This window comes from Actinoallomurus acanthiterrae, assembly GCF_054775715.1.
In genome coordinates, this window is sequence record NZ_BAAHCO010000001.1 from 5492147 (window position 1) to 5549817 (window position 57671).

A 57671-nucleotide genomic window follows, 5' to 3' on the forward strand; every position below is an offset into this window, starting at 1 on the left:
TCCGGCCGCGCTTCACCCGGGTGATCAGCCAGGCGGTGAGCATGGCCCAGGCGGTGCGCAGCGGCACCATGATCACGACCATCCACACGGTGTTGCGCACCGCGATCCAGAAGTTGTCGGACTGGGTGAACAGGGTCCGGTAGTTGTCGAGCCCGACGAACCGCACGGGCCGGTACGAGCCGGCCTGGAAGTTGGTCAGCGAGTAGTACAGCGTCGCGACCACGGGATACAGCACGAAGGTCGCGAGCCCGATCACGAACGGCGACAGGAAGGCCAGCACGACCCACCAGCGGGTCTTGCTCGGATGGCGGCGGCGCTCACCCCGGGCGGGGCGCCGCGGCGCCCCGCTCACGGTGCCGGCGCCACGAGCGACGGTGGTGGTCATCCCTAGTTCCCCGCCTGCGCGTTCGAGTTGTCGATCTTCTTGGCGATCCCGGCGAGACCAGAGGGCAGGTTCGCCACCTTGCCCTGCTCGTACTGGAGCAGGAACTCCCGCCACGTGTCCATGTCCTCTTCACCGGCCGGGGTGAGCGTCTTGTAGTACGAGCCGGGGTTCTTGAACATGTCGACCAGCGGCTTCCAGTGCGGGTCGTTCGCCTTGTCCCAGCTCTGCAGCGACGCGAACGTGCTCGGGATGTTCGACACGGTGTCGGCCAGGGTGTTCAGGAACGTCGTGTCGGTGGTGAGCTGCTGTAGGGCGAAGAAGCCCTCCTGCTTGTGCTTGGAACCGGAGGGAAGGTACGCGACGGTGCCCAGAGTGTCGCCCGCGCCGTACGCGCCCGACGCCGCGTCCAGCATCGGCATCGGCGCGATCCCGTAGTCGAGGCCCTTCTTCGCCGCGTCGATCTCGCCGATGTGCCACTCGCCGTCGAACTCCATCGCCGCCGCGCCGGTCAGGAAGGGGTTGCTCGTGTCGTCGGCGTGCGGCTGGTACCGGCCGACGAACTTCTGCACGTTCCCCGGCCCGTACGAGTCGCCGAGGTTCTTGTCCCACTGCAGCAGTTGCTGCCACTTCGGGTCTGCGGCGAACGTCGCCTTCCCGTCGGCGCCGTAGAACTTCGTGCCGCTCTGCACGCCGGTGTAGATGTACCGGTTGGCGTTGTAGTCGGACCGGGAGACGAACCCGTACGTCTTGACGGAGCCGTCCGGGTTCTTCACCGTGAGCTTCTTCGCGTCGGTGGCCAGCTCCGACAGCGTCTTCGGCGGCGTGGTGATGCCGGCCGCCGCGAACATCTTCTTGTTGTAGTACAGCCCGAACGCGTCGGTGAGCAGCGGCAGCGCGCACTGCTTGTCCTGGTACTTCGTGTACACCAGCGTCGCGGCCGGGAACGTCGCGGTGGTGTTCACCTTCGCCGACGACAGGTACGGGCCGAGGTCGGCGACCGTGCCGTTGGCGCAGAACTTGCCGACGTTGTCCGGCGCCGACGCGACGAAGACGTCCGGCGGATCACCGGCGGCGACCGCCTTGGCGAACGCCGCGTCGTCCTTGTTGGGCACGAACTTCACGGTCAGCCACGGGTACTTCGCGTGCAGGCGGTTCAGCGCCGCGGTGAACGCCGCCACCTCGTTGGGCAGGTGGTTGAACGTCCACACGCTGATCGTGGTCGGGGCGTGCGAGGCGCCCGCCGAGATCGCGGTGGTCGGCTCCGACGACGCGGGCCCGCTGGATGTGCAGCCGGCCAGCAACAGTGCGGCAGCCGTGCCCGCCACGGCCCCGGTGGTAAATTTGAACACTGATCGTCCTTCCTCGGTAATGGCATTCGCTGGGTGACGGGTCGGTCATCGCTCCGGGCGCTGCAACGCCCAGGCGTCTCTGGTGGCGGCGCCGTCCGGCAAGACGGCGCCGCCGCGGCACGTCAGGACAAGGTCAGGGGCGCCTCCATCGGGCCACTCGGAGCGGTGGCGGCCGCGTAGGTCGACTCGCGGGCCAGATCCGACGCCATCGTCGTGGCGCCGATGAGCTCCGCGCCCGGTCCGAGGTCGGACGCGACGATCCGCGGCTGGAAGATACTGAAGTCCTCGAGGTGCCGGGCGACCGGCGCGAGCAGCAGATCGCCGTTGCCGCCGATGGCGCCGCCCAGCACGACCAGGGCCGGATCGATCAGCGGCACCACGCAGGCGATGACGTACGCGATGCTGCGGGCGGTGTCGTCCACGATCCCCGCCGCGGTCGGGTCGCCGCCGCGGGCCAGCTCGAAGACCGTGCGCGGGGTGCCGTCACCGGGCAGTCCCAGGCGGCGTGCCTCGGCGCTGATGTACCGCGCGCCGATGTAGTCCTGCACGAGGTCCCGGCGCTGCCCGGGCGGCGCGATCATCCGATGGCCGGGCAGGTAGCCCGCCTCGCCCGCCACACCGGCCGCCCCTCGCCGGACGCGGCCGTCGACCACCATGCCCAGCCCGAGGCCGACGCCCAGGCTGACCAGGACGAAGTCGTCGACCTCGGCCCCGTGTCCCTGCCTGCGCTCGGCGAGCGCCGCGAGGTTCACGTCGTTCTCCAGGATCAGCGGCGCCGGGATGACGCGGCCGAACGCCGGGCCGAGCCCGCGTCCCGAGTCGGGCAGGCCCTCGGCGTACGACAGGGCGCGGCCGTCGGGCCCGACGACGGCCGGCACGCCCATCACGACCTGGCCGACGGCCTCCAGCGCGATGCCCATCCGGCCGGCGAGGTCCTCGCACATCGCCAGGACCCGCTCGATGAGCGCGTCCCGGTCCGAAGGGCTCTCCTGCTCGGCCCGCGCCCGTACGCTCCCGGTGACGTCGGCGATCGCGGCACGGATCTTCTTGTGCCCGATGTCCACGCCGATCGCGAAAGCGCAGTCGGCGTTGACCTCGTACAACGCGGGCGCCGGCCCCTTACGGCCCGTCTCCGGGCCCACTTCACTGATCACGCCGCGCTCGAGCAGCAGGCTCACCGCGGCGGCCACCGTCGGCCGGGACAGGTCGATCCGGCCCGCCAGGTCGGTGGTGGTGATCGGGTGACCGGCCCGGTGGATCGCCTCCAGGACCGCACGCCCGTTGAGCAGACGCAGCAGGCGTTGCGGTCCTGCTGGATACCGTTGGGCCACCTGGACACCCCTCCCTCAACTGGGCGAACTTGTTAGAAAGAAAGTTGTTTACTTATACGCGCACACACCACCGTGAATCAACCCCTTGCCGCTCCCTGCTCGGCAGGTCCCTTGCCGCAGTGCCGGGGCGGCCTCCGATCGCAGCCAGGGCCGTACCGCCGCTGGACCGCTGAAGTCGCCGATACGCCGGATGGCTGGGACCCGGTACCTCACGCCCGGTTCACCGCGCCGAGTCGATCCGGCAACGCATGATTAACCCGTGCGATCTTTACTGGCGCCGAGACGATCAGGGGAAGCTGCAGAATGCCGCGAGACGGAGCAGGTCGCCGCCTGTCACCCACTGTGGTCGCCTTACTGACGCCGGTGGCGCTGGCGGTCGCATGCGGACCACGGTCGGGTAACTACAACTGTCAGCCGCCCGTGCTGTCCTTCCATGTGAACGGCCGTACGTACGCGGCCGGGGGGTGCGCTGGGCAGTACGCACAACTCGGGACGGTGACCGTCGAGGTCGGATCCACCTTCACGGCGCATGTTCCGGAGAAGGGCTACCCGTTGCCCATCTCCGCCGACACCGCCGTAGTGACGGTGGTGGCGCGCGGCGGGCGCGAGGAGAGGTTCCGCGCGGTCGCCGCGGGCTCTACGACGCTCGATGTGCTGTCCGGTTCCTGCTACCGGGCGCCGATCGTGAGACCCTCGCGCGGTATTGCGCCGACACCTCTGCGCTACCCGCCCGCAGCCCGCTGCTCGATCCTCTCAGTGCACGTCTCCGCAGCCCGCTGATCTCAGGAACGTTTCACGATCATTTCACCGCTGGTGCCATCGTAGTGTTCATCCGCACTGCCCGCTATGGTGCCGTTCTGATCGCTTGCCGTGGCGGCCCGGCCGCTGGTGCGGACCGGGCCGTCGGCGGGAGGCCCTGGCGTCAGCCCTTCACGGCGCCGGCGGTCAGGCCCTGGATGAGGAAGCGCTGCACGTACGCGAAGAGCACGATGACCGGAACGACGGCGATCAGGCCTCCGGCGGCGAGAGCGCCGAAGTCGGTCCCGAAGTCGCCCAGGAGGTAGCTCAGGCCCACGGGCACGGTGAACTTGTCCTGCGAGCTGATGAACATGATGGCGAACAGGAAGTTGTTCCATGCGCTGATGAACGCGAACGACCCGACGGCGACGATCCCCGGCTTGAGCAGGGGCAGCACGACCGCGCAGAACGCCCGGATCCGGCCGCACCCGTCGACCTGCGCCGCCGCTTCCAGTTCGACCGGCACGTTGCGGATGAAGCCGGACATGAGGATGAGCGACAGCGGCAGGTGGAAGACCGTGTCGGCGATGACCAGGCTCCACAGGCTGTTCGTGAGCCGCAGCGTGTTGAAGATCTGGAAGAGCGGGATGAGCATCATCGCGCCCGGGATGAACTGGGTGCACAGCATCGTGACCAGGAAGACCTTCTTGCCCCGGAAGTCGAGGCGGGCGAGCGCGTACCCGCCGAGCAGGCCGACCCCGGTGGACACGACGAGGCTGGTGACCGCGACCATGATGCTGTTGCGGAAGTAGATGCCGAACCCCGAGCCCTCCCAGACGGTCCGGAAGTGCTCCAGCGTGACCGGCCACGGCAGGAGGGACGTCGAGCCCGCCGGCCGGAAGGCGAACAGCACCATCCAGTACAGCGGCATGATCGTGAACAGCAGGAACAGGGCCAGTGGTACCCACAGCGCGAGGCGGTCTCCCACGGAACGCTTCCGCCGCCGGGCCGTGGCGGCGGTCGTCCGCCCGCGCGGGGGAGATGTCACCGGGCCCTGCCGGACGTCGCCGCGGGTGGCGAGGCTCACTTGCCCTCCTCGAAGTTCGTCTTGCTGATGCGCAGGTAGACCAGGGACGCGAAGGTCAGGAGCAGGAACGCCGCGACGGTGAGCGCGGACCCGTACCCGAAGTTCTGGTTGTGGATCGCGGTCTGGGCCACGTAGAGCGGCAGCGTGGTGGTCGAGTTGGCGGGGCCGCCGGCGGTCATGGTGTACAGCAGGTCGACGTTGTTGAACTCCCAGACCGCCCGCAGCAGCGTCGCGATGACGACGGCCTTGCGGATGTGCGACCAGGTCACCGCCCTGAACTTCTGGAACACTCCGGCCCCGTCGACGTCCGCGGCCTCGTACAGCTCGGTCGGCACCGACTGGAGGTCGGCGAGGATGAGGATGGCGTAGAAGGGGATGCCCTTCCACAGTTCGGCGATGATCAGGGCCCAGAAGCTGGTGCCCGGGTCCGAGAGCAGCGACGTCCCGTACTCACCGATGCCCATGGACGCCAGGTAGTGGCCGACTCCGGTGGTGGGGTTGTAGAGCAGCAGCCAGATCGTCGTGGTCAGGATGCCGGACACCGCCCACGGGCTGAAGGCGAGGGCCCGGGCCATGCCGCGGGCGACGAAGGTGCGGTTCAGCACCAGCGCCAGCGCCAGGCCGAGGGCGAACTGCAGCCCCACCTCGACGAGCACCCACTGACCGGTGAAGCGCAGGCTCCGCCAGAACAGGCCGTCGGACAGCATCTTCCGGTAGTTGTCGAGGCCGGCGAAGCCGTCGTCGAGCGGGCGGGTGAGGTTGTGGTTCTGCAGGCTTCCCCAGAAGACGCTGAGGACCGGATAGAGGAGGAAGACGGCGACCAGCACGACCGCCGGCGCGATCAGCAGGTAGGGATGGGCGGCGGGCGGCCCGAACAACCGGGCGCCCGCGGGCCTCTTACGGCGGATCGGTCCGGCCGTCGCGCTCATCCGTGCTCCTTGCCGTACTTGCTCTTGGCCTTCGTGAGGGAGGCCGCGGCGGCGGTGAGGAAGTCACGGGAGGACAGGCCGCCCTGCAGGACCTTCTGCCACTGCGGGAGCAGGTCGGTGGTGGTGATGGTGGTGAACTCCGGCAGGTAGTACGGCTGCTCGAGCGTCGCGGCGCCCGGCGCGGCGGCGGCGTCCATGGCGGCCTTGAGGGCCTTGTTCTCGGTCACCCACTTCTCCTGGGCGACCGCCTTGTTGCCGGGGAGGTAGCCGGACTTCTGGGCCCAGAAGCTGTTGCCCTCCTGCTCCATGGTGTAGGCGAGGAACTTCCAGGCCGCGTCCTGGTGCTTGCTCGCCTTGAACATCGCGAATCCGGTGGTCATCCAGCCGGTCAGCACCCGGTGGTCCGTGGCGGGGAAGGGCGCGACGACGCCGACCTTGTCGGCCCCCAGGGCGGCGACGTGGTTGGGGTAGGAGCCGATGCTGTGGCTGAGCATCCCGGCGCCGCCCTTGCCGAACTGGGCCACCATGGCCTTGAAGTCGGCGGTGAGGTCGCTGCGCGCCGTCTGTTTGCCGAACAGCGCGACGTAGGCCTCGCAGGCGCTGATGACCGCGGGGTCGTCAAGCGTGCAGGTGCCGTCGGCGCGGTAGAAGGTCGACACGCCCGCGCGCGGATAGATCATCTCCACCATCTGGGCGAAGAAGCCGTTGCCGCCGCGCAGCGTGTAGCCGAAGCGGCCCGAGGACGCGTTCGTGAGGCGCCGGGCGGCCGCGTCGAAGTCCGCCCACGTCGCCGGCGGCTTCAGGTTCGCCTGCTTGAACCAGTCGGCGCGGTAGTAGATCACGTCCGCGAGGCTGGTGGCCGGCGTCAGGTAGAGCTTGCCGTCGGGGGCGGCGGCCCGGGAGGACTTGAGCATCTGAGGGGAGATCTGTGGCTCGAGGCCGGCCGATCGCAGGCGATCGTCCAGCGGTGCGAGGGCCTTCTGCGCCACGAGGGCGGCGATGTCGGACGCCTTCGGCGTGAGCAGGTCCGGGGTGGAGTGGGTGGCGATCGCGGTATTGATCTTCTGCATGTACTGGTCGGTCGGCAGACCCAGGTAGCTGATGCGGATGCCCGGATTCTTGGCCTCGAACATCGAGATCAGCTTCTTGAGGTTGGCGGTGCGCTCCGGGCGTGTGTCGGTGTCCCACAGCTGCAGCGTGACGGTGCCGCCGGAGCCCCCCGAGCCGCCGCAGGCGCTCAGCGTCGATCCCAGGCCCGCGGCGACGCCGACACCTGCCGCCGCTCGGAGGAAGCCGCGCCTGGGCAGGCCGTCGGCGCTGTGGGCCGCGACCGGGTTGTGCTGACGCTTCATCGCTGCTCTCCCTCTCGTTGACCGCGGACTGCGTGTCCCGCGATGACGTTCCGCAACCGTATGGCATACGATATGACGGCACAACATATACGAAATATGAGATGCCTGGTAGGGTCGATCTCGGCGCATCAAGATCAGCGCGTCAGGGGTGTGGCAGTCCCTCGCCTGGCTCGTTGACCGGCACCACGTGCCCGGCCGGTGCGATGATCTTTTGGCCGCCATCAAGACGCCGTCAGGGGCGTCGCCCGAGCGAAGGAGTGTGGGTGAGCGAGACAGCATTGGGTGCGATCAAGCCGTCTTCGAGGACCGGCCTGGTTCTCGAAGCGCTGCGTCGCGGCATCCTGAGCGGCGAGCTGCCGGCCGGCCGTCCGCTGATCGAGGCGGAGCTCGCGGGCCGCTTCGGCGTCTCCAAGACCCCCGTGCGTGAGGCCCTCAAGATCCTCAGCGGTGCCGGCCTGGTCACCATGAGCGACTACAGCGGAGCGGCGGTGCGGACCGTCGACGAGCGCCTCACCCGCAACGTGTTCGACGCCCGGTGCCTGATCGAGCCGGTCGCCGTGCAGCGGAGTGTCGAGGCGGGGCTGCGGGACGGCGGCCAGCGGGCCCGGGAGGCCCTGGAGGCCGCGGACAACGCCCACGACGAGGTGGCGCGCAGCCTCGCGAACCGCGACTTCCACCGCGCCATGTACGCGGACTGCGACAACGACGTCCTGGTCGGGATGCTGGATCAGCTGCGCGAACAGACCGCCCTGATCTCGGTGAACGCCTGGTCGCAGCGCCCCTCCTGGGAGGATGAGGCGCGCGAGCACCGGGAGATCCTCGACGCGGCCCTGAGCGGCCAGGCGGAGGAAGCGGCCCGGCTCGTGCTGCAGCACGTCAGCGCGTTCCGGGAGCGGGCGATCCGCCAGATCACGGAGGTCGGCCATGACGTTCGATGAGCTCTCGCAGGCGCTGCGCGACGTGGTCGCCATCCCGGTGACGCCGTTCGCCGACGGAGCGCCCGACGTCGAGCTGTTCAAGGTGTTGCTGGGACGTCTGGTCGACGCCGGCGTCGGTGTGCTCACCCCGAACGGCAACACCGGCGAGTTCTACGCGCTGAACGCCGACGAACGTTACCGGCTCCTCACCGCCTCCGCGGAGGCCGTCGACGGGCGGGCGCACCTGCTCGCCGGGATCGGCCACGACGTCGCCACCGCCGTCGACGAGGCGCGTCACGCGGCCGCCTGCGGCATCCGGATGGTCATGGTGCATCAGCCCGTCCACCCGTACGTCTCGGCCGACGGCTGGCTCGACTACCACCGGGCGATCGCCGACGCGCTGCCCGACATGGCCCTGGTGCTCTACGTGCGGAACGCCTGGGTGGACGCCGGCCTGCTGACGCGACTGGGCGACCTGTGCCCCAACGTGATCGCGCTGAAGTACGCGGTCGCGGACGTGAACCGCTTCGCGCAGCTGCGCATGGAAGTGGGCGCCGACCGGTTCGTCTGGATCGCCGGGCTCGCCGAGCCGTACGCCCTGTCCTACGCCGTTCACGGCGCCGAGGGCTTCACCTCCGGGCTCGTGAACGTCAACCCCGCCTTCTCACTCCGGCTCAGGGACGCGCTCCGCGAGGGGAACTACGCCCAGGCGGAGCGGATGCTTCAGGAGATCGCGCAGTTCGAGCACCTGCGTGCGGTCGACCGGGGCGCCAACAACGTCAGTGTCGTGAAGGAGGCCATGCACCAGCTCGGCCTGTGCGACCGCTCGGTACGGCCGCCCAGCACGGTCCTTCCCGAGCGGGAACGACAGATGGTGGCCCGGATCATCGCGGACTGGACCAGGACCGACGACCTGCTGCCCCTGCCGTCGGCGGGCCGCGCGGTGGCCTCATGAGGATCAGCGGTCTGCGCTCGTTCGTCCAGCGCGTGGGGGAGCGGCCCCGGGTCCTGGTGCGCGTCGACACCGACGAGGGCGTCAGCGGGTGGGGCGAGGCCTACAACCACGGTCCCGACCTGGCGCTCGTCCCGCTGCTGGACTACCTCGGCGGGCAGATCCGGGGCGAGGACCCCCGGCGCGTCGAGTACCTGTCACAGCTCCTGATCCGCACCGCGCGCTTCCCCCAGGGGGCGCTCGGGCTGGCGGCGATCGCCGCCATCGACCACGCGCTGTGGGACATCGCCGCGAAGGCGCTCGGCGTCCCGGTCTACCAGGTGCTCGGCGGCGCCGTACGGGACCGGGTGCGGGTCTACTGCGGCCTGTACTCCGCGCCCGACCCCGACGACTGCCGGCGGCGGACCGCCGAGCTGCACGAGCGGTACGGCTTCACCGCCTTCAAGCTGAGCCCGTTCCGGAGTGACCTCCACGCCACGCGGTGGGGTCTCGTCGTCGCCGAGGCGGCGGAGTGGGCGCAGGCGGTCAGGCGGAGCTGCTCCCCGGAGTTCGACTTCGCCTTCGACGCCCACGCCAAGATCTTCGAGCCCTATCAGGCGGTCCAGCTGGGCAACGCGCTCGCGCCGATGGACCCCCTGTTCCTCGAAGAGCCGATCCGCCCCGAGCACTTCGCCTCGTGGGGGCGCCTGCGCGGCGAGCTCCAGGTTCCCCTCGCGACGGGCGAGAGCCTGTACTCCCCGCACGAGTTCCTCCAGCTGCTCACGCACGGGGGCGCCGACATCGTCCAACCCGACATCTGCGTGGTCGGCGGCATCTCCCAGCTGCGGCGCATCGCGACCATCGCCGAGACCTTCAACACCATGCTGGCGCCCCACAACCCGATGGGCCCGCTGGCCACCGCCCACAACGTCCACTTCGCCGCGGCGTGCAGCAACTTCTCGATCCTCGAGTACAAACCCGAGACGACGAGCTGGTGCCCCGACCCGTACGTCCCGGTCGACGGGCACCTCGAACTGCGGCCCGACCGCCCCGGGTGGGGGGTCACCATCGACGAGGCGGCCCTGGCGGAGGACGACTACGTGCACTGGGAACGCCGCGTGCCGACCCGCCCGGACGGCTCACTGGCGTACTGCTGACGCGGCCGGCGATCAGGCGATCTGCTCGGCGGCGGCGCGGCCGGCCCGGCGTCCGGACAGCAGGCAGCCGCCGAGGAAGGTCCCTTCCAGGGCGTTGTAGCCGTGCATCCCGCCGCCGCCGAACCCGGCGACCTCGCCCGCGGCGTACAGCCCCTCGATCGGTCGCCCGTCGGCGCCCAGGACCCGGGAGTCCAGGTCGGTCTGGATGCCGCCGAGTGTCTTGCGGGTCAGGATGTGCAGCTTGACGCCGATCAGCGGTCCGGCCGCGGGGTCGAGGATCCGGTGCGGCGTGGCGGTGCGGCCGAGCCGGTCGCCGAGATAACGCCGTGAGTTGCGGATGCCCTGGACCTGGGCGTCCTTGCTGTAGGAGTTGACGATCTGGGAGTCCCGCGCCTGGATCTGGCGGCGCAGGACGGCCGGGTCCAGGAGCGGCTCCTCGGTGAGCCCGTTCATCTTGGCGACGAGGTCGTCCAGGGTGTCGGCGACGACGAAGTCCGCGCCGTGCCGCTTGAAAGCGTCCACCGGCCCGGGCGCGCCCTTGCTCAGCAGCCGCTCCCGCATGAACGCCTTACGGTCGCCGCTGGTGATGTCGGGATTCTGCTCGGACCCCGACAGGGCGAACTCCTTCTCCAGGATCTTCTGGGTCAGGATGAACCAGGAATGGTCGTGGCCGGCGATGTCCTCGGTGGTGCGCAGGTGCCGCAGGGTGCTGAGCGTGTCGTAGCCGGGCAGGCAGGGGGCCGGGCAGCGCCGGCCGAGGGCGTCGAACCACAGCGACGACGGGCCGGGCAGGATGCGGATGCCGTGACCGGGCCAGATCGGATCCCAGTTCTGGATGCCCTCGGTGTAGTGCCACATGCGGTCGCGGTTGACCAGGCGGGCGCCGGCGGCCTCGGTGATGTCGAGCATTCGCCCGTCGACGTGGGCCGGCACCCCCGTGACCATCTGCTCGGGTGGGCTGCCCAGCCGTTCCGGCCAGTAGCGGCGCACCAGGTCGTGGTTGGCGCCGATCCCGCCCGCGGTGACGATGACGGCCTGGGCGGTGAGCTCGAACTCCCCGACCACGTCCCGGTTGGAGGCCACGCCGCGCGGTGCGGAGTCGTCGGCCAGCAGGACGCCGCGCACCCCGGTCACGGCGCCCGCCTCGACGATGAGTTCGTCGACCCGGTGCCGGTGGTGGAAGGTCAGCGTCCCGGCGTCGGCCGCTCGGTGGGCGCTCCGCGCGAACGGCGCCACCACGCCCGTGCCGGTGCCCCAGGCGATGTGGAAGCGCGGCACCGAGTTGCCGTGCCCGTCCGCCCGCAGATCACCGCGCTCGGCCCAGCCGACCGTCGGCAGCAGCCGGATGCCGTGGCTCTCCAGCCACGAACGCTTCTCCCCGGCGGCGAACTCGACGTAGGAACGCGCCCAGCGAACCGCCCACGAGTCCTCGTCCTCGACACGGTCGAACTGGGCGCTGCCCTGCCAGTCGTTCCAGGCGAGCTCCAGGGAGTCCTTCACCCTCATGCGCCGCTGCTCCGGCGAGTCGACCAGGAACAGCCCGCCGAACGACCAGAACGCCTGCCCGCCGAGGTTCGCGGCGTTCTCCTGGTCGAGCAGCGCGACCTTCCTCCCACGGGAGGTGAGCTCGTGGGCCGCCACGAGACCGGCCAGGCCGGCTCCGACGACGATGACGTCGAAATCCATGGGACTCCTCGTTGGCCGCCGTCCTGCGGCGGCGGGGACTCGGTGCGGCGGTATCAGTGCATCATCCACCACCGCGCGCACCGGTCGACGATCAGCCCCGGATCATCGCGGCCCCCGAACGGTGACGGGCGCGTGCAGGGACAGGTCGCGCGAAGAGTCGCCCGCGTAGAGGGTGTACCGGCCCGGGACCGTGGTCCAGCGACCCGCCGCGGTGTCCCAGACGGAGAAGGCGTGGTCGTCGAGCCTCACCGTCACGTGCCGGGTCTGGCCGGGCCGCAGCGTGACCTTCGCGAAGCCGGCGAGCCGGCGTGGTGGCTCACCGGCGGACGCGGGCGACGCGAGGTACAGCTGAACGACGTCGGCGCCGGTACGCGTGCCGGTGTTCGTCACGTCGACGGACGCGACCCGGCCCTGTCCTGACACGCTCAGGTGACGGGTCGCGAAGGTCGTGTACGACAGGCCGTAGCCGAACGGGAACTGCGGCGTCACGCCGTGCGCGTCGTACCAGCGGTAGCCGACGTCGAGTCCCTCGGAGTAGGTCGCGGTGCCGTTCACACCGGGGTACTGCTGCGGCGTGTTCGCCGCCGTCTCGTTCTCGGCCTTCGGGAAGGTCATGGGCAGCCTGCCCGACGGGACGGCGTCGCCGAAGAGGAGGTCGGCGACGACGTTGCCGTCCTCCTCGCCCGGGTACCACGCCTCGAGGACGGCGGGGACCTGGGCGAGCCACGGCATCAGCACCGGACCGCCGGTCTTGAGGACCACGACCGTCCGCGGGTTCGCCGCGGCGACGGCCGACACGAGCCCGTCCTGGCCGTTGGGCAACGACAGGTTCGGCCGGTCGCCGCCCTCCTTGTCCTTGTTGCCGACCATGACGACGGCGACGTCGGCGGACTTGGCGAGGGCCGCGGCGGCCGCCGGGTCGGCGCCGTCGGCGTACGTCACGGCCACGCCCTTGCTCTTGATCCCGTCAACCGGGGAGACCGTGTACAGCGGCGTCACCGCGGAGCTTCCGCCCCCACCGGTGTGCGCCGCGCCCGCGTACGGGCCGATCACCGCGACGGAGCGCACTCCGTGCAGCGGCAACTGCCCGCCGCTGTTCTTGAGGAGGACCGCGCTCTGCTCGGCGATCGACCGGGCGATCGCGCCGTCCCGCTGCGCCGGGATCGGCGTGGGCGTGCGCGGATGGTCGAAGAGCCCGAAGCGGAACATCTGCGCGAACCGGCGCACGAGCATCCGGTCGACGACCGACTCGTCGAGCTGCCCGCCGAGGACGGCGGCCTTGGTCACGTCGCCGTAGTAGACGTGCTTCATGTCCAGGTCCAGACCGGCCAGCGCCGACGCGACCGTGCTGTGGTTCGCGGTGTAGTCGGACTGGACGAAGCCGTCGAAGCCCCAGTCGCCGCGGAGCACGGCCTTCAGCTGGTGGGTGTTCTCGCAGCCGAACTGCCCGTTGACGCTCGGGTAGGCGCACATGACCGCGCCGGCCCGGCCCTGCTTCACCGCGGCCTCGAACGCGGGCAGGTAGATCTCCCGCATCGTGCGCTCGTCGACGACCTCGTTGATCGTCTTGCGGTCCGTCTCCTGGTTGTTGGCCGCGTAGTGCTTGACCTCGGCGATGACGCCCTGGGCCTGGATGCCCTGGACCTCCGGGACCACCATGCGCGCGGCGAGGTAGGGGTCCTCGCCGAGGTACTCGAAGTTGCGGCCGTTGCGCGGCACGCGGGTGATGTTCAGCCCCGGCGCCTCGATGAGGCCCTCCCCGCGGTCCGCGACCTCCTGACCGGCCACCCGGCCGAAGGCCGCAGCCATCCGCGGATCCCACGACGCGGACATGCCGAGCGCCGCGGGCAGGGCCGTCGCCGGCTGGGCGGCGGAGCTGTCGCCCGGCCCGGCGCCCGCCGGGCCGTTGGTGATCTTCAGAGCCGGGATGCCGAGCCGCTCGATGCCCGCCACTTCGCGTGGATGGTCCGGCACGTCCAGCATGTGGATCTCGAGGACCTTCTCGTCGAGCGTCATCCGCGCCACGAGCAGTTCGGCCCGCTTCTGCGGCGACAGGGAGCGGTCCATCCACGGCCGGGCGGGCACCGCCGCGGACGGCACGGCCATGGCGCCGAGCAGGAGGGCGGACGTCGCCAGGGCCAAAAGGGTCTTGCGCACGAGGCCTCCTACGGCCGGTCTCGGTCAAGAGAGGTGTACCTCGCGTGCGGATCAAGGTCAATAGATACATCCGATGTATATGACGTCGGAGCGTGCGTCACGACCAGAAGGGTCGGATATCGGCGTTAAAGGAGGGATGTGTGGCCGAATCGCCTCTACTAACTGCGAACCTGGCGGTACGGTCCTCTCGATGATCATCAGTTGAGCGGTGTTGCGAGCCGCCCGTCCGGGGTGGATCATCGAGCGGCCGTTCGGGGGCGAGGGAGGACACGGGTGGGCCGTTGGTGGCGGTTAGTTCTCCGTCGGACGCTCACCCAGCGTTCCCTGGCCGTGGCCGCGTCGGTGCTGGCGCTGCTCGCCGCCACCGTCCTGGCCGCGCTCGGCGAGTACGCCGCCTCCGTGACCGGCGAGGGGCTTCACGCCACCCTCGCGTCGGCCGGCTTCGGCACGGCCGGCACGACGGTCACCACGACGGTTCCGACCGGGCGGATGCCGGCGGCGGACCGGAACGTACGGGCGGCGGTGCGGACCGTCTACGGACGCGTTCCGGCCGACGTCTCGCTGAGCGCCTCCGGTGATTCCTACGTCGTACCAGGTCAGGAGCGCAAGCCGCATCCACGGCTGACCGTGTTCGCGACGTACTCCGGCATCGAGGCCCACGCCCGGTTGCACACGGGCCGCTGGCCGGCCGCGACTCCGGGTGGAGTGGTCGAGGCCGCGCTTCCCGAGCCGGCCGCGCGGGCCATGGGCCTGGCCGCCGGCCGCGTCGTGACGCTCCATGGCCGCGTGGGCGGGCCGCCGGTCACCGTACGCGTCAGCGGGCTGTTCTCGGTGAACCGGTCCGACGACTACGTGTGGGGCGGCGACCCTCTGATCACCACGGGAGTCGAACGCCTCGACTACACCACCGTCGGCCCCTTCGTCGTCCCCGCCGCGATCTTCAGCGCCCGGTTCGCCGCCACGGCCACCGTCCGCTGGCTCGTCCTCCCGGACATGGGCGCGATCGGCGCCGGTCAGGTGCACGGCATCGAGGAACGGGCCCGGGCCCTGCCCGCGTCGCTGGGGAGGCGCGCCGCCGACGGCACGGGGTACTCGGTCAACTCCTCGCTGCCGGATCTGCTGACACAGGTCGGGCGGGCGGTGCTCGTGACGCGCTCGACCCTGCTCATCCCCGCGTTGCTGGTGCTGATGCTGATCACCACGGCGCTTCTGCTCCTCGCCCGGCTGCTGGCGGGGCATCGGCAGGTCGAGACCGCGCTCATGCGCTCGCGGGGCGCCGGCGCCCGGCAACTCGCGCTTTTCGCCGTCGGCGAGGCCGCGGTGGTGAGTGTGCCGGCGGCGGTGGCCGCACCGTTCCTGGCGCCGCTTCTCGTCCGGGCCGCGGCCGCGACGCCACTCCTTCGCACGAGCGGGACGCACGTCGCGCTCCCGCCCTCGGCGCTGACGTGGAGTGTCGCGGCAGCCACCGCGCTGATCTGCGTCGTCGTGCTCGCGCTGCCGTCTCTCGGCGGGATCCGGCGGACCTACGTCGCCACGATCACGTCACGCGGACGGGAAGGGCGCCAAGCCGTCATCCAGCGGGCCGGAGCCGACCTCGCGCTCGTCCTGGTGGCCGGCCTCGCGATGTGGCGGCTCGTGCACTATCGGGGCCCGGTCCTGGAGACGTCGTCGGGGAACGCCGGTATCGATCCGTTCATCGTCGCCGGACCGTCGCTCGGGCTGCTCGCCGGGGGAGCGGTGCTGCTGCGGGTGGCCCCGATCGCCTCCCGCGCCGGCGAGTGGGCCACCTCCTTCTCGCGCGGCTTCGCGCTGGCGGTGGGCGCTCACCAGGTCAGCCGCCGGCCGCTGCGCGTCGCCGGCCCCGTTCTGCTGCTGGTGATGACGGTCGCGGTCGGCGTCCTGTGCGTGGCCACCGGGTCGACCTGGCGGCGGTCCCAGCTCGACCAGGCGGATTTCCAGGCGGGCGCCGACCTCCGGATCGCGGCCCCGGCGAGCCCCTCGTCCCCGGCCGCCGCCGGGCAGGGCGGGCGGTACGCGGCTCTGCCCGGAGTGACCGCCGCCGGCCCGGTGCTGCGGGACACCGTCCCGACCGGCGGCGCCGACGCGGCGCTGCTCGCGGTCGATTCCGGCAGGCTCGGCGGAACGCTCCGGGCTCGTACGGCCCTGGGGAGCGACGCGCCGACAGGCCGGCGCGGCCGGCGGCGGCGCCGGCGTGCCGGTCAGCGGCCGGCCGGAACGCCTCTCGGTCGGGCTCCGGATCGGCCGGACTCCGCAGGCCCTCCCCGTCTCCCTGTCCGTGCTGGTCAGCGACGCCTTCGACGTCGTGTACGAGATCGACCTCGGAAAGGCGCCGGCCGATGGGGACACCCACCTCCAGGTCGCCGATGTCGCGGGCCTCGCGGGCCGGGACGGCGCCATCTCCTATCCGATCGCCGTTCGCGGGTTCCGTTTCACCTACCCGCAGACGTCGGGCGGACCGGCCGACCTGACGGTGACCGAGGTCCGCGGAGGTACCGGGAACCGGCTCGGCCCGCCCGCGCGGCGACCGGCCGGCGCGCACTGGACCGGTCAGGTCGAGATGAGCGACGGCGGGTCCGAGACGGCCGGGATCAAGGCCGGCGGCCTGGTCACGGCCAGGCTCCCGGCCGGACGCGACGACTACTACTTCCCGAATGCGACGACGACCGGCGTCGTGGTGCTCCGCGCCGGGGACCGGACCGCCGGCGCGGCGACGGACCGCGCCGGACCGATCCCGGCCATCGTGACCCGGGAACTGGCGGCCCGCGCGCACGCCGGCGTCGGCGGCCGGATCACGATCACCGAGAACGGCGTCCAGCAGCCGTTGACGATCGTCGGGGTGGCGCCCGCGCTGCCGTCGGCGGAGCCGGGTTCCCCTGGTGTTCTCGTGGACTGGGCCGCGCTGGCCGACGCGTCGCTGGCGGTGGGCGTCACCCCGACGCAGCCGGCGGAATGGTGGCTCGCCACCCGCGATGGCGACACGGCGGCCACCGCGCGGGCGCTGCACGACCATCCGGCCTGGGGCGACCGGATCGTCGACCGGGTCGCCCTGCGTCACCGACTGCGCGACACGCCGCTGGGCGGATCGCTCCAGGGGGCTCTCGTCCTGGGCTTCGCCGCCGCGATCGTGTTCGCCGTCATCGGTCTGGCCGTGGACACGGTCGTGTCGGCGCGGGAGCGTGCCGTCGAGTTCGCGGTCCTGCGGGTCCTGGGTGTCAGCGGACGGCAGGTCGTCGGGCTGATCGCGGTCGAGCAGGGGTTCCTCGTCGGCCTGGGGCTGCTGGGCGGCGTCCTCCTCGGCGTCGTCGTCGCCCACCTCGTGCTGCCGTACGTCGTTCTCACGGTCCGGGCGACCGCGCCGTACCCGCCCGTCCACGTGGTCCTCCAGTGGCCGGTGGTCGTGGCGATGGTGGCGGGCATGACCGCCGCGTTCGCCCTGACGTTCCTGGTCCTCGTGCGTCACCTCACCCGGAACGGGCTGGGCTGCATGCGCGTGGGGGAGGACCGATGAGGCTGCTTCCCCTGGCCGTCCGGGCCGCCCGCGCGCAGTGGACCGCCCTCGTCGGCCTCGGCCTGCTCATGGCGGTCACCGCTTTCCTGGTCGGCGCCGGTCCGCGCTGGGCGGCCGCCTCGTACGACAAAGCCGTAAGAGACGCCGTCACGGGCGCCCCCGCCGGGTCCGCCGATCTCGTGGTCTCGGTCCTCTCACGCGCCGTCGGCCCGGCCCAGTCGCAATTTCGTGGGAAGGGGCCGGTCGGGAGCGCCGACGGCCTCGCCACCCTGAGCGGCCACTGGCGGCAGGACTTTCCGCGGCCGCTCAGAGACACGATCGGCGCGTCCGACCACTACGCGGGGACCGACTTCATCGCGGTCCCCGGCCGCGCCGCGAACAGTCCCTCGGTCCGGATGTCGATCGGGATCTCGGCGACCGCGAGCGGCCACCTCCGGTACGTCTCCGGCCGTGCCGCCGGGCCGCCCGAGCAGAGGGGCGCGGGCCTTCGCATCGAGGCCGCGCTGCCGGTTCGCGCCGCGCGGCAGATGGGGTTCACGACCGGTGACGTCATCCCCATCAAGAGCCAGCCCGGTCTCACCGTACGGATCAGCGGTCTGTTCACCCCCGCCGACCCCGGATCGGGCTACTGGGCGGCGCACCACCGGTTCGAGGACGCCGAGCTGGAGCAGACGCCGGGCGGCGACACGATCGTCCTGGGGACGGCGTTGCTGAGTCCCGCCGGATACCACGCACTCTGCGCGTCGACCCAGCTGAACGTGGGTGTCACCTGGACGTACACGCCGTCCGCCGTACGCATCACCGCCGGCCGCGCGCACACCCTGGTGGAGGGCGTCCACCAGGCGGCCGAGTCGATCGCCAACGGCACGGTCGACGGTCAGAACGTCACGCTGTCCACCCGGCTCGACCACGTGCTGGACGACTTCGCGCGACGGCTGAGCGCGACGCGGACGCTGCTGTCCCTCGCCCTGGCCGGGCTGTTCGCCGCCGCTCTCGGCGATCTGGCGCTCACCGCCCGGCTGGTGCCGGCCCGGATGCGGATGGCGCTGTCCACGCAGGCCGCCCGCGGAGCCTCCCGGACCCAACTCGCCGTCATCACCGCGATGGTGGTGGGGGCGGTCACGGTGCCGGCCGTGATCGTCGGCCTGGTCACGGCCGCGCTGCTGGTGGACGGACCGGCCCAGGCTGTCTCGGCCGTCTCCGCGGCGGCCGTGGCCGCGATCGTCATCGCGCTGTCCGCGGTGACCGCCGCCCGCGGACGGAACGCGCCGGCCCCGGGCGGCTCCTCCGCCCGCCGGGCGGTCGCCGAAGGAACCGTCGTCCTGGTCGCGGTGGGCGCGACGTACCTGCTCCGGCTGCGCGGCGCCCCGACCGGAGGGCTCGATCCGCTCATCTCCGCGGTGCCCGCCCTGCTGGCCATCGCGGCCGGCCTGCTCGCGCTGCGGACCTGCTCCGCCCTGCTACGGCTCATCTGCCGAGCCCTGGCGCGTGGCCGGTCCGCGGTGGGGTTCATCGGGTTCGCCCAGGCGTCCCGGCAGCGCGCCACCGCGATGCTTCCCGTCGTGCTCCTGGTCCTGACCTTCGCGGTCATCGGATTCACCGCGACGGTCGAGGCGAGCCTCGGCCGGGCGCAGCGGCTCGCGACCTGGCAGTCGGTCGGCGGCGACGCGCGCGTCGACACCCAGGTCCTGGACGCCGCGACGATCGACCGGGTACGCCGGTCACCCGGGGTTCGCACGGCCGTGCCGGCCGAGGTCATCGACGCCGCGCATCTGTCCTCGCGGGAGTACGCCTTGGGCGACGTCACCCTCGTGGCGGTGGATCTCGGCGCCTACCGGCATGCGACGGCGGGGACGTCGCTGCGGATTCCCGTGCCGCGTGCCGCGGCCGGAGCCTTTCCGGCGCTGTTCTCCCCGGCGGCGGCCAAAGACGCCAAGGGCGGCGGGCTGAGCCTGACCACCGACTCGGGACTCCGGCTCCCGCTCGGCGACGCGGGCGTGATCGCACGGTTCCCGGGGCAGGCGGCCGACGCCCGGTTCGTGGTCGTGCCCTACGCGCCGGTCTTCAAGGCCACCGCCGGGCAGGTGCCCGGCTCGGTGTTCATCCGAGGCGACCGTCTCGACGTCGCCGCGCTGCGCCGTGCCGCTCAGGCCCAGGGCCTGGGACAGTTCGGCGCCGGCGGGGTGACCACCTACCGGAACGAACACGACGCCATCACCGGGGGACGCCTCGGCCACATGATGGCGGCCGGTTTCCAGGCCTGCGGGCTCTTCGCGGCCGGCTACGGCCTGCTCGCGCTCCTGCTCCTGCTCCTCTCCGAGATGCGGCGACGCGGCAGCGTCGTGTCCTATCTGCGCGCGCTCGGCCTGAGCCGTCGCGAGGCGCGCCGGCTGGCCCTCGTCGAGGTCGTCCCGGCCCTGGTCGCGGCGGCCGTCGCCGGGTGGGCGCTCGGCGCGGTGCTGCCCTCGGTCGTCGGACCGGCCCTCGACCTGCGGGCCTACACCGGCGGGCTGCCGATAGCGCGCTACCTTCCGGACCTGCCGTCGGTGGCCGTCCTCGGCGGCGGCCTGGTCATCATGCCGGTGATGACCGTACTGAGCGATATCGCGGCCGGCGCCGCGGGCGGCCGGCCGAGACCCTGCGGAGCGGAGGCCCGTGAGCGATCGAAGCAGTCCCACGCCGGATCTCGCGGAGCTCGAGCGCCGCGCCACCCGGCAGGGTCCGGCATACGGCGAGAACGCCCACGTCATCTGCGACAACCTCGTGCGGATCTACCGGTCCCAGGGCGTCGAGGTCATCGCCCTCCAAGGCCTCGACCTGCTCATCGAGCGCGGCGAGATGGTGGCGATCGTCGGCGCCTCCGGCTCGGGCAAGTCGACCCTGCTGAACATCCTGGCCGGTCTGGACACACCGACCGCCGGCGTCGCCAGGGTCGCCGGGGTCGACCTCCTGGGCATGTCGCGCCGGGACAGGCTGCGGTTCCGGCGCGACGTCGTGGGTTTCGTCTGGCAGCAGACCGCGCGGAACCTGCTGCCCTACCTCACGGCGGCGGAGAACATCGAGATGCCGATGCGGTTCGCCGGCCACGGGCGCCGGGACCGCCGCGCCCGGGTGACGGAGTTGCTGGACCTCATGGGGATCGGGCACCGAGCCGACGCCCGGCCCGCGGAGATGTCCGGCGGCGAGCAGCAGCGGGTCGCCGTCGCCGTGGCGACCGCCAACCGGCCGAAGGTCATCTTCGCGGATGAGCCCACCGGAGAGCTCGACACGGCGACCGGAGGCGAGATCTTCGGCGCCCTGCGGAGCGTCAACGCCGAACTCGGAGTGACCACCGTCATCGTCACCCACGACGCGGAGGTGGCCGGGAACGTCGACCGTACGGTGGGCATCCGGGACGGCCGTACCAGCAGTGAGATCCTCCGCCGCGCCACACTCGACGAGGACGGCCGCCGGCAGGTGACGGCCGAGGAGTACGCCGTGCTCGACCGCGCGGGGCGGCTGCAGCTCCCGCGCGAGTTCACCACGGCCCTGGGGATGAAGGACCGGGTGCGGCTCAACCTGGAGACCGACCACATCGGGGTCTGGCCGGACGGGAAAGATCATGATCAGCGTTGAGGGACTGACCAAGACGTACCGGACCGGGCGCGTGCCGGTGAAGGCGCTCACGGACCTGAGCTTCACGGCGCCGGAAGGGCAGCTGCTGGCCGTGAAAGGCCGTTCCGGAGCGGGCAAGACGACGTTGCTGAACATCCTGGGCGGCCTGGACACGCCGGACTCCGGGCGGGCTGTGGTCGCCGGCCAGGAGGTGACCGCGCTCGGCGAAACCGCCCTGCAGCGCATGCGGCGCGAGGTCGTCGGCTTCGTCTTCCAGACGTTCGCCCTCATCCCGGTCCTGTCGGCCGCGGAGAACATCGGCGTCCCGCTCCGTCTCAGCCGTGCCCCGGCGCGGCAGCGGGAGGAACGGGTCCGGCTGCTGCTCTCCCTGGTGGGACTGGCCGACCACGCCGACCAGCGCCCGTACGAGCTGTCCGGCGGCCAGCAGCAGCGGGTCGCGATCGCCCGAGCACTGGCCCATTCCCCGCGGATCCTCTTCGCCGACGAGCCGACCGGGCAGCTGGACTCCGAGACGGCTCGGTCGATCATGCAGCTGATCGCCGCGATCGTGCGCGACGAGGGCGTCACCGCGGTGGTCGCCACCCACGACCCGCTGATCATGGGCTACGCCGACCGGGTGATCGAGCTCGGCGACGGGGTACTCGTCTCCGACACCGTCCCCGAGGGAGACACGGCCGCTGACGGCCGCGCCACCCGGCGGGTTCGGGGTACGTAGGGAGGAGACCGTTGAAAGGGGGACCCATGCGTTGTCCGCTACGGCTGCGGCACGTCCCGGGTCGGCTGGCCACGGGCGTGTTCTTCCTCGACTCGGGCCTGGGCAAGCGGGGAGCGGACCAGCAGACCGCCGAGACGCTGCACGGCATGGCCGCGAACGCCTATCCGTTCCTGGGCGCCGTCGGTCCCAAGACCTTCGTCCGGCTGCTGTCCGCCGGTGAGTTGGCGGTGGGCGCCGCGTTGCTGCTCCCGGTCGTGCCGACGGCCGTGGCCGGGGGAGCCCTGGCCGCCTTCTCGGCGGGCCTGGTGGGCCTTTACGCCAGGACGCCGGGGATGCGTCGGGAAGGCAGTGTCTTCCCGACCGAGCAGGGGCTCATCCTGGCCAAGGACGTCTGGCTGCTCGGCCTCGGCCTCGGCTTGCTGATCGACGGCCTCACCGAGCGCGAGTGATGCCCGTGGCCGCTTATGATTCGTCGATGACGGGCGTCGTGACGCCCGAGATGCGGTGAAATCGTGCGCGGTGGTCATGGTCAAGGGGTTCATGTGGTGGTCAGAGGACGTGTCGTAAGGTTCGATGAGGTACGGGGATACGGGTTCGTCGCCCCCGAGGACGGTGGCGAGGACGTCTTCGTCCACGCGAACGACCTTCTGGACGACAAGTACGCCTTCTCCCCGGGGACGAGCGTCGAGTTCGAGGTCACGGAGGGCGATCGGGGCCCGAAGGGATACGACGTCCGCGTCGTTCCGGCCGCCTCCGACGGTGCCCGCAAGGGTCCGGCGAAGGCCGCGCGTGCGCCTCGTCCGCGTGACGACGACGGAACGTGCGAGATCCTGACGACGGAGGATTTCCGGACCGAGCTCACGGAGACGTTCCTCGCGGCGGTGCCGGAGCTGACCGCGGCGCAGATCCTGCTTCTCCGCGAGCGGGTCATCCGGCTCGCCGCCTCGCACGACTGGATCGAGGACTGACGCTCCGCACCGGGGGAGTGCGCGGAAACGCGCGCGGAGATCGAGCGGATGCCCGTCCCCGCCGAGCTGATCGATGACATCGTGGAATTCGCCCATTGATCGATGGACCGGGTCGATGAGAGATGCCCACCGCGATTGAAGCTCTTCTTCGGGAACAGGCGCCGATCGTGCTCGCCGCGCTGTCGCGCGCCCGGGGTGGGTTCGACATGTGCGAGGACGCCGTCCAGGAGGCCCTGATGGCGGCGGCCGTGCAATGGCCCGTTGAAGGCGTGCCCGGCAACCCGACGGGATGGCTGGCACGTGTCGCCTCGCGGCGGTGGACCGAGATGTGGCGGGGCGAGACGGCCAGGCGGCGACGCGAGGGTGTCGCGGCGGCGCTGACCCCGGTCGATCCCGAGCCTGTGTCCATGGTGGACGACTCCCTGACCTTGATGTTCCTGTGCTGTCACCCGGCGCTGACCAGGCCGTCACAGGTCGCCTTGACGCTGCGCGCCTGCGGCGGGCTGACCACCGCGGAGATCGCTCGCGGGCTGCTGGTCCCGGAGACGACCGTGGGGCAGCGTGTCAGCCGCGCCAAGCAGCGGATCAAGGTCACCGGTGCGGAGTTCCGCATGCCATCGCCGCAGGAGCGGCCGCAGCGGGTGGCCGCGGTCAGGGACGTGCTCTATCTGATCTTCAACGAGGGGCACACCGCCAGTTCGGGCACGTCGCTGAACCGCGTGGAGCTGACGACGGAGGCGATCCGGCTGACCCGGCAGCTGCGGGAGCGGCTGCCCGAGGACGGGGAGGTCGCCGGGCTGCTCGCGCTGATGCTGCTCACCGACGCTCGCCGCCCCGCCCGGACGGGGCCCGGCGGGGAACTGATCTCGTTGGCCGAACAGGACCGCGGCCGGTGGGACTCCCGCGCCATCGCCGAGGGCATCGGCCTGATCAGCGAGACGCTCGCCGACGGGCCGCTCGGCCCGTTCCAGCTTCAGGCGGCGATCGCGGCCGTGCACGATGAGGCGGCGAGCGCCGAGGAGACCGACTGGCCGCAGATCCTGGGCCTTTACGACCTGCTCCAGATGGTCGCCTCCGGTCCGATGGTGACCCTGAACCGCATCGTGGCCTTCGCCATGGTGTACGGGCCGCGGGCCGGGCTGGCGGCGCTGGAGGCCGCCATGACCGACGCCACCCTCGCCTCGCACCACCGGTCGCTGGCCGTACGGGCGCATCTGCTCGACGAGGCGGGGGAGACCCAGGCCGCCCGCGAGCAGTACGAGCAGGCCGCGTGCCGGACCCTCAACGTCGCCGAGCAGCGCTACCTCATCTCCAGGGCCGCCAGGCTGCTGGAGACCAGCGGATGACCCCCGGATCCTTTCAGGTACTGAAGACCTATATCCCGTCGAGCGACTGGACGGGCCGTACCTCGACGAGACCCAGCGACGCCTCGGGGATCCGCGCGGCCAGCTCCACCGCCCGCTCCCGGTCCTTGACGTCGACGAGGTAGATGCCGGCCAGGTGCTCCTTGGCCTCGGCGAAGGGGCCGTCGGCGGTCGTCGTCGTGCCGTCCCGCACGGTGACCCGGACGCCCTGGGAGGGGTCGGCCAGCGCCTCGTTCGCGACCAGCTCGCCCGACTTCAGCAGGTCCTCGTGGAAGGCGGTGTACGCCTGCATGCCTTCGGCACGCTCGGCCTCCGACATCGCTCCCCAGGTCTCCAGCGCCTTCTGGTTGTGGTGGATCATGATCAGGTACTTCATCGCCGCCTCCGCCGGTAGGAACGTCGCCGTCGTCAGAATGTCGAAACAGCCGGCGTGGTTTCGACATCTCCTTGGGAGTGTTCGATGACGGACGTCATGACGGCGGGAGGGTGGATGGGATCGCGCGAACGGCTCATGGACGTCAACGGGGCCGCCCAGTGTCTGCAGAGCTTCGGGGATCAAGGCGCTCCGGCGATGCTGCTCATCGCCGGAGCGGCCCAATCGATGGACTGGTGGGACACGCGCATCTGCGAGGCCCTGGCCGAAGGCGGCCGGTTCGTGGTCCGCTACGACTACCGGGACACCGGGCGCTCGACGAGCTACCCGCCGGGCGCGCCGAAGTACGGCTTCGACGATCTCGTGGACGACGCGCTGGGCCTTTTGGACGGGCTCGGCCTGTCCGCGGCCCACGTCGTCGGTGCGTCGCTGGGAGGCGGGATCGCGCAGCGGCTCGCCCTGGCGCACGCCGACCGGCTGCTGTCGCTGACCCTGCTGTCCACCAGCCCGGGGATCCGCCCGAATGCCCCGTTCCGCGGCAACCTCCCGCCGCCGTCCGGCGACATGATGGCGCGACTCTTCACGGCACGGCAGGAGCCGGCCTGGGCGGACCGGGCCGCGGTGACCGACTGGATCGTGGACGAGCAGATGGCGCTGGCCGGTGCCCACCGCCTGGAGGAGGCGTATCTTCGGCGGCTCCTGGCCAGAGTCCTCGACCGTACCGGCGACATCGCCGCCTGCCTGACCAACCACCGTCACATCGAGCCCGGTGTCGCCTACGGGTTGCGGGTCGGTGACATCGCCCTGCCCACGCTGGTCGTCCACGGGACCGACGATCCGCTGCTGCCGTTCGAACACGCCGTCGCGCTGGCGGGCGAGATCCCCGGCGCGCAGTTGCTTCCGCTGCGGGACGTCGGGCACCAGATGCCGCCGCCCGACACATGGGACACCCTGGTCCCCGCCGTGTTGTCGCACACCGGCGGCTCATGATTCATGAATCGAGCCCGGACGGTCAACGGGTGCCCGCGGCGAGGAGCGCGGCGACCGGTAGCGCGACCTGCCCGTCGCCGGTTGCGTCGACGGCGGTCACCCGGGCGCCGCGGGCGGCCGCGGCCTCGGCCATCACACCCGAGCCGGTGCCGACGTCCAGCAGCCTCGTGCCCTGGGCGACTTCGGCGGTGTCGAGCAACGCCCCGGTCGAGTGCGCAGTCATCCGCGCGAACGCGCGATCGTAGTCCGCCGCGCGTCCGGCCCACAGCCTGCGTTCGTACGCGTCGAAGTCCATTGAGTGATCAGACCACGATCCGGTGCCGGTGTCGCCGGTATTGACAGCGAATCGTCAAGGAGTGAAAATCCCTGTAAATAGTAAACTTTACTATTTGATTACCCGGTCGTGTCATGGAGACCGTCATGGCGGCTCGCGCCCCGCCCCGCGCGCTCAGAGCAACGAACGTCCCCCGCAACGGCCGCTCGAGCGGCCGTCCCCCCACGAGATTCGGAGCTCACATGAAATCCAGACTCGTCGCCGCTGCCGGCGGCGTCGCCCTCACCCCCGCCATCATCGTGGCCCTGGCCGGCGCGGCCAGCGCGCACGGCTACATCAACTCCCCGCCCAGTCGCCAGGCCCAGTGCGCGCAGGGCATCGTGCAGTGCGGCGACATCAAGTACGAGCCGCAGAGCGTCGAGGGCCCCAAGGGCCTGCGCAGCTGCAGCGGCGGCGTCGCCCGGTTCGCCGAGCTTGACAACGACAACCATGGCTGGCGCGCCACGCAGGTGGGCCGGACGGTCACCTTCAACTGGACCTTCACCGCGCGCCACCGCACCACCGACTGGCAGTACTACATCGGCAACACGCGCGTCGGCACGTTCAGCGGCAACAACAGCGTGCCGACGGGCACGGTGTCGCACACCGTCAACCTCGGCAACGTGTCCGGCCGCGTGAAGCTGCTGGCGATCTGGAACATCGCCGACACGGCGAACGCCTTCTACTCCTGCGTCGACCTGCAGGTCTCCTAGGACGCGGAGCCCGGCTCGGGAGCGGAGCCGGCCACGATTCCGTGGGCACGCCCGCTCCCGGGCCGTGGCATGCCGGCGTCGCGGCCTACGACGCCTGGAAGCGGAGGATCACGTACTCGTACTCGCCCGGGCCGGCCAGCTTGAGCTTCTGGTCCTTGTTCTTGTCGATGAAGACCGTGAGGAAGATGTCGTCCCGTCGCTGCTGGAGGGGCGTCGCCTGCTTCTCGATCCACGTCTGGGCGAAGTAGACCTTGTCCTCGGTGGCGGACAGCGCCTGGACCCTGGTCCCGCCGAGATAGTTGTGGCCCTCCTTGTTCAGGTAGAGCGTCCCGCTGCCGTACTCGTAGTCGGCGATTCCCGTGCCCAGCCGGTAGAAGGGCACGTCCTGCACCGATTCGCCGTCGCGCAGCGAGAAGATCGAATCGTCGGTCCAGGCGCACATCTGGACCGCCACGTCGTCCGGCGGCTTGGGGAACCGGAACTCGAAGGGCGCGGGTCGCAGGGTGACCGTCACGACGTCCTTGCCGCCACGCTGCCCGAAGACGGTGGGGCTCGGCCGTCCGTCCTGCCAGAACTCCAGGCCCAGGCGCGGGCTTCGGGTCACCTGGACGCCGGCCGGTGCGCCGCTCGCGCTCGGGGTGGGCGTGGTCGGCCGGCCGCCGCCTCCCCGCCGGTCCGTCCCCGGCCACAGGATGACGGCGGCCGCGATCGCCGCGACGGCGACGACGGCTCCGGCGCCCGCCGCGGCCGCACGCCGGTTCGTGCGCCGGTGGGCGGGCACGGTCGGCCAGCTCCCGGCGGGCCGGTGCGGCGGGGGAACGACGGCGAGGACCGCCTGGCGTCCCTGGTCGAGGGTCTGCTCGATCGGTGCCGTGTCGGGGTTGCCGAGCAGGCGGAGCAGGACCTCCCGCATGGACGGGCGCGCCGCGGGGTTCTTGGACAGGCAGGCGGAGACGAGATCCCGCAGCGGATCCGCGAGGTGCCCGAGGTCCGGCTGTTCGTGGAGCACCCGGTAGCTGATGGCGGCGACGTTGTCCCCGCCGAAGGGAGGGGCGCCGGTCGCCGCGAAGACCATCACACAGCCCCAGGCGAACACGTCGGCGGGCGGCCCGATGTCATGGGCGGCGAACTGCTCGGGCGCCATGTACGTCGGCGTCCCCACCACGCCGCCGGTCGCCTGCGTGCCCGCGTCCAGCGTCCGGGCGATGCCGAAGTCGATGACCCGCGGCCCGTCCGAGCCCAGCAGCACGTTGGCCGGCTTGAAATCGCGGTGGACCACGCCGGCCTCGTGGATGGCGGCCAGCGCCGTGGCCGTCGCCACCGCCAGCCGGTGCAGCGCCGGTCCGGACCGCGGCCCGCCGACCGTCACCGCCTCGCGCAGGGTGGGCCCGTCGACGAACTCGGTCACGATGTACGGCTGCGCGCTCTCGAGGTCGGCGTCCAGGACCTGGGCGACGCAGAAGGGCGCGACGCGCCGGGCCGCCGCGACCTCCTTGGCGAACCGCTCCCTCAGCCGCCGGTCCGCCGCCCACCTCCCGCGCAGGACCTTCACGGCCACCGAGGTGCCGTCGCGCCCCTGCCCGAGGAAGACGATGCCCTGGCCGCCCTCACCGAGCCGGCCCGTCAGCCGGTACGCGCCGAGCGTCTGAGGATCGCCTGGGCGCAAAGACGTGACCTCGGGCATCAGCCCCCCTGATCGACGCGCGACGAGCGGCACTCTATCCGGACGGGTCCGGCGAAACCAGGATGGACGGGCGCAGAGTCCTGCTGTGTGCCAGAAGCCTCCTACTGCGGGCGCAGTACACCCCGGCTACTCCCTGGGGCCAACGGAGGCGCGTCCGGCTGCGGCTACCGTGGGGCGGGTGAGTCCGCTGACCAAGGTCAGGCGTATCGCCGGCTGCCATCCGTTCCTGTCGGACGGGCTGCTGGCGGCGACGGTGTACGCGCTGGCCCTGTGGGTGCCGTCGGGGCCGCATGACATCGGACCCGACCCGTCGACCTGGCAGATCGCGGTGTTCGGCGCGCTGGCCGCCGGCCCGCTGACGGTGCGGTGGCGGTGGCCGACCGCCGCGCTGGCGTTCACGGTGGCCGCGACGGCGTGTTACCTGGCCGTGGACGGCAAGGAGGGCCCGCTCCTGCTCGCGCCGATGATCGCCGTCTACACCGTCGCGCTGCGCGGCGAACGCCGGACGACGGTCATGGCCGCCGCGACGTCGGGGCTCGTCCTGATCATCGCCAAGCTGGTGGGGGTGGCCCGCGATCCCGCGGTGCACGGGATGGTGGTCTTCGACCCCCGGCTCGTGAGCGTCGTCGCCCAGATCGCCCTCGCCACCGCGGTGGGCGACGCGGTGCGCAATCGGCGCGCCTACGTCGCGGCCGTCGAGGAACGCGCGCGCCGCGCGGAGCGGACTCGTGAGGAGGAGGCCGAGCGGCGGGTCATCGAGGAGCGGCTGCGGATCGCCCGCGAGCTCCATGACGTGCTCGCCCACCACGTCGCGCTGATCAACGTGCAGGCCGAGGTCGCGGCGTACGTCATGGAGACCGATCCGGACCAGGCGCGCGAGGCGCTGTCCCACGTCCGCCGCGCGGGTCAGGAGGTGCTGGAGGACCTCGGTGCCACCGTGAGCCTGCTGCGCCGGCCGAACGCGCAGCTCGAGTCGGCCCCGGAGCCCGCTCCCGGGCTCGACCGGCTACCCGGCCTGCTCGAGGCGTTCGCGGCGGGCGGGCTGACGGTCGACCTGCGCGTGGAGGGGGAGCGGCGCGAGCTGCCCGCCACCGTCGACCTGGCCGCCTACCGCATCATCCAGGAGGCGCTGACCAACGTGCACAAGCACGCCGGCGACGCCCCGGCGACGCTGCGCATCGCCTACACGCTCCGGGAGCTCCAAGTCGAGATCATCGACTCCGGGCCCGGCGGGTCGACGCCGGGGGAGGGGACAGGGCACGGCCTGCTCGGCATGCGGGAACGCGCGTACTCCGTCGGCGGCGCCTTCGAGGCGGGTCCCCGGCCGGAGGGCGGCTTCCGCGTCCACGCGGTGCTGCCCTCGGCCGACCATTCGCCCGGGCCTGTGCCGCCCGCCGCCCGGTCGGCCGCGCCGAGGTGCGTATGACGATCCGCGTGGTGCTGGCCGACGACCAGTCCCTGGTCCGGGCGGGTTTCAAGGTGCTCGTGCAGGCCGCGCCCGACCTCGAGGTGGTGGGCGAGGCCGCGAACGGCGACGAGGCGGTCGTGCTCGCCCGCGAGACGCGCCCGGACGTCGTGCTCATGGACATCCGGATGCCCGAGTTCGACGGCCTGGTCGCGACCCGGAAGATCACCGCCGACGAGGCTCTGACCGCCGTACGCGTGCTGGTGCTGACGACCTTCGAGATCGACGAGTACGTCTTCGCGGCGCTGCGCGCCGGCGCAAGCGGATTCGTCGGCAAGGGGGTGCAGGCCGGGGACCTGCACGAGGCCATCCGCACCGTCGCCCGGGGGGACGCGCTGCTGTCCCCGGCGGCGACGCAGGCGCTCATCGCCCGCTTCCTCAGCGGCCCCGGGGACATCGCCGACGGTGCGGCGGAACGCCTGTCGGACCTGACCGAACGCGAACGTGAGGTCGTCGTCATGGTGGCGCGCGGGCTGTCGAACGACCAGATCGCCGAGCGGCTGTGCATCCGGCCGCTGACGGTCAAGACCCACGCGAACCGGGCGATGATGAAGCTCGGGGCGCACGACCGCGCGCAACTGGTCATGATCGCCTACGAGACGGGGCTCGTCCGTCCGGCCGCTCCGCCCCGCTAGCCGCCCGGTCATCCGAGGGATCCCCGCCCGGCCGCGTAACCGTCCGGCCCGCTCCGTCGTGGTAGCCGTCCGGCCGCTTCGGTCACCCGAGTGGTCCCCGGCCGGGCCGGCCGTGTAACCGTACGGCCATCTCGCCGCAGTAGCCGTACCCACCGGCTACTGCGGGCGCGGTATGCCGAAGACCCTTCCCCAGGCGGACGGGAACGCCCACCCCCCGGCACCAGGATGGCACTGGCATTCGATGACAACTGGGGGTTTCTCTCATGTCCGCTCTCGCGCGATGGTGCCACCGCCATCGCCTCGTCGTGGTCCTGTTGTGGCTGGCCGCGCTCGTCGGCCTTGGCGTGCTGTCGCAGACGGCGGGCTCCGCCTACAAGGACGCCTTCTCCCTACCGGGCACCGAGTCCACGAAGGCCCTGCAGCTGCTGCAGAAGTCCCTGCCGGCGCAGTCGGGCGACTCTGCGACCGTCGTGTGGCGCGCGCCCGCGGGCGGCACCGTCCGTGACGACGCCGTACGGCGGAAGATGACCGCCACCCTCACGGCGATCTCCAAGCTGCCCTCCGTGACCTCGGTGACCGGCCCGTACGACGGCCCGCGGGGCGCCCGCCAGATCAGCCAGAACGGCACGACCGCCTACGCCCAGGTCGGCTTCGACAAGCAGGCGGACAAGCTGGCCAAGGCGGACGTGCAGCGTGTGATCGACACCGCCGAGGCCGCCCGGGGCAACGGCCTCCGTGTCGAGCTCGGCGGCAACCCGATCAGCCAGGTCGAGCGGACCCCGCCCGGCAACTCCGAGCTGATCGGGGTGGCGGTCGCCGCGATCGTCCTGCTCCTCGCCTTCGGGTCGCTGTTCGCGATGCTGCTTCCGATCATCACCGCCATCGCCGGTGTCGGGAGCGGCCTGATGGCCGTCGGCCTGCTCACCCACGTTGTCACCATCGGCCAGATCGGGCCCACACTGGGCGCGCTGATCGGGCTCGGCGTCGGGATCGACTACGCGCTGTTCATCGTCACCCGGCACCGTACCGGCCTGAAGAACGGATTGAGCGTCGAGGAGTCGGTGGTCAAGGCCATCGACACGTCCGGCCGCGCGGTCCTGTTCGCCGGGGGCACCGTGGTGATCGCCCTGCTCGGCCTGTTCGTTCTGGGCATGAGCTTCCTCAACGGCATGGCCATCGCCTCGGCGGTCACCGTGGTCTGCACCGTGCTCGCCGCGATCACGCTGCTGCCGGCGCTGCTCGGCCTGCTCAAGACGCGGGTGCTCAGCCGCCGCGAACGCCGCCGTCTCGGGGCCCACGCGGGCGGCGGCGCGGCCCGGCCGGACATGTGGACCCGCTGGGCGGGCGTGGTCGAGCGCCGGCCCCGCACGCTGTCCGCGGTGGCGCTCGTGGTCATCGCGGTGCTGTGCGTGCCGGTGTTCTCGCTGCGCCTCGGCTCCTCCGACGCGGGCAACAACCCGACGTCCACGACCACGCGCCAGGCGTACGACCTGCTGGCCGAGGGCTTCGGCCCGGGCTTCAACGGCCCGCTGCAGCTGATCGCCGAGACGCACGGCGCGGCCGACCAGCAGGCCTTCACCCGCCTGGTCGGCGAGGTGTCCCGAACGCCGGGGGTGGCCGCCGCGGCCCCGATGCCCGCTCAGCCGGGTGCGACGGTCGCCATGGCGCAGGTGATCCCGACGACCTCGCCCCAGTCCGCACAGACCTCCGACCTGATCGGCCGGCTCCGCCACGACGTCGTCCCGGCCGCCGAGCGCGGCACGTCGATGCGGGTGTACGTCGGCGGCTCGACCGCGATCTTCGACGACTTCGCGGACGTGCTGACCGGCAAGCTCCCGCTGTTCCTCGGCGTGATCATCACACTCGGGTTCCTGCTGCTCATGCTCGCCTTCCGCAGCCTGCTCGTGCCGGCCATCGCCGCCGTGATGAACGTGCTGGCCGCCGGCGCGTCCTTCGGCGTGGTCGTCGCCTTCTTCCAGTGGGGATGGGGCTCCGAACCGCTCGGCGTGGGCGCCGCCGGGCCGGTCGAGGCGTTCCTCCCGGTGATCATGCTGTCGATCCTGTTCGGTCTGTCAATGGACTACCAGGTGTTCCTCGTCAGCCGGATGCACGAGGAATGGGTGCACAGCGGCGACAACCGCCGGGCCGTCACCGTGGGCCAGGCCCACACCGGCCGGGTCATCACCGCCGCCGCGACGATCATGATTGCGGTGTTCGTCGCCTTCGTCTTCGGGGGCCAGCGTGTCATCGCCGAGTTCGGCATCGGCCTGAGCGCCGCCGTCGCGCTGGACGCGTTCATCCTGCGGACGATCCTCGTCCCGGCCGCGATGCACCTGTTCGGCCGCGCCAACTGGTGGCTGCCCTCCTGGCTGGAGCGCCGTCTCCCGCATCTGTCGGTCGATCCGCCGGATGAGCGGCCGATCGAGGACACCTCCGGCACCCCGCTGGAGCCGGCCGCTCGCTGAGGCCCATGGCGGGGCGGTCGGCGACGACCGCCCCGCTTTTCCCATCACAGGGTTAAAAGACGGTCATTTGACTGAACCGGGACGTTTCACCGGGAATGGCCTTGCATTGAAGGCGTCCACGGGAGGTGGTCATGGCGATTTACGAGTACGTCTGCCGTGGCTGTGGCGCCTTCGAGGTACGGCTGGCGCTGGGCACCGCGCCCGCGACTCACGCCTGCCCGAGATGCGGGCGCGGCGGACGGCGCGTGTTCTCACCACCGGCGCTGGCGCACACGTCCCCGACCGTACGAGCGAGCCGGGAGCGTGAAGAACAGAGCCGGGAGGCGCCGGAGGTCGTGTCGGAGGTGCCGCCGAGCCGGCGCGCGCCCCGGCGGCCGCACCCGGCGCTCGCCCGCCTGCCGCGGCCGTGAGCGCGGCCGCCGCCACGCGTGCCGCGCGAACGACGGCGGCCGAGGGGTGGACCAGATGGCGAACGTGGGACTTCTTTACGTCGGAGCGGTGCTCTTCATCAACGGGATGATGCTGCTCAAGAAGGTCGACGCCAAGGCCGCGGCGGTGTTCAACCTGTTCGTCGGCACGATGCAGGTGGTCTTCCCGACCGTTCTGATCGCCACGGCGGGACGGGACACCCAGACGATCCTGGCGGCGTCCGGGCTGTACCTGTTCGGGTTCACCTACCTGTACGTCGGGATCGGACTGCTGGCCGGGCTCGACACCACCGGCGTCGGATACTTCTCGCTGTTCGTGGCCGTGATGGCTCTCGGCTACGCCTACGTGAACTTCCGCGTCCTGCGGAACACGCCGTTCGGGGTCATCTGGCTGTACTGGTCGTTCCTGTGGTTCCTGTTCTTCGTCCTGCTGGGGCTGAAGGTCGAGGGGATCACCACCTACACGGGCTGGGTGACGGCGATCGAAGGCTGGGTCACCGGGGCCATTCCGGCGTTCCTGCTGCTGTCCGGCTACTGGGGCGGGCCAGGAGAGACGGCGATCGCGCTGGCGGTGTTCGCCGTCGTGGTCTTCGGCGCCCTGTGGGTCATGGTCGGCCCGGGGCACCGTCCCCGCCCGCGGCCCGGCGGCGTGGCGGCACCGGGACGTACCTGACGCATCGCCTCCCGATTCGAGATCGTGAATTCGGCAGGGGAGAGAGACCATGCCAGACGTCGTATTCCACGTTGACCAGTCACGGTCAATGCGTGATCAGAAGATACCCGGCCACAACAGGTGGCATCCGGCCGTCCCGCCCGCGGACTCCGTCCGGCCGGGCGATGAGTTTCGGATGGAATGCCGGGAGTGGACCGACTGCCAGATAGGCAACAACAACTCCGCCAACGACGTACGGGACGTCGATCTGAAACTGGCCCACATGCTGAGCGGCCCGATCCGGATCGAAGGGGCCGAGCCCGGCGATCTGCTGATCGTCGACATCCTCGACCTCGGGCCCGTTCCACAGCACGTCGGGGACGCGGCCGGCGAGGGCTGGGGTTACACCGGCGTGTTCGCCAAGTCCAACGGCGGATCGTTCCTGACCGACTACTACCCGGACGCCGTCAAGGCGATCTGGGACTTCCACGGCCAGCAGGTCACCTCACGGCACCTGCCCGGCGTACGGTACACCGGCATCACCCACCCGGGGCTGTTCGGCACCGCGCCGTCGCAGGAACTGCTAGAGCGGTGGAACCGGCGGGAGCAGGCCCTGATCGACACCAATCCCGACCGGGTGCCGCCCCTGGCGCTGGCGCCGGAGCCGGAAGGCGCCCTCGCCGGCCACGCCCACGGCGGCGACGCCGAACGGGTCGCCCGCGAGGGCGCCCGTACGGTGCCGGCCCGCGAGCACGGCGGCAACCAGGACATCAAGAACTTCAGCCGCGGATCCCGCGTGTTCGTGCCCGTCTTCGTCGACGGCGCGAACCTCTCCGCCGGCGACCTGCACTTCAGCCAGGGCGACGGAGAGATCACCTTCTGCGGCGCCATCGAGATGGGAGGCTTCATCGACTTCCACGTCGACCTGATCAAGGGCGGCATGGAGAAGTACGGAATCAAGAACAACCCGGTCTTCATGCCGGGCAACGTCGAACCCAGGTACTCGGAGTTCATGAGCTTCGTCGGCATCTCCGTCGATCCCGACGACGACACGAACCTCTACATGGACGCGACGCTGGCCTACAAGTGCGCCTGCCTCAACGCCATCGAGTACCTCAAGAAGTGGGGTTACAGCGGCGAGCAGGCGTACCTGATCCTCGGGTCCGCGCCGGTCGAAGGGCGCATCAGCGGGATCGTCGACATCCCGAACGCGTGCTGCACGCTGTACCTGCCGACGGCGATCTTCGACTTCGACATCCGTCCCACCGGGGACGGTCCGCGAAGCGCCGACCGCGGGAGGTGCGCCGTCACCTCCTGACCGCGCGTCGTCCTGAACGCGATCGTGGCGCCGGAGCCGGAGGTCTCCGGCGCCACGCCATGCCCGGCGTCAGCGGCCGGCGCCGAGCGCGGCGGGGGACAGGTAGCGCCGCTCGACGTCGTCCAGGGCGCTTCGGACCCCGCCGACGGCGACGGCGGTGTCGCCGAGTGCGGACAGCGCGAGCCGGGGCCGTACGAGGGCGCGGCGGCGGAGATGCCGCTCGACGACGGTCAGCAGCCGCTCGCCGGCGCGGGACACGCCTCCGCCGATCACGATGAGCTCCGGGTCGATGAGCAGGCAGGCGGCGGCGAGGCCGCGGGCGAAGCGGGCGGCGATCTGGTCGATGATCGACTCGGCGAGCGCGCTGCCGGCCGACGCGGCGTCGAACAGCGCGGCCGCGTCGTCGTGCGGCCTGGCCCGCAGCATCACCTCCGTCAGCCGGGCGTCGCCCCGGCTCTCCGCCTCCGCGAGCGCGAGTTCGATGATGGCTGAGGCGCCGACCTGGCGTTCGAACGGTCCCATCGTGTCGCGCGTGATGACGCCGTCGGATCCCGGGTGCTCGGCGAGGTCGAGGAAGCCGATCTCGCCGGCCGCCGCGTTCGCCCCCTGGATCAGCCGGCCGTCGATCATGATGCCCGCGCCCACGCGGGCGCCCCACTGCACGAACACGAGGTTCTCCGTCGCCGTCGCGGTCCCGCGCCAGCGCTCGGCCAGGACGGCGAGGTTGACGTCGTTGTGGACGGCGATCGGGCAGGCGAGCAGCGTGCGGAGCTCGGCGGCGACGGGGAGGGAGGCCCAGCCGGGGATGCTCGGAGCCAGCGTGACCGTTCCCGTCCCGGGGTCGACGAGTCCCGGGCTGCCGATCGCGGCGGACAGGACCTTGTCGGCCGGAACGCCGGCCTCGGCCAGGACGTCGGTGGCGATGCCCAGGAGAGCCCGGAGGACTTCCTCGCCGCCGCGGAGCCGGTGGGTGTCGTGGCGCCGCTCGGCGATCACGTTGCCGTCCAGGTCGGCGACCATGGCGAGGATCTTGTGCGGTCCGACGTCGGCGCCGAGGACGTGGCCCGCGCCGGACCGGAACCGGACGACGGCGGCGGGGCGGCCGATCCTGCCCTCGCGGCCGGCCCCGGATTCCTCGCCCTGATCGGCGTCCTCCGCCCAGCCTTCGGCGCGCAGTGCGTCGATGGCCCGGGTCACGGCGGGCCGGGACAGGCCGGTGGCCGTGACCAGGTCCGCGACGCGCTGGGGTCCGCCCGCGCGCAGTGCGTCGAGCACCGTCACGACGTTGATCCGCCGCAGCACGTGCGGTCCTGTGCCGACCGGCACCGACTCGCTCGTCAAAAGATCACCTCTTGACCGATGCTCCCGTGAACGTTTTAGTTACGAACGATACGTTACTAAACCTTCGCCGAGCCGTCCGGTACCTGGAGAACACCGGCGTTTCCCCCTCCGTCGTTCCGCGTCTTCCGCCCCAGAAGGCAGGTTCGCCATGCGATCGTTCCTCCGCCGTGCCCTAGCGCTCGCCGTGCCCCCGGCGCTGGCGCTGGGCCTCATCACTCCCGGATGGGCCGCGGCCCCCGGGCCCGCCCGCTCCCGGCCGGGGTCGCCCGCACTCGTCCAGGCGACGACCGGCGCCTCCGGTTACGGAAATCCCTACAACGACTACCGGCGCTCCCCGTACGGGGTGATGCAGACCCCGCAGGAGCAGCAGTCCCTGCCGCCGGTCAAGGACGACCCGAACGAGCCGTTCGACTGGTACCGCTACCCCCGCGCCGCCATCGGCGTGTACGGCGGACCGGAACGGTCCATCATCACCCCCGAGGGCTACCTGCAGAACGAGTACGGAGCGCTCACGTTCGCGACCGGAGACGCCCGGACCCCCGTGAACCAGCGGGTCAAGACCTGGGTGGACGGCTACCTGCCGATCATGTCGGAGCAGTTCGACTCCGGCGGCGTCCAGCACGCGATCCGGTTCTTCGCCGCCAAGGTGCCGGGCGTCGCCAAGCTTCCCTTCACCCAGCCGTACGGCCTGCCGGCGAAGAAGGTGACGGCGGACGTCGACAACATGGTGAACTTCGTCAAGGTCAGTCTCACCAACCCGGGCTCGTCGCCGGTTACGCACCGGTTCTCGGCCACCCTCGACGTCACCAAGGGCATCGGCCCCCTGAACGGCAACACCGGTCCTAGCAAGCCCGCCTCCCCGGGCTGGGACGACGACCACCGCGTCTACGGAGGCGACGGGAAGCTCCTCCTGGTCTCCGGGCAGGCGCCGAGCGGTGTCGACGGCGCCACCCAGGACTACGACGTCACGCTCCAACCCCACCAGACCCGGACGCTCACCTTCGCGATGCCGTACTTCGTCGGGCAGGACTCCGACGCCGCGCCGATCAAGGGCGCGGACTACGACCGGTACGAGCAGGACACCGCGCAGTTCTGGCACCGGACCCTCGACCAGGCCGGAACGGTCCTGCAGGTCCCCGGCAGCGGCGTCGAGACCAAGGTGTTCGACGCCTACAAGGCCAACCTGGCGTTCTCCCTGATCCTGATGAACGTCATCGACGGCCGGTACTACTGGAACGCCAACCCGACCGTCTACGCCCACTACTGGTTGCGCGACACGGCCTTCGACATCGACGGCATCCTGAACGCCGGGTTCACCGACGTCGCCAAGCAGGTCACGCTCGAGATGCTCGACTGGCAGTCCGACTCGGGCCAGTTCATCTCCCAGTCGGGGCAGTACGACGGCAACGGGGAGGCCCTGTGGGCCTTCGCCAACTACTACGAACGCACCCATGACACCGAGTTCGCCCGCCAGGTCTGGCCTGCTGTCCAGCGGGCGATGGACTGGGAGTGGCAGGTCCGCCGGCAGTACTGGCAGTCCGACGACGGCCTGTTCCCCGCCTCCACGATGAAGGACGACGAAGGCGTACGCGGGCACGTCCTCACGTACGACCTGTGGAACATCGCCGGCGAGGAGGGCGCCGCGAAGATCGCCGAGGCGGTCGGCGACAGCGCGACCGCCACGACGTGGAAACAGCGCCGCACGCAGTACATCGGCATCCTGCGGTCCAAGCTCGCCCCGCAGGTGAAGAAGCTGGGCGTCATCCCGCCGACGACCGAGGGCATGGCGGCGCCGGGCGTCCGCGACGGCTGGTACGGCGGCGTGTACGGGATCGACTGGGGCAACCTCGAGTCTGTCTGGCCCGCGAACGCCTTCCGTCCGAACGACCCGTGGATCACCAAGAGCCTGGCCACCTGGCGCGGCAAGACGTTCGAGGGGATCTTCGGCTACCCCTCCGGCGGTGTCGAGAGCACCCTGCACTCCTACACGCCGATGTCGCTGTCGATCACGGACATCCTCCGCGGCGACCAGAACGCGGCGCTGTCGTCGCTGTACTCCCTGCTGACGCACACGTCGGCCGCGCACATGGCCTCGGAGGGCATGGCCTCGGCCCAGCGCTGGGGATGGTCGTCCACCGATCAGACCCAGCCGCACGCCGAGTTCGCCGGCAAGTACCTGACGTTCCTGCGCGACATGCTCGCCTATGAGGCGTCGGACGGATCCCTGCACCTGGCCAACGTCTGGTCGCCGCAGTGGAGCAAACCCGGCCAGACCGTGGGCTTCAGCGGAAACACCGACTTCGGGCCGATGTCCTACACCGCCGCCGTCGACGGGAAGGGCGCCACGATGCGCCTCACGCCGCCGACCCGCGGCACCCCGGACGACCTCGTGATCTCGGCGCCGGCCGGGACCGTCCTCACCTCGGCGACCGTGGACGGCCGCCACGCCGGCCGGATCTCCGGGAACCAGGTCACCCTGACGTCGCCACGGAAGGCGACCGTGGTCCGGCTGAACTGGACGAGGACACGGTCCGTGCCCCAGCTCGGCGTCGGCCGAGCGGTCGCCGACTACGAGGCGAACTACCAGCGGATGACGTCGCCGACCGACGCCTCGGTCACCGCAGTCAAGGCCGACCACCGCGCCATCGAGGCGGGCGCGCCGCTGACGGTCACCGGGACGGTCACCAACGACGGGGGAGCCGGCTACCTCGCCGACCCCCGCGTCGTGCTCTACGTGAACGGCCAGGCGACCCAGACCGACACGACGACGTTCGCCCGGGGGATCGGGTTCACCACTCCCGCGCGGATCGTCTCGTTCGGCCACCACGACGAGGGCACCGTGTCCGCGGTGTTCTCCCCGCAGCTGTGCGCTCCGGGCCACTACACGATCGGCGTCGGGCTCGGCTCGGCCGCGCCCACCCACACCGTGGAGGTCGACGTCCGAGCCCCGTCGAAGGCCACGCCGCCGACGGCGACGCTCGACCTGTCGTCCGGCTCGCCGTACGTCGACGGCGGCGGGAAGGCCACCGTCACCGGCAAGGTGACCAACACCGGCTGCCTCGCGGTGACCGGAACGAAGGTGACCCTCGCCGCGCCGGACGGCTGGACGGCGACGCCGCAGGACCCGGCCGAGCTCGGCACCATCGAGCCGGGCGCCTCGGCGACCGCGTCCTGGACGCTCACCCCGCCCGCGACGCTTCCGGACCCCGACACGACCGTGAACGTCGGCGCCTCGGCGACCTTCGCGGACGCCCCCGGCGGCACCGGGAAGGCGGACGGCTCGACGACCTTCACCGCCTTCGCGGCGCCGTCGGCCGACTATCGCACCGTCGCGGGCACCGCCACCCACGTCGGGCAGCTCGGCGACCGGTTCGCGGTCTTCGCCGACGGTAAGGACCAGTGGGGGCGCACCGACCAGTTCGGCGCCCTCTACCGCAAGGGCGCGGGCAAGGAGGCCATGACGGTGACCACCAAGGTCACGCGGCAGGACCCGACGGGCGTCTGGGCCAAGGCCGGCATCGTCGTCCGCAACGACCTGTCCGCCAAGAGCCCCGGCTACGTGATCTTGGCGGCCACGCCCGCGAACGGTGTCGTCATGCAATGGGACGCCAACGGGGACGGTTACCTGGACACCACCCTGAACACCGGGTTCTCCGGTTACCCCGTGCAGCTCAAGCTCGTACGGTCCGGCGCGACCTTCACCGGGTCCTTCAGCCTCGACGGCAAGACCTGGCAGCAGGTCGCCACCGCCCAGGTGCCGAGCGCGGCGGCCACCCAGGACGTCGGCCTCTCGGCCGCGGCCGTCACCGGGGACGCCTCGGGCAAGATCTCCGGCGCGGAGTTCACCGGCTTCGGCATCGAGTAGAGCCGGTGCGGGCGCCCGTCCCTCCCGCGATCCGGGAGGCGCGGGCGCCCGTCCTGCTAGGGAAGCGCCCGGTCCACGATGTCGAGGGCGTCTTCCTTGATCCTCGCGGTGGACTCCTTCGACACCAGCGGGAACGCCCTCTGCAGTTCGCGTCGCCCGGCCATCGCCATTGCACTCCCGGCGGAGATCAACCCGCCGCCGACGGCGATGGCGGCGGCCCACGGCGGAAGCCTCCGGGACAGCGCGGCGACCGTGCCGGCCACGACCGCGCCCGTTCCGTACGTCATGAGCGCGCCGGCGCCGCCGAGCAGCACCATGCCGCTCCGCGCCTTCGCCGCGCTGTCGACCATCTCCTGCCGGACTATCTCCAGCTCATCGCGGACCAGGCGTACGGTCTGCTCCGTCACGTCCTCGAGCACTTCGGTCACCGACTCGCCTTCGTCCCTAGCCATCGCCCGTCTCCCTCGCGTCTTTACCCGAGCGCTACCCGGTGCCGGGCCGGAGTAACGCGCCCGCGCTCGTGCCGCCGTCGCCTGGCGGGTATGGCTCTGAACAGGGACTCCGGGAAGGAGGCTGTGACATGACGCTGTTCTTGGCCCTCATCATCGTGGCGATCGGGCTCGGCATCGCCGGAGTCGCGGTGAAAGGCCTGTTCTTCCTATTGATCATCGGCATTCTGGTCTTTCTGGCCAACCTGGTGCTCGGCGGAATCCGGATCGGCCGCCGTCGCGGCCCCCGCGCCGCACGCTGACCCGGTTCCGGTGGTCCTGGTCCTGATCCGTGCGTCCCACGTGCTCTCCGGCGACGACCGGACCGGCCGGCGCGGCGGCCACCGCTCGATCGTCGAGCAGCCGCCGGGCCCATGCGGCGACGGCCGGGGCGTCCGGCCGCGCCGCCGGATCCTTGGCGGTCAGCGCCCGCACCAGCTCCCGTACGGACCCGGGCACCGTGCCGGGCAGCGGCGGGACGGGCCGGTCGCGGTGGGCGATCGCGACCGCGAGCACGTCGTCGCCCTGGAACGGCGGCCGCCCGGTCCGGCGAGGCGCGGGTGGGACAGGCCGACCAAGTGACGGCCTTCCAACCGCAGCCTCTCCCGGTACTCCTCGTTGTCGGCGTGCTCAGGCCGCAGCAGCTTGACGGCCACGGGGCGATCGAGCACGGTGTCGTCGGCCCGCCAGACCTCGCCCACGCCACCGGCCGCCAGCCGCTCCCGCAGCCGATAACGCTCCCCGACCACTCTGGTCCCCACGGTAGGCATGGGTCTGCGTCTACCCGCCAGGTGCCGGACCACACCGCCGTCTCAGGTCAGGTGCGGTTTTGGTCCGCGGCGAAGAAGAACGTGAGTAGTGGTAGCAGGGCGTGCGGGCGGTCCAGCGGGACGATGTGGCCGCAGTCCTCGATGAGTTGGCCGGTGAGGTCGTCGGCGATGGGGCGCAGTTGCCGTTCGAGGGCGTTTCCCACGGGCTGCGCGCCGATGGCCATCGTGGGCACGGTGAGGCGGTGAGAGCCGACGGCGTCTTGGATCTGTCGTGCGCTGGTGGGCGCGGCTCGGTAGTAGGAGAAGGCGCAGCGCAGGGCGTCGCGTCCAGTGTAGGCGCTGACGAATGCGTCTCGGATCTCGCGCGGCACACCGCGACCGCGGGTGCCGGTGCTGAGAAACCAGTCGATGTAATCCGTCTCGTGCCCGGTCAAGACCGTCTCGGCGAGGTCGGGAATCGAGTGGAAGCCGAACCACCACGGCGGACCATTCACAAGGAACTCGTCGGCGCCGGGCAATCGGCCCAGCAACGACTCCATGAGGACGAGCCGCCGTACGCGGGCAGGGCGTCGCATGGCGAACAGGAATGCGGGAGGGGCACCAGCGTCGATACCGACCACCGCCGCCGATGGTTCTCCCAGAGCGGTGAGGAGTTCTTCGGCGTCGGTCGCGAGGGTACCGGCGTCGTAGCCGCCCGCCGCTTTCGTGGTGGCGCCGAGTCCTCGCATGTCCGGGGCGATGACGCGATGGTTCCGGGCGAGGCCGGCGATGACCTCGGTCCACAGTCGCCAGGTGTGCGGAAAGCCGTGAAGGAGTAGGACGGCGGGTCCGTTCCCGGCGATCGCCACGTTGATCTCGATGCCGTTGGCCGCGATTCGCTGTAGGGAGATCTCGGCCGTGGAGTGGCCGGGGGTGGGCGTCGGGGCTGTGCCGGGCATGCTGTCTCCCTCGAATGGTGGTTACCAATGGTGACAAGGAGACGTTAGGTAACCTTCGATGTGTGGCCAAGACCGCACTTTCGCGACAGGTGGTGAGCTGCTGGTGACCGCCCCTCCAGCCCGTACGGCGAAGGGAACGCGGGGCGACCTGTTCGACCCCGAGTGCCCGACCCGTCGATTGCTCGATCGCATCGGCACCAAATGGGTGTCCATGGCCGTCAAGGTCCTCGCGGAGGCGGCCCCGCATGAAGTGCGCTTCGCCGAGCTTCGGCGGCGGATGCCGGGCGTCTCGCAGAAGATGCTTTCGGTGACCTTGCAGAGCCTGACCCGCGACGGCCTGGTGGCTCGCCGGGTGGAGCCGACCGTTCCGCCGCGTGTGCACTACCGGCTTACGGACCTCGGCTTGTCACTCGACGTCGCGCTCGCCACTGTCCGGGCCTGGGCCGAGGAGCACATGGCCGAGATCGACCGCGCCCAGGCCGACGGTGCCGACGAACAGTCGGGCCCGGTTTCGTGAAAATGATCATGGCACATGCGGATTCGGGTGATCATGGAGGGGTGAGCGAAGGCAGCGGCATCGACGTGTCCACTCCGAGCACCGCGCGGATCTACGACTTCCTTCTCGACGGCAAGGACAATTTCGCGGCGGATCGGGAGGCGGCGGCGCGGCTGCTGGAGGCGACGCCGGGCGCCAAGGCCATGGCGCAGGGGAACCGCCGCTTCATGGTCCGGGCGGTTCGCCTGCTGGCGGAGGCGGGTGTCCGGCAGTTCATCGACCTCGGCACCGGCATCCCCACCTCGCCCAACGTGCACGAGGTGGCACGGCGGACCCACCCGGACGCCCGTGTGGTGTACGTCGACCACGACCCGATCGTGATGGCGCACAACCGGGCGCTGCGGGCCCGGCCCGAGGGCGTCGTCGCGATCGGGGGAGACATCCGCCGCCCGCAGGAGATCCTGGACCACCCAGACGTGCGCGGTCTCATCGACTTCGACCGGCCGGTCGGCGTGCTGTGCCTGGCGGTCCTGCACTTCGTCTCCGACGCGGAGGACCCGGACGGCGTCCTCGCGGCGCTGCGCGCCCGGATGGCACCCGGCAGCCACCTGGTCATGAGCACGACCTCTTCGGAGGGGTTCTCGGAAGACGAAGTCGAAGAGATCACGGCCAGCTACACCGGGGTGACGTCCGGGCTCACTCTGCGCTCCCGGGCGCGGATCGAGCGCTTCTTCGACGGCCTGGAACTCCTGGAGCCCGGTGTGGTCGACATCTTCAAATGGCGGGCCGACGAGCCGCTCGTCGAAGGCGGGAAGCTGCTCGCCGGCGTCGCCCGCAAGAACGCCTGAGCGCCACTGTCACCCGGCGCCCAGGAGGCGGGACAGCGCGCCGAGCACGGCCGGCCAGGCGTCCGTGAGCGGGTCGATCACCGCGAAGTGGCCGACGCCGGGCAGCTCGGTGAGGGTGCAGTCGTCTCCCGCCGCGCCGGCCGCCCGCGCGTACGCCCGCGACTGCTCGACCGGGACACTGTCGTCCGCCGAGCCGTGGACCAGCACGGACGGGATCGAGGAGGGCAGCAGCGCCGACGGGTCGGCGAGCGCGGTCCGCTCGGGCAGACCGGCCGCGGGGCCGCCGAGCAGTTCGTCGGCGGCGCCGTCGCTCAGGGCCAGCTCCGACGCCACGGCGAGGGCCGCCACCGGAGCCAGCGCGACGACGCCGCGCACGCCCGGCGGCTCGGGCAGGTGCCAGGGGGCCGACGTGGGCAGCCGAGCGCGGGAGGCGGCCCACAGCGCGAGGTGCCCTCCCGCGGAATGGCCGAGCAGCACGACGTCGCCGATCCCGCCCGGGACGGCCTCGTCGGCGAGCGCCGGCACGGTGTCGACGGCGCGGGCGACGTCGTCGAAGGTGCCCGGCCAGCCGCCGCCGTCCTGACCGACGCGGCGGTACTCGATCGCGGCCGTGGCGAAGCCGCGGGAGGCCAGGTCGTCGGCCATCGGGCCGGTGTGCGCCCGATCGAAGCGGGAACGCCAGAAACCGCCGTGCACGATGATCACGAGCGGCCTCGTCGCCGGGCGATCTCCCCGGGGGAACCGCAGGTCGGCAACCTGGTCCGGCAGGCGCCCGTAGGCCACCGTCGCGTCCGGATCGGGCGCCGGACGGGTCAGAACGTCGGAGGACGGCGGCACGGGATGCCCTCTCAGAAGCCCGGGAACACTCGGCGCAGATCGTCGAGCGTGATCGCGTCCGAGGTGAGGGTGACCGAGTCCGGGGTGTGCGCGGGCGCGTGCCGGCCGGTGACGAGGCGCAGCCACCACTCCGCCGGAGCGGTGAGGACCCCGTCGGGCTGGGCGGGGGACTCCACGAGCGTCACCGCGTCGCGTACGGCGAGGCCGAACTCTCGCTCCGGGGCGGTCGTCCGTACCGCGAAGGTCACCTGGCGGCCCCCGAGGGCATCGGCCCTGCCGAGGAAGCCGATCAGCATGCCGGCGTGGTCGACCAGCAGGTCGGTGCCCTCCGGCGACAGGGCCGCCGCCGGGTCGAACGCGACCTCGACGTCCCAGGTGTGATGGGTGAACTCGGCGAGACGCAGCTGGGTAACGGTGGCGACGTCCACTGGGGCGGGCAGGAACCCCATGTCGACGCGCAGCCCTTCCCGGGTCGGAGCGTCGAGCTCCTCGAACCGGGTGACCAGCACGTCGTTCGAGCGCACGAACGCCTCGGCGCGTTCGGCGGGCGACATGGCGTCCCACCGCGCCCAGACGGTCTGGTTGAACTCCCCGCCGGGATGGCCCTTGCCGCTCAGCGCGCCGTCGAGCACGGCGAGGGAGATCTCCGCGCCGCTGCCCAGGTGGCTCAGCACCTGGGAGACGTCCCACTCGGACGCCCCCGACGGGCGGGTGAGATCGGCCTCGCCGAACCCGCGCACGCGGGCGGCCAGCAGGTCGTGGCCGGTGCGCAGCGCCTTGATGTTCCGGTCGGCCCGCTCTGTCATGCTCGGTCTCCCAATGGCGTCGTGATCGTACGGAGCATCGCGGAAGCCATCATGTCACCAAGCTCTTCCCGCCTCCGACGCAGAACCCCGGCGCGAGATCTCCGGCCGGGTGGGCGATACCGCGTAGCATCGGCACATGAACGCGCGCCGGGACGTCGAGCACGTTCGTCCCGAGTCGCGGCAGGTCGGCCGCGATGGCGACGTGCGCAGGACGAACGCCACGGCTTGGGACGGCCGGCCCCCGGAGGCCGATCCATCGGAGACGGCGGACGCCCGGCTCACGGTCCGCGACATCCTGCGGCTGGACCTGGTCGCGACGTGGGGGCCGGAGGTCGTGGCGGGTGCGGCACACCTCGACCGGCCGGTCCGCTGGCTGCACGTCGCCGAGGCCGCCGACGTCGCCGTGATGCTCACCGGCGGGGAGATGGTGCTGACCACCGGGCTGCTGCTGGCCGGCGACGAGCGGCTCCAGACGGACTACATCGAGTCGATGCGCCGCGCCGACGTCGCCGCCGTCGTGCTCGGCCTCGGCCGGGCGTTCCGGACCACGCCGGAGGCCATGCGCCGGGCGGCCGAGCGCTGCGGGGTGCCGCTGATCATCCTGCACCGGCCGGCGCCGTTCGTCCGGCTGACGGAGGAGGTCCACTCGCGCCTGCTTCACGGCCGGTTCGCCACGCTGGACCTGTCCGACCGGATCCGGTCCTCGCTCACCGCCCTGAACCTCTCCGGGGCGACGCTGCAACAGCTGCTCGACGAGATCGCCTGCTACGGCGGCTGTCCGGTCGTGCTGGTCAACCTCGCGCAGCGGGTCCTCGCCTCGGCCGGCGACAAGGCCTCGCTCAGCGAACTGCTCCGCGACTGGGACCGCGTGTCCCGGCAGGTCGCCGAGCTCGCCGGCAGCGGACCGGTCACCGTCGAACCCGACGGTTGGATCGTGGTCTCCCTGGAGGCCCGCGGTCGGCAGTGGGGCCGGCTCGTGTTCTTCGGCTACGCCGGCTCGGATGAGTTCGGCCTCGTGCTGGGTACGCGGGCGGCCGAGGCTCTGGCCATGCACCGCCTGCTCGGCGACCGCGACCACGGCTGGGAGGCGCAGGCGGCTGAGGCGCTGCTGCTGGACCTGGCCTCCGGATCGGCCCGGCCCGAGCAGCTGTTCACTCGCGTACGGGCCGCCGGCCTGCCGGTGAACCGCCGGACGTTCGTCCCTCTGGTGGTCCGTCTCCTCGACGACGGGCCCGGCGACACGGAGCCCGACGGCGTCCCGGAGCTGATCGAGCGGGCCGTGTCGGAGGTTCCCGAGGTGGCCGGGCTCGTCGCGCGGATCGGCGAGGAGGGCACGGCCGCCCTGCTGAGCATCCCGTACGGCGAGGACTCCGACGCCGCCGTGTGCCGTGTCGCGGTGCGCGTCCGGGAGTCCCTGAACGCCCGCGGCCGGGGTGCCGTGCTCGGCGTCGGCTTCGCCTGCTCGATGCTGGACGAGGTGCGCCGCTCCTTCGTCGAGGCGGTCCACGTCGCCGACGCGGCCATGGCCGCACCGCCGGCCCGGTGGCACGGCTGGGCGACGTACGCCTGCGCGGGCTGGTACGCCTGCTGCGGGACGATCCGGAGCTCCAGGCCTTCATCGAACGCGAACTCGGCCCGCTGCTGCGCGACCCGTCCCTGCTCGGCGTGCTGCGCACCTACATGGAGACCGGGCGCAACAAGTCCCTCGCCGCCCAGGCGCTCCACGTCAGCCGCCCCACGCTCTACCGGCGTCTGCAGCGCATCGAGGCGCTGCTCGGCATCGACCTGGAGGACTGGGAGCGCCTCACCTCCCTGTACGTCGCCCTCCTCGCCCACGAGGGCCAGCGCGGGTCCGGCCCCTGACGTCTCGCGTCCTCTCCGCGACCGGCGCCTGACCTCGCGGCCTCGTACGACCGGCCCCTGACCTTCGCGCGACCGGCCTCGACCTCGCTGCCTTCGCCGACTATCCGGCCGTCGGCGGGAGTATCCGGGGTGCGAGGGCGGCGGCCGCCGTGCCGGCGGCCGAGGACGCGGCGACGGTTCCCCAGGCGATCGGGCCCAGCGGGGTGCAGCCGAAGAAGTGGCTGACGCCGGGCGTCTCCACGATGCCGACCAGTACCGCCGCGGAGGCGACACAGGTGACCAGGACGAGCGGGTTGCCTCGGCCGATGCTCAGGGTCTGGCCGAGCTGGGTGCTCACCAGCGCCGCCAGCCCCATGGTGTCGGCTCGGCGCGAGCGGCCGGTGATCCGGCCCGCGTACCAGGCGAGGCTCGCGCCGAGGGCGGTGGCGCCGCCGCGGGTGGCGAGGGTGCGTGCCAGGTCGGCTCCGGACAGGGTGACCGGACCGGCGGCGAGGATGCCGTCGCCCTGTCCGCCGGGCGAACGGTCGTCGGTTCTGAGCGCGACGGCGAGAGCCGGCAGCATGTCGGTGAGCATGTTCACCAGCAGCAGTTGCCGGGTGTTGAGGGGCGCCCGGCCGCCGATCGCGGTGCCGAGGAGCGTGAAGGCGACCTCCCCGGCGTTCCCGCCCACCAGGATCGACACCGCGTCGCGTACCCGGCTCCACAGCGCGCGGCCCTCGGCGAGCGCCTCGATGAGGCGGAGCGGGTCCGGGTCGGTGAGCACCAGGTCGGCGGCGCCTCGCGCGGCGGTGGACGACCTGGCGGCCATGCCGATTCCGACGTCGGCGAGCCGGATCGCCGCCGCGTCGTTCGCGCCGTCCCCGGTCATCGCCACGACGTGCCCGGCCTGCTGCAACGCCTGCACGATGCGGACCTTGTGTTCGGGTGAGACCCGGGCGAACACGCTCGTACGGCGCACCCGGTCGAGTCGCTGCTGTTCCGACAGCAGGTCGAGTTCGGCTCCGGTGAGCACCGCGTCGGCGTGGGGAATGCCCAGCTGCCGGGCGACGGCCGTGGCGGTGGTCGGATGATCGCCGGTGATCAGGGCGATCCGGACGCCTGCCTTGGTGAGCCGCTCGATGGTCGCCGACGCGGTGGGCCGCGGCAGATCGGCGATCGCGACGAATCCGAGCAGGGTCAGCTCATGGGCGAGCGCGTCGAGGTCGCACGGCAGTGGTTCGTCGCAGAGATGGTTCTCGGCGACGGCGATGACCCGCAGCCCGTCCGCGGCGAGGCTTTCGACGCGGGCGGTCGCGGCCCGCAACCGGTCCGGTGTCAACGGCCGGCCGAGGTGGTCCCGGGCGCAGCGGCTGAGGATCACCTCCGGTGCCCCTTTGACGGCCAGGACGAGGCCGGGGGAGTTCGTGCCGCACGACGCGGCGTATCCCCGGTTCGTCTCGAACGGCATCTCCCACGACAGCTGCCAGTCCTCATCGGGACCGAGCCGCTCGCCGGCTCGCTCCACGATGGCCCGGTCGGTCGCGTGGATGATCACGTCTTCGGCCTTGGGGCAGGCGCGGGCGGCGGCGCGCAGCAGACGGCGTCCCTGCTCGTCGTCCTCGCGCAGTTCGTGGTCGATGTCGGCCAGGCGGGCGAGCGTGAGTCTGCCTTCGGTGAGGGTGCCGGTCTTGTCGAAGCAGAAGGTGTCGACGCGCCCGAGTGCCTCGAGTGTCCGCGGTGACCGTACGAGGATTCCGTGCTTGGACAGTCGCCGTGCCGCCGCCAGCTGGGACACCGTCGCGACCAGCGGCAGCCCTTCGGGAACGGCGGCGACCGCGATCGCGACGCCGGAGGCGATCGCCTGCCGGACAGGCACGTGATGGGCCAGCGACAGCGCGGTCACCGCGGCGCCCGCGATCCCGGCCGTGGGCATGGTGATGCGAGTCAGCTCTCCCAGGCGTGCCTGCACACCGACCGGCTGCGCGGCATCGCCGACGGCCGACGCGGCCCTGCCCGCCTCGGTGGCCGTACCGGCCGCGACGACCACTCCGCGTGCCCTTCCGGTGATGATCGTCGTGCCCTCGTACAGCATGCAGGACCGGTCCGCGAGATCGGCGCCGGGTGTGGCGGCCGGGTCCTTGGGCACGGGCAGGGACTCACCGGTGAGAGTGGCCTCGTCGACCTCCAGGCATTCACAGTCCAGCAGCCGCACGTCGGCCGGGACGACGTCAGAGCCGTGCAGGGAGATGACGTCTCCGGGTTTGAGCCGATCGGCGGGCACGGACCGGACGGTCCCATCGTCGCCGATCAGCCTCGCGGGCAGCCGCTCACCGAGGAGCAGGGACCGCAGGGCGCGTTCGGCGCGGACCCGTTGCAGCCCGCCGATCACCGCGTTCCCCGCCATCACCCCGCCGACCAGCGCGGCGTCCACACCCGACCCGACGATCGCCGAGGCCGCCGCCCCGAGCGCCAGCACCGGCGTCAACGGGTCTCGTAGCTCCCCGCTCACCGCATGGCCGAGCTGTGTCATCAGCCCGCCGGGCCGCGCCTTCTCGCGATCGCGTTCCGCGTCCTTGACGGCGGTGGCGGTCTCACCGAGTCGGTGGAGAACCTCCTCGGCGGTCATCTCGTGCCAGCGGCCTCGCGGTTCCGGTTCGGGCACGGGCGACCGGGCCAGCCGCCGGGCGCTGATCGCACCGCTGAGAACGGCGACGCCGGCGGCGCTGTGGGCGGGGGCGAGTCCGGCCCGGGTGCGCCGCCGGCCCGACGCCGCCAGCAACGCTCCCAAGGCGCCACCGCCGACCGCGAGGCGGGCCGATCGCTCGCTGACCTCCCGCGCCACCTGAAGGCTCCGCAGAACCCGCCATGCCTGCTCCAGGCCGGGACCGCAGATGAGATCGGCGGACCAGCACACCCACGGCCCGCACAGCACGGCGACGCCGACATCCGCGGCGGCCAGGGCCGCGTCGTCGCGGTTGCTGATCACCAGCACGCAATGACCCTCCGCCTGCAGGTGGCGGATCCGGTCGGCGAGGTCCGTCCCGGCCGGAACCGTCTCATCCGCCCATGAGGCGAAGTCGGCGGCGGCCGGATGCTCGGTCAAGAGCACCCGGAGCCCGCCGGAACGCGCCGCCCCGATCAACGCGTCGGCCAGCGGATCGGGTTCACCGCCACGGGCGAGCACCGCCGAGTCGATGACCACCGCCGAGACACGGTCCAGGTGGCGGAGCGCGGAGGTGTTCATCGGCAGTGTGCCCGTCCGGCTCAGCTCGTGGCAGAGCATCGCGGCGAACCCCTCCCTGCCGGACCGGGCCGCCTTCGGCACCGTGGCGAGGAGCAGGTCCGCGGCCTTGCCGGCATCGCGGGTCCAGGCGAGCACACCGCCGGCGGCGGCCAGCGCGGCGAGCGAGGACCGCTCGCCGGCCTTCTCGATCGGGCCTCGCGGGAGCGGCGTCGGGCGGGCGGGGCGTGATGCGGCGGCCGGCGCGGACTGATACGCGCGCAGTTCCAGTGCCCGTCGTTCCCAGACCAGTCGCCGTGATCGCGCCTCCATCAGCCCCAGCGCACGCGCGGCCACGTCCACGGTCAGCGGGAACGGGTCGGCGGTGGCGACGTAGGCGCCGGAATCGACGAGCTGGAACAGTAGGTCCGAGTGCGTCTTACCGAGCCGGCTCTCCAGCGCGGCGCGCAACCGCGGCTGGGACTCGGCGAGCACGACGGGCAGCCGTATCGCCTGGTGCGGCAGCGTACGCAGGCTCAGCCGGCCCGCGGTGGCCAGCACCGCTCCGGCCAGGCCCGAGGCGAGCGCCACGGTCGCGGAGTACTCCGCCGAGCGGTCGCCGGGAATCTCCGGTTTCAAGCGTGCGAAGGGCTCCGCCTGCGCGCCGTGCTCCTCTTCGACCGCCTCGACGGTGGCGAGGAGCGTCTCGAGCTCCACGTGGTCGTTGTCGAACGAGACGAGAACCTGCTGCGTGACGGCGTTGATCTCGGCCCAGTGCACGCCCTTCAGCCGGCCGAGGGCCTCGGTGACCTCATCGCCCAGGACATCCCCGTCGGCGCCCGCCAGCCCGCGGACCTCGAGATGAGCCTCACCGTCACGGCACCACATCCGCCGCCGGAACCGGTGCCGCCCCACGTCGCGCAGTTCGCCGGCCGTCACGACGAAGATCTCCCCGGCGCGCAGCCTCATCTCACCGGCCGCGGCGGGCACCTGCCACACCCCGCCCGCAGCCGGCCGCATCGCCGACATGACCCGGGACACGGCACGGCGTCCCGTATCCGCCCCGCGGCCCGTCCAGCGGGCAGCGTGCCCGGCCACGCATCCGGTGACCGCCACACCGCCGGCGGCCAGTCTCAGCGACCGTCCCGCGGCCGCCATCGCCGAACTCCCGAGAGAACCGATCACACCCCACCCACCCCGACATCATGCCGTTGACCAGGCAATACTTCCCCCGCTCAGGTGGGATAGTCCCCGCCCCGGGCAAGGAGATCGTTACGCGAACAAGAGCGGCGATCGGTGAAGCTTTCACGGTCATTGACGGCCGGACGGTGACCCACCCGCGGGTGTCGACGCAGGCCAGAGCGGTTCGATCGCCGGGCCGCGCGGGGCGTGACGCCCGAGCGGATTGATCGCGTTCCGCCGGTCGTCCTACTGTCGTCCCGAACGCTCCCACCGCGTGAGTAAGGGGGCGCGCGCTCCGCGCGTGCCACGCCGCTTCGCCTTCAGGTGAGGAGCAGGATCAGTGATCAAGATCCCCCGGACGCCCCGCCGGCGCACGACCCGCTCGGCCCTGCCGTCCGCCGTGACGGCGGTCGTCGCCGCGGCCGCCCTCTCGGTAGCCGCCGCGCCCGCCGCGAACGCCGCGAGCACGCTGAAGTCCGCCGCCGCGTCGAAGGGCAAGACGTTCGGCGCCGCCGTCGCCAACTACCACCTCGGCGAGTCCCAGTACGCGAGCACCCTCGACACCGAGTTCTCCGGCGTGACGCCGGAGAACGAGATGAAGTGGGACACGACGGAGCCGTCGCGCGGGTCCTTCAACTTCGGCGCGGCGGACTCGATCGTCGCGCACGCGCAGAGCCACGGCATGAAGATCCGCGGTCACACGCTGGTGTGGCACAACCAGCTTCCGGGCTGGGTGAGCGGCATCTCCTCCGGCTCGGACCTGAACAACGCGATGACCAACCACATCGCGCAGGTCGCCGGCCACTACCGGGGCAAGATCTGGTACTGGGACGTGGTGAACGAGGCGTTCAACGAGGACGGCTCGCGCCGCCAGTCGGTGTTCCAGCAGCGCATCGGCAACGCCTACATCGAGAACGCGTTCCGCGCCGCGCACAGCGCCGACCCGAACGCCAAGCTCTGCTACAACGACTACAACACCGACGGGCAGAACGCGAAGAGCAACGCGATCTACGCCATGGTGCAGGGTTTCAAGAACCGCGGCGTCCCCATCGACTGCGTCGGCTTCCAGTCCCACCTCGGCAGCAACCAGGTCCCCGGTGACTACCAGGCCAACCTGCAGCGCTTCGCCAACCTCGGCGTCGACGTGAACATCACCGAGCTCGACATCGCCGGCTCCGGCCAGCAGCAGGCCAACGACTACGCCAAGGTGATCCGCGCCTGCGTCGCCGTCTCGCGCTGCACGAGCATCACGACCTGGGGCGTCACCGACAAGTACTCCTGGCGGAGCGGCAGCACCCCGCTGCTGTTCGACGGCAACTACGCCAAGAAGCCGGCCTACAACTCGGTCATCTCCGCCTTCGGCGGCTGATCACGCCGCCGCGCCGAGCGCGTACGGGATGCCCGGTGACCGGGCCCCGACAGGCCACCGGGCATCCGTACGACGGGGGACTACGCCGGCGCGCCCTCCGGGGCCGGGCCGGCGATCCGGCGGGTGACCGGGAACAGGCGGGTCAGCAGGATGTACAGGACGAACGCCGAGCCGAGCCCGACGGCCCAGCCGTAGTCGGCGAGGGGCTTGAGCACCGGGATCAGGCCGTCGGCGGGGAACGGGCCGGTGCCGGGGGCGGAGTACGAGCCGCCGATGGCGAGCACGCCGCCGACCACGAAGGCGACGACGGCCCGCCAGTTCCACCCTCCGTGGTACCAGTAGCGGCCCTCCGCCCGGTACAGGTCGGGCAGGTCCAGCCGGGTGCGGCGGAGCACCCAGTAGTCGGCGATGAGGATCCCGGCCACGGTGCCGAGCAGGCCGCCGACCGTGCCGAGCCAGGTGAAGATGTACGCCTGCGGGCTGGCCAGCAGCTTCCACGGGAAGATGACGACGCCGACGACCGCGGTGATCAGGGCGCCGGTTCGGAAGGTGATGTGCCGCGGCGCGATGTTGGACAGGTCGAACGCCGGCGAGACGACGTTGGCGGCGATGTTCACCGAGAGGGTCGCGATGAGCACGGTGACCAGCGCGTAGAGCACGCCCGCCCAGTTGTCGAGCTTGGCGGTGAGCTCGATCGGGTCCCAGATCGCCTTGCCGTACACCGCCTGCGAGCCGGAGGTCACCAGGACCGACAGGAGCGCGAACGCGGTCATCGTGGTCGGCAGGCCGAGCGACTGGCCCCAGAACTGCGCGCGCTGGTTCGCGCCGTACCGGGTGAAGTCGGGGATGTTCAGCGACAGGGTGGACCAGAACCCGATCATGCCCATGAGGGCCGGGAAGAAGACCTTCCAGAAGCCCGAGCCCCACCCGAGTTTCGACGGCTGGTCGATGATCGGGCCGAACCCGCCGGCCTTGACGCTCATCCAGATCAGCAGCGCGATCGCGCCGACGATGACGAAGGGCGCCGCCCAGTTCTCGAAGCGGCGCAGCGTCTCCATGCCGCGCATGATGATCGCGATCTGCAGGACCCAGAACAGCGCGAAGGACAGCCACTGCGTCCAGGGATAGCCGCCGACGTGGGCGGCGCCGGTCCACGAGTCGCCGAGGAGCTTCCCGGCGAGCAGGAAGATGCCGGACCCGCCGATCCAGGTCTGGATGCCGAACCACGCGCAGGCGACCGCGGCGCGGACCAGCGCGGGCAGGTTCGCGCCCCGGACCCCGAACGAGGCGCGCGCGAAGACCGGGAACGGGATGCCGTAGCGCGGCCCGGCATGGCCGGTGAGCAGCATCGGCACGAGGACGATGACGTTCGCGAGGGCGATCGTGAAGACCGCCTGTTTCCAGTCCATGCCGAGCGCGACGAGGCTGGAGGCGAGCGTCCAGGAGGCGAGGTTGTGGGCCATGCCGACCCACAGCGCGGTGAAGTTGTAGGTCGTCCACCGCCGCTTGGCGATGGGGACGGGCAGCAGGTCCTCATTGGCGTACGGGCCGGTGGGCGCGGCGGCGCCGGGCGAGAGCTCGACGCGGCCATCGGAGACGGCGGGTTCCGAGGGCGAGGTGGCGGTCATGGGCGACTCCTCGGGAGAGGCTGGGACGAAGGGGACGCCGTAGAGACGCTCGCCTCCCGGGGGCGACGGGTGGTCGCCTCCCGGGGACGGCAGGCGGTCGTCTGCAGGGGGTGACAGGCGACCGCCTTCCGGACGACGCCGGACGGCCGGGCGCGCCGGGGTCAGCCGGTCAGCGCGGGAATGATCGTCTTTCCGTAGGCGTCGATGGTCGATTCCTTGGCATCGTGCATGTCGTAGACGGCGAACTGGTCGACGCCGAGATCCCGCAGGGTCGCGAGCTTGGCGATGTGGGCCTCGGCCGGGCCGATCAGGCAGAACCGGTCGACGATCTCGTCCGGGACGAACGCGGTGTCCGGGTTGCCGGAGCGGCCATGGTGCGCGTAGTCGTAGCCCTGACGGGCCTTGATGTAGTCGGTGAGCTCGGTGGGCACGAGCGAGGACGCCTCGCCGTACCTGCTCACCAGGTCGGCGACGTGGTTGCCGACCATGCCGCCGAACCAGCGGCACTGCTCGCGGGCGTGTGCCAGGGCCTCGGGCGAGTCGTCCTCGGTGACGTACGCGGGCGCGGCGACGCAGATGGTGACGTCGCCGGGGTCACGGCCGGCGGCGACCGCGGCGTCCCGGACGGCCTTGACCATCCACTCGGTGAGGTAGACGTCGGCGAGCTGGAGGATGAAGCCGTCGGCCTTCGCACCGGTCATGGCCAGTGCCTTCGGCCCGTACGCCGCCATCCAGACCGGCAGCCGGGACCCCTCCTTCACCCACGGGATGCGGATGGAGGTGCCGTCGACCTCCGCCGCGCGCCCCTCCGCGAGGTCGCGGATGACGTGCATCGCCTCGTCGAGCACGGCGAGGGTGTTCGGGCGGCGGCCCGCCACGCGCATCGCGGAGTCGCCCCGTCCGATGCCGCAGATGGTCCGGTCGCCGAACATCGAGTTGAGGGTGGCGAACGTCGAGGCGGTCACCTCCCACGTCCGGGTGCCGGGGTTCGTGACCATGGGGCCCACGATCAGGCGCTCGGTCCGCGCCAGGATCTGGCTGTAGATCACGAACGGCTCCTGCCACAGCACGGCCGAGTCGAAGGTCCAGCCGTGGGTGAAGCCGGCCTGCTCGGCGCGGCGCATCAGCTCGACGACCGCCGACGCGGGCGGATCGGCCTGCAGGACGAGTCCGAAGTCCATGTCACGCGCCTTTCTCAGCCGAGGTACTGGCAGGTCTCGCGGGCGACGAACCGGCCGTGGCCGCCCGGCCGGCGTAGGACCGGTCGTCGATGACGACCTCGCCGCGCGACAGGACGGTCTGGACCCGGCCGCTGACGGTCCGCCCCTCGTACGCCGAGTAGTCGACGTTCATGTGGTGGGTCTCGGCGGACATCACCTGCGTGGCGTCCGGGTCGTAGATGACGATGTCGGCGTCGGCGCCGGGCGCGATCGTGCCCTTGCGGGGATACAGGCCGAACATCCGGGCCGGGGTCGCGCAGGCGATCTCGATCCAGCGGCGCCGGGAGATGTGGCCGTCGACGACCGCCTGGTGGAGCAGGTCCATGCGGTTCTCGACTCCCGGCAGGCCGTTCGGGATCTTCGAGAAGTCGCCCAGGCCGAGCTCCTTCTGGCCCTTGAAGCAGAAGGGGCAGTGGTCCGTGGAGACCACCTGTAGGTCGTTCGTGCGCAGGCCGCGCCAGAGGTACGCCTGGTGCTCCTTGGGCCGCAGCGGCGTGGAGCAGACGTACTTGGCGCCCTCGAAGTCCGGCTCGGCGAGGTTGTCGGTGGACAGGAAGAGGTACTGCGGGCAGGTCTCGCCGAAGACGGGCAGGCCCATGTCGCGGGCCTGGGCGAGCTCGGCGACGGCCTCCATCGCCGAGACGTGCACGACGTACAGCGGTGCCCCGGCCACCCGGGCGAGCTGGATCGCGCGATGGGTGGCCTCGGCCTCCAGCAGCGCCTGGCGGACCTCGCCGTGGTAGCGCGGGTCGGTGCGCCCGGCGGCGAGGGCCTGCTCGACCAGCACGTCGATCGCGATGCCGTTCTCGGCGTGCATCATGATCAGCCCGCCGTTGCCGGCGGAGCGCTGCATCGCGCGCAGGATCCGGCCGTCGTCGCTGTAGAAGACGCCCGGGTAGGCCATGAACAGCTTGAAACTGGTGACGCCCTCGTCGACCAGGCCGTCCATCTCCTTCAACGTGTCCTCGTTGACGTCGGAGAGGATCATGTGGAAGGCGTAGTCGATCGCGCACTGCCCGTCGGCCTTGGCGTGCCAGACGTCCAGCCCGCTGCGCAGCGACTCCCCGACGGACTGCACGGCGAAGTCCACGATCGTCGTCGTGCCGCCCCACGCGGCCGCGCGGGTGCCCGTCTCGAACGTGTCGGAGGCGGACGTCCCGCCGAACGGGAGCTCCATGTGGGTGTGCGCGTCGACGCCGCCCGGGATCACGTACTTGCCGGCGGCGTCGATGACGCGGTCGGCGGACTCCGCCCAGCGCCGCGCGACCTCGCTGTCGCGGGCGGCGAGCGCGGTGACCCGGCCGGACTCGATGAGGATGTCGGCGTTCGTCTCGTCGGCGGCGGTGATGACCAGTCCGCCGCGGATCACGGTGGTCCCCATGCGGCTACCTCCCTCGGTCGGCTCTGCCGGTCACTGTTCCACGAGCGGGCCGTACGCGTCCGGACGGCGGTCCCGGTAGAACGCCCACTGCTGCCGGACCTCGTCGATCAGGCCGAAGTCGAGGTCGCGGACGACGAGCTCCTCCTCCTTGCCCGAGGCGACGTCGCCGACGAACTGACCGCGCGGGTCGACGA

Annotated in this window: 47 protein-coding genes and 3 pseudogenes (2 of these 50 running past the window's edge); 26 read left to right on the top strand and 24 right to left on the bottom strand. The window is 71.6% G+C overall.

All coding sequences use genetic code 11. The features are described from left to right. From ACYVF7_RS26055 to ACYVF7_RS26065, 3 genes are all read right to left on the bottom strand, one after another. Window positions 1-385, bottom strand: the 5' portion of a protein-coding gene (locus ACYVF7_RS26055; protein ID WP_460345789.1) for a carbohydrate ABC transporter permease. The gene continues 617 nt to the left of window position 1, outside the view; the window shows 385 of its 1002 coding nt (coding positions 1-385); the start codon lies at window positions 383-385; the stop codon falls past the left edge of the window. 2 nt (window positions 386-387) lie between these two features. Then, on the bottom strand, window positions 388-1734 hold the full coding sequence (locus ACYVF7_RS26060; RefSeq protein ID WP_460345792.1) for an ABC transporter substrate-binding protein: 1347 nt from the start codon (window positions 1732-1734) through the stop codon (window positions 388-390). 122 nt (window positions 1735-1856) lie between these two features. Then, window positions 1857-3065, bottom strand: a complete 1209-nt coding sequence (locus ACYVF7_RS26065) for an ROK family transcriptional regulator (protein ID WP_460345795.1) — start codon at window positions 3063-3065, stop codon at window positions 1857-1859. Window positions 3066-3560: 495 nt separating this feature from the next. Here ACYVF7_RS26065 and ACYVF7_RS26070 point away from each other — a divergent pair, with 495 nt between their 5' ends. Beyond that, window positions 3561-3845 (top strand): hypothetical protein, encoded by a 285-nt coding sequence (locus tag ACYVF7_RS26070; protein WP_460345798.1) that lies wholly within the window; start codon window positions 3561-3563, stop codon window positions 3843-3845. A 142-nt stretch (window positions 3846-3987) separates the two neighbouring features. Here the strand turns inward: ACYVF7_RS26070 and ACYVF7_RS26075 are convergent, their stop codons facing one another. The 3 genes from ACYVF7_RS26075 to ACYVF7_RS26085 are packed head-to-tail and all read right to left on the bottom strand — an operon-like array spanning window position 3988 to window position 7171. Next, window positions 3988-4890, bottom strand: coding sequence for a carbohydrate ABC transporter permease (locus ACYVF7_RS26075; RefSeq protein ID WP_460345808.1), 903 nt, complete (start codon window positions 4888-4890; stop codon window positions 3988-3990). Then, window positions 4887-5819, bottom strand: coding sequence for a carbohydrate ABC transporter permease (locus ACYVF7_RS26080; protein ID WP_460345810.1), 933 nt, complete (start codon window positions 5817-5819; stop codon window positions 4887-4889). The genes ACYVF7_RS26075 and ACYVF7_RS26080 overlap by 4 nt, the downstream gene beginning before the upstream one ends. After that, complete coding sequence (locus tag ACYVF7_RS26085) at window positions 5816-7171, bottom strand: ABC transporter substrate-binding protein (protein WP_460345813.1); 1356 nt, start codon at window positions 7169-7171, stop codon at window positions 5816-5818. Before ACYVF7_RS26085 ends, ACYVF7_RS26080 begins: the two co-directional genes overlap by 4 nt. 263 nt (window positions 7172-7434) lie before the next feature. Between ACYVF7_RS26085 and ACYVF7_RS26090 the strand changes: the two genes are divergently transcribed. Genes ACYVF7_RS26090 through ACYVF7_RS26100 form a run of 3 tightly spaced genes read left to right on the top strand, consistent with a single transcriptional unit; the run spans window position 7435 to window position 10176 of the window. Then, the gene (locus tag ACYVF7_RS26090) at window positions 7435-8109 is read left to right on the top strand and encodes a GntR family transcriptional regulator (RefSeq protein ID WP_460345816.1); all 675 of its coding nucleotides are present in this window, start codon (window positions 7435-7437) and stop codon (window positions 8107-8109) included. Next, window positions 8096-9043, top strand: coding sequence for a dihydrodipicolinate synthase family protein (locus tag ACYVF7_RS26095; RefSeq protein ID WP_460345819.1), 948 nt, complete (start codon window positions 8096-8098; stop codon window positions 9041-9043). Before ACYVF7_RS26090 ends, ACYVF7_RS26095 begins: the two co-directional genes overlap by 14 nt. Beyond that, window positions 9040-10176, top strand: a complete 1137-nt coding sequence (locus ACYVF7_RS26100; RefSeq protein WP_460345822.1) for a mandelate racemase/muconate lactonizing enzyme family protein — start codon at window positions 9040-9042, stop codon at window positions 10174-10176. The genes ACYVF7_RS26095 and ACYVF7_RS26100 overlap by 4 nt, the downstream gene beginning before the upstream one ends. Before the next feature lie 12 nt (window positions 10177-10188). Here ACYVF7_RS26100 and ACYVF7_RS26105 read toward each other — a convergent pair whose 3' ends face one another. The 4 genes from ACYVF7_RS26105 to ACYVF7_RS26120 all read right to left on the bottom strand — a co-directional run bounded on the left by ACYVF7_RS26105 (window position 10189) and on the right by ACYVF7_RS26120 (window position 16100). Then, window positions 10189-11862, bottom strand: coding sequence for an FAD-binding dehydrogenase (locus tag ACYVF7_RS26105; protein WP_460345825.1), 1674 nt, complete (start codon window positions 11860-11862; stop codon window positions 10189-10191). Window positions 11863-11964: 102 nt separating this feature from the next. After that, entirely contained in the window at window positions 11965-14019 is a 2055-nt protein-coding gene (locus ACYVF7_RS26110; RefSeq protein WP_460345828.1) for a beta-glucosidase, read from the bottom strand. Window positions 14020-15032: 1013 nt separating this feature from the next. Continuing rightward, a complete protein-coding gene (locus ACYVF7_RS26115; RefSeq protein ID WP_460345831.1) occupies window positions 15033-15221 on the bottom strand; it encodes a hypothetical protein in 189 nt (62 codons plus the stop codon). A gap of 621 nt (window positions 15222-15842) precedes the next feature. Beyond that, window positions 15843-16100, bottom strand: a complete 258-nt coding sequence (locus ACYVF7_RS26120; RefSeq protein ID WP_460345834.1) for a hypothetical protein — start codon at window positions 16098-16100, stop codon at window positions 15843-15845. A 131-nt stretch (window positions 16101-16231) separates the two neighbouring features. Between ACYVF7_RS26120 and ACYVF7_RS26125 the strand changes: the two genes are divergently transcribed. The 7 genes and pseudogenes from ACYVF7_RS26125 (at window position 16232) to ACYVF7_RS26155 (ending at window position 24192) form a co-directional block, all read left to right on the top strand. Then, window positions 16232-17548, top strand: a complete 1317-nt coding sequence (locus ACYVF7_RS26125) for an ABC transporter permease (protein WP_460345837.1) — start codon at window positions 16232-16234, stop codon at window positions 17546-17548. A 2240-nt stretch (window positions 17549-19788) separates the two neighbouring features. Further along, window positions 19789-20130 (top strand): annotated as a pseudogene (locus ACYVF7_RS26130) (FtsX-like permease family protein); the annotation flags it as partial. Between the two features lie 256 nt (window positions 20131-20386). Continuing rightward, window positions 20387-21163 (top strand): ABC transporter ATP-binding protein, encoded by a 777-nt coding sequence (locus ACYVF7_RS26135; RefSeq protein WP_460345840.1) that lies wholly within the window; start codon window positions 20387-20389, stop codon window positions 21161-21163. Continuing rightward, the gene (locus ACYVF7_RS26140) at window positions 21150-21878 is read left to right on the top strand and encodes an ABC transporter ATP-binding protein (protein WP_460345842.1); all 729 of its coding nucleotides are present in this window, start codon (window positions 21150-21152) and stop codon (window positions 21876-21878) included. Before ACYVF7_RS26135 ends, ACYVF7_RS26140 begins: the two co-directional genes overlap by 14 nt. Window positions 21879-21904: 26 nt before the next feature. Next, window positions 21905-22327, top strand: coding sequence for a hypothetical protein (locus ACYVF7_RS26145; RefSeq protein ID WP_460345845.1), 423 nt, complete (start codon window positions 21905-21907; stop codon window positions 22325-22327). A 96-nt stretch (window positions 22328-22423) separates the two neighbouring features. Continuing rightward, the gene (locus ACYVF7_RS26150) at window positions 22424-22846 is read left to right on the top strand and encodes a cold-shock protein (protein WP_460345848.1); all 423 of its coding nucleotides are present in this window, start codon (window positions 22424-22426) and stop codon (window positions 22844-22846) included. Between the two features lie 122 nt (window positions 22847-22968). Further along, the gene (locus tag ACYVF7_RS26155; RefSeq protein WP_460345851.1) at window positions 22969-24192 is read left to right on the top strand and encodes an RNA polymerase sigma factor; all 1224 of its coding nucleotides are present in this window, start codon (window positions 22969-22971) and stop codon (window positions 24190-24192) included. Between the two features lie 28 nt (window positions 24193-24220). Here the strand turns inward: ACYVF7_RS26155 and ACYVF7_RS26160 are convergent, their stop codons facing one another. Further along, window positions 24221-24586 (bottom strand): YciI family protein, encoded by a 366-nt coding sequence (locus ACYVF7_RS26160; RefSeq protein WP_460345854.1) that lies wholly within the window; start codon window positions 24584-24586, stop codon window positions 24221-24223. A gap of 84 nt (window positions 24587-24670) precedes the next feature. Between ACYVF7_RS26160 and ACYVF7_RS26165 the strand changes: the two genes are divergently transcribed. After that, window positions 24671-25573, top strand: a complete 903-nt coding sequence (locus tag ACYVF7_RS26165) for an alpha/beta fold hydrolase (protein WP_460345857.1) — start codon at window positions 24671-24673, stop codon at window positions 25571-25573. A 22-nt stretch (window positions 25574-25595) separates the two neighbouring features. On the opposite strand, the gene ACYVF7_RS26170 is transcribed toward ACYVF7_RS26165, so the two are convergent. Further along, on the bottom strand, window positions 25596-25868 hold the full coding sequence (locus ACYVF7_RS26170) for a hypothetical protein (protein ID WP_460345860.1): 273 nt from the start codon (window positions 25866-25868) through the stop codon (window positions 25596-25598). A gap of 221 nt (window positions 25869-26089) precedes the next feature. Here ACYVF7_RS26170 and ACYVF7_RS26175 point away from each other — a divergent pair, with 221 nt between their 5' ends. After that, complete coding sequence (locus ACYVF7_RS26175) at window positions 26090-26599, top strand: lytic polysaccharide monooxygenase auxiliary activity family 9 protein (RefSeq protein ID WP_460345863.1); 510 nt, start codon at window positions 26090-26092, stop codon at window positions 26597-26599. Window positions 26600-26684: 85 nt separating this feature from the next. Here ACYVF7_RS26175 and ACYVF7_RS26180 read toward each other — a convergent pair whose 3' ends face one another. Further along, window positions 26685-28283: a serine/threonine-protein kinase gene (locus tag ACYVF7_RS26180; RefSeq protein ID WP_460345866.1), complete on the bottom strand. Its 1599-nt coding sequence runs from the start codon at window positions 28281-28283 to the stop codon at window positions 26685-26687. Between the two features lie 178 nt (window positions 28284-28461). On the opposite strand from ACYVF7_RS26180, the gene ACYVF7_RS26185 reads away from it, so the two are divergent. The 6 genes from ACYVF7_RS26185 to fmdA all read left to right on the top strand — a co-directional run bounded on the left by ACYVF7_RS26185 (window position 28462) and on the right by fmdA (window position 35246). Then, on the top strand, window positions 28462-29709 hold the full coding sequence (locus tag ACYVF7_RS26185; protein WP_460345869.1) for a sensor histidine kinase: 1248 nt from the start codon (window positions 28462-28464) through the stop codon (window positions 29707-29709). After that, window positions 29706-30383: a response regulator gene (locus ACYVF7_RS26190; RefSeq protein ID WP_460345872.1), complete on the top strand. Its 678-nt coding sequence runs from the start codon at window positions 29706-29708 to the stop codon at window positions 30381-30383. The genes ACYVF7_RS26185 and ACYVF7_RS26190 overlap by 4 nt, the downstream gene beginning before the upstream one ends. Before the next feature lie 263 nt (window positions 30384-30646). Then, a complete protein-coding gene (locus ACYVF7_RS26195; protein WP_460345875.1) occupies window positions 30647-32848 on the top strand; it encodes an MMPL family transporter in 2202 nt (733 codons plus the stop codon). A gap of 131 nt (window positions 32849-32979) precedes the next feature. Next, window positions 32980-33258 (top strand): FmdB family zinc ribbon protein, encoded by a 279-nt coding sequence (locus ACYVF7_RS26200; protein ID WP_460345878.1) that lies wholly within the window; start codon window positions 32980-32982, stop codon window positions 33256-33258. 55 nt (window positions 33259-33313) lie between these two features. Then, on the top strand, window positions 33314-33949 hold the full coding sequence (locus ACYVF7_RS26205) for an AmiS/UreI family transporter (RefSeq protein ID WP_460345881.1): 636 nt from the start codon (window positions 33314-33316) through the stop codon (window positions 33947-33949). Window positions 33950-33998: 49 nt separating this feature from the next. Continuing rightward, the gene (fmdA, locus tag ACYVF7_RS26210; RefSeq protein WP_460345884.1) at window positions 33999-35246 is read left to right on the top strand and encodes a formamidase; all 1248 of its coding nucleotides are present in this window, start codon (window positions 33999-34001) and stop codon (window positions 35244-35246) included. A 69-nt stretch (window positions 35247-35315) separates the two neighbouring features. On the opposite strand, the gene ACYVF7_RS26215 is transcribed toward fmdA, so the two are convergent. Continuing rightward, on the bottom strand, window positions 35316-36587 hold the full coding sequence (locus ACYVF7_RS26215; protein WP_460345887.1) for an ROK family transcriptional regulator: 1272 nt from the start codon (window positions 36585-36587) through the stop codon (window positions 35316-35318). A 148-nt stretch (window positions 36588-36735) separates the two neighbouring features. Here ACYVF7_RS26215 and ACYVF7_RS26220 point away from each other — a divergent pair, with 148 nt between their 5' ends. Further along, window positions 36736-40452: an NEW3 domain-containing protein gene (locus tag ACYVF7_RS26220; RefSeq protein WP_460345890.1), complete on the top strand. Its 3717-nt coding sequence runs from the start codon at window positions 36736-36738 to the stop codon at window positions 40450-40452. 56 nt (window positions 40453-40508) lie between these two features. Here ACYVF7_RS26220 and ACYVF7_RS26225 read toward each other — a convergent pair whose 3' ends face one another. Next, entirely contained in the window at window positions 40509-40904 is a 396-nt protein-coding gene (locus ACYVF7_RS26225; protein ID WP_460345893.1) for a phage holin family protein, read from the bottom strand. A 128-nt stretch (window positions 40905-41032) separates the two neighbouring features. On the opposite strand from ACYVF7_RS26225, the gene ACYVF7_RS26230 reads away from it, so the two are divergent. Further along, window positions 41033-41203: a hypothetical protein gene (locus ACYVF7_RS26230; RefSeq protein WP_460345896.1), complete on the top strand. Its 171-nt coding sequence runs from the start codon at window positions 41033-41035 to the stop codon at window positions 41201-41203. Between the two features lie 159 nt (window positions 41204-41362). On the opposite strand, the gene ACYVF7_RS26235 is transcribed toward ACYVF7_RS26230, so the two are convergent. Both ACYVF7_RS26235 and ACYVF7_RS26240 read right to left on the bottom strand, forming a co-directional pair. Then, entirely contained in the window at window positions 41363-41701 is a 339-nt protein-coding gene (locus ACYVF7_RS26235) for a hypothetical protein (RefSeq protein ID WP_460345899.1), read from the bottom strand. A 56-nt stretch (window positions 41702-41757) separates the two neighbouring features. Next, entirely contained in the window at window positions 41758-42648 is an 891-nt protein-coding gene (locus ACYVF7_RS26240; RefSeq protein WP_460345901.1) for an alpha/beta fold hydrolase, read from the bottom strand. A 58-nt stretch (window positions 42649-42706) separates the two neighbouring features. Here ACYVF7_RS26240 and ACYVF7_RS26245 point away from each other — a divergent pair, with 58 nt between their 5' ends. Next, a complete protein-coding gene (locus ACYVF7_RS26245; protein ID WP_460345904.1) occupies window positions 42707-43165 on the top strand; it encodes a winged helix-turn-helix transcriptional regulator in 459 nt (152 codons plus the stop codon). Between the two features lie 41 nt (window positions 43166-43206). Next, window positions 43207-43992 carry an SAM-dependent methyltransferase gene (locus tag ACYVF7_RS26250; RefSeq protein WP_460345907.1) on the top strand — a complete coding sequence of 262 codons (786 nt, stop codon included), beginning with the start codon at window positions 43207-43209 and terminating at the stop codon, window positions 43990-43992. A 9-nt stretch (window positions 43993-44001) separates the two neighbouring features. Here the strand turns inward: ACYVF7_RS26250 and ACYVF7_RS26255 are convergent, their stop codons facing one another. Together ACYVF7_RS26255 and ACYVF7_RS26260 are read right to left on the bottom strand one after the other, a co-directional pair. Then, on the bottom strand, window positions 44002-44829 hold the full coding sequence (locus ACYVF7_RS26255; RefSeq protein WP_460345910.1) for an alpha/beta hydrolase family protein: 828 nt from the start codon (window positions 44827-44829) through the stop codon (window positions 44002-44004). A gap of 11 nt (window positions 44830-44840) precedes the next feature. Beyond that, complete coding sequence (locus ACYVF7_RS26260) at window positions 44841-45635, bottom strand: maleylpyruvate isomerase family mycothiol-dependent enzyme (protein ID WP_460345912.1); 795 nt, start codon at window positions 45633-45635, stop codon at window positions 44841-44843. Between the two features lie 136 nt (window positions 45636-45771). Between ACYVF7_RS26260 and ACYVF7_RS26265 the strand changes: the two are divergent. Together ACYVF7_RS26265 and ACYVF7_RS26270 are read left to right on the top strand one after the other, a co-directional pair. Continuing rightward, window positions 45772-47139, top strand: a pseudogene (locus ACYVF7_RS26265) (PucR family transcriptional regulator ligand-binding domain-containing protein); the annotation flags it as partial. 176 nt (window positions 47140-47315) lie between these two features. Continuing rightward, a complete protein-coding gene (locus tag ACYVF7_RS26270; RefSeq protein ID WP_460358127.1) occupies window positions 47316-47498 on the top strand; it encodes a helix-turn-helix domain-containing protein in 183 nt (60 codons plus the stop codon). A gap of 100 nt (window positions 47499-47598) precedes the next feature. On the opposite strand, the gene ACYVF7_RS26275 is transcribed toward ACYVF7_RS26270, so the two are convergent. Next, window positions 47599-51855 (bottom strand): HAD-IC family P-type ATPase, encoded by a 4257-nt coding sequence (locus ACYVF7_RS26275; protein WP_460345915.1) that lies wholly within the window; start codon window positions 51853-51855, stop codon window positions 47599-47601. A gap of 364 nt (window positions 51856-52219) precedes the next feature. Between ACYVF7_RS26275 and ACYVF7_RS26280 the strand changes: the two genes are divergently transcribed. Further along, on the top strand, window positions 52220-53248 hold the full coding sequence (locus ACYVF7_RS26280) for an endo-1,4-beta-xylanase (RefSeq protein ID WP_460345918.1): 1029 nt from the start codon (window positions 52220-52222) through the stop codon (window positions 53246-53248). Window positions 53249-53328: 80 nt separating this feature from the next. On the opposite strand, the gene ACYVF7_RS26285 is transcribed toward ACYVF7_RS26280, so the two are convergent. From ACYVF7_RS26285 to ACYVF7_RS26300, 4 genes and pseudogenes are all read right to left on the bottom strand, one after another. Then, a complete protein-coding gene (locus ACYVF7_RS26285) occupies window positions 53329-54876 on the bottom strand; it encodes an NCS1 family nucleobase:cation symporter-1 (protein ID WP_460345921.1) in 1548 nt (515 codons plus the stop codon). A gap of 161 nt (window positions 54877-55037) precedes the next feature. Next, the gene (locus tag ACYVF7_RS26290) at window positions 55038-56057 is read right to left on the bottom strand and encodes a TIGR03842 family LLM class F420-dependent oxidoreductase (RefSeq protein WP_460345923.1); all 1020 of its coding nucleotides are present in this window, start codon (window positions 56055-56057) and stop codon (window positions 55038-55040) included. A gap of 14 nt (window positions 56058-56071) precedes the next feature. Beyond that, window positions 56072-57477 (bottom strand): annotated as a pseudogene (hydA, locus tag ACYVF7_RS26295) (dihydropyrimidinase). Between the two features lie 30 nt (window positions 57478-57507). Beyond that, on the bottom strand, window positions 57508-57671 hold the end of the coding sequence (locus ACYVF7_RS26300; RefSeq protein WP_460345925.1) for a nitrilase-related carbon-nitrogen hydrolase. Its footprint extends 679 nt past the window's final position; the window shows 164 of its 843 coding nt (coding positions 680-843); its start codon lies off the right edge, out of view; it ends in the stop codon at window positions 57508-57510.

Coding starts and splice junctions, on each gene's coding strand:
- ACYVF7_RS26080 (WP_460345810.1), bottom strand. CDS start 5,819: ATGAGCGCGACGGCCGGACCGATCCGCCGTAAGAGGCCCGCGGGCGCC.
- ACYVF7_RS26085 (WP_460345813.1), bottom strand. CDS start 7,171: ATGAAGCGTCAGCACAACCCGGTCGCGGCCCACAGCGCCGACGGCCTG.
- ACYVF7_RS26095 (WP_460345819.1), top strand. CDS start 8,096: ATGACGTTCGATGAGCTCTCGCAGGCGCTGCGCGACGTGGTCGCCATC.
- ACYVF7_RS26100 (WP_460345822.1), top strand. CDS start 9,040: ATGAGGATCAGCGGTCTGCGCTCGTTCGTCCAGCGCGTGGGGGAGCGG.
- ACYVF7_RS26105 (WP_460345825.1), bottom strand. CDS start 11,862: ATGGATTTCGACGTCATCGTCGTCGGAGCCGGCCTGGCCGGTCTCGTG.
- ACYVF7_RS26135 (WP_460345840.1), top strand. CDS start 20,387: ATGGTGGCGATCGTCGGCGCCTCCGGCTCGGGCAAGTCGACCCTGCTG.
- ACYVF7_RS26140 (WP_460345842.1), top strand. CDS start 21,150: ATGATCAGCGTTGAGGGACTGACCAAGACGTACCGGACCGGGCGCGTG.
- ACYVF7_RS26145 (WP_460345845.1), top strand. CDS start 21,905: ATGCGTTGTCCGCTACGGCTGCGGCACGTCCCGGGTCGGCTGGCCACG.
- ACYVF7_RS26155 (WP_460345851.1), top strand. CDS start 22,969: ATGCCCACCGCGATTGAAGCTCTTCTTCGGGAACAGGCGCCGATCGTG.
- ACYVF7_RS26160 (WP_460345854.1), bottom strand. CDS start 24,586: ATGAAGTACCTGATCATGATCCACCACAACCAGAAGGCGCTGGAGACC.
- ACYVF7_RS26165 (WP_460345857.1), top strand. CDS start 24,671: ATGACGGACGTCATGACGGCGGGAGGGTGGATGGGATCGCGCGAACGG.
- ACYVF7_RS26170 (WP_460345860.1), bottom strand. CDS start 25,868: ATGGACTTCGACGCGTACGAACGCAGGCTGTGGGCCGGACGCGCGGCG.
- ACYVF7_RS26175 (WP_460345863.1), top strand. CDS start 26,090: ATGAAATCCAGACTCGTCGCCGCTGCCGGCGGCGTCGCCCTCACCCCC.
- ACYVF7_RS26180 (WP_460345866.1), bottom strand. CDS start 28,283: ATGCCCGAGGTCACGTCTTTGCGCCCAGGCGATCCTCAGACGCTCGGC.
- ACYVF7_RS26190 (WP_460345872.1), top strand. CDS start 29,706: ATGACGATCCGCGTGGTGCTGGCCGACGACCAGTCCCTGGTCCGGGCG.
- ACYVF7_RS26195 (WP_460345875.1), top strand. CDS start 30,647: ATGTCCGCTCTCGCGCGATGGTGCCACCGCCATCGCCTCGTCGTGGTC.
- ACYVF7_RS26200 (WP_460345878.1), top strand. CDS start 32,980: ATGGCGATTTACGAGTACGTCTGCCGTGGCTGTGGCGCCTTCGAGGTA.
- ACYVF7_RS26205 (WP_460345881.1), top strand. CDS start 33,314: ATGGCGAACGTGGGACTTCTTTACGTCGGAGCGGTGCTCTTCATCAAC.
- fmdA (WP_460345884.1), top strand. CDS start 33,999: ATGCCAGACGTCGTATTCCACGTTGACCAGTCACGGTCAATGCGTGAT.
- ACYVF7_RS26220 (WP_460345890.1), top strand. CDS start 36,736: ATGCGATCGTTCCTCCGCCGTGCCCTAGCGCTCGCCGTGCCCCCGGCG.
- ACYVF7_RS26225 (WP_460345893.1), bottom strand. CDS start 40,904: ATGGCTAGGGACGAAGGCGAGTCGGTGACCGAAGTGCTCGAGGACGTG.
- ACYVF7_RS26230 (WP_460345896.1), top strand. CDS start 41,033: ATGACGCTGTTCTTGGCCCTCATCATCGTGGCGATCGGGCTCGGCATC.
- ACYVF7_RS26240 (WP_460345901.1), bottom strand. CDS start 42,648: ATGCCCGGCACAGCCCCGACGCCCACCCCCGGCCACTCCACGGCCGAG.
- ACYVF7_RS26245 (WP_460345904.1), top strand. CDS start 42,707: ATGTGTGGCCAAGACCGCACTTTCGCGACAGGTGGTGAGCTGCTGGTG.
- ACYVF7_RS26260 (WP_460345912.1), bottom strand. CDS start 45,635: ATGACAGAGCGGGCCGACCGGAACATCAAGGCGCTGCGCACCGGCCAC.
- ACYVF7_RS26270 (WP_460358127.1), top strand. CDS start 47,316: ATGGAGACCGGGCGCAACAAGTCCCTCGCCGCCCAGGCGCTCCACGTC.
- ACYVF7_RS26275 (WP_460345915.1), bottom strand. CDS start 51,855: ATGGCGGCCGCGGGACGGTCGCTGAGACTGGCCGCCGGCGGTGTGGCG.
- ACYVF7_RS26285 (WP_460345921.1), bottom strand. CDS start 54,876: ATGACCGCCACCTCGCCCTCGGAACCCGCCGTCTCCGATGGCCGCGTC.
- ACYVF7_RS26290 (WP_460345923.1), bottom strand. CDS start 56,057: ATGGACTTCGGACTCGTCCTGCAGGCCGATCCGCCCGCGTCGGCGGTC.